Source organism: Cytobacillus firmus DS1 (genome assembly GCF_000565285.1).
In the GTDB taxonomy this organism is placed as follows: Bacteria; Bacillota; Bacilli; order Bacillales; family Cytobacillaceae; genus Cytobacillus; species Cytobacillus firmus_A.
Map to the genome: position 1 here is coordinate 1 of NZ_APVL01000017.1, position 55,761 is coordinate 55,761.

The 55,761-nt window shown below is 42.5% G+C and carries 63 protein-coding genes, 2 pseudogenes and 1 riboswitch (1 of these 66 only partly in view); of the genes and pseudogenes, 35 read left to right on the top strand and 30 right to left on the bottom strand.

Annotated features, from left to right (window positions below):
* Positions 1-598: 598 nt before the first annotated feature.
* The 3 genes from PBF_RS18945 (at position 599) to PBF_RS18955 (ending at position 4,779) form a co-directional block, all read left to right on the top strand.
* The gene (locus tag PBF_RS18945) at positions 599-1,693 is read left to right on the top strand and encodes an HD-GYP domain-containing protein (protein ID WP_035331945.1); all 1,095 of its coding nucleotides are present in this window, start codon (positions 599-601) and stop codon (positions 1,691-1,693) included.
* A gap of 118 nt (positions 1,694-1,811) precedes the next feature.
* On the top strand, positions 1,812-2,558 hold the full coding sequence (gene yunB / locus PBF_RS18950) for a sporulation protein YunB (RefSeq protein ID WP_035331947.1): 747 nt from the start codon (positions 1,812-1,814) through the stop codon (positions 2,556-2,558).
* Between the two features lie 64 nt (positions 2,559-2,622).
* Positions 2,623-2,829: riboswitch (Lysine riboswitch) on the top strand.
* A 372-nt stretch (positions 2,830-3,201) separates the two neighbouring features.
* Entirely contained in the window at positions 3,202-4,779 is a 1,578-nt protein-coding gene (locus tag PBF_RS18955) for a Na+/H+ antiporter NhaC family protein (protein ID WP_035331949.1), read from the top strand.
* Positions 4,780-4,870: 91 nt separating this feature from the next.
* Here PBF_RS18955 and PBF_RS18960 read toward each other — a convergent pair whose 3' ends face one another.
* A complete protein-coding gene (locus PBF_RS18960) occupies positions 4,871-5,737 on the bottom strand; it encodes a YsnF/AvaK domain-containing protein (protein WP_035331950.1) in 867 nt (288 codons plus the stop codon).
* Positions 5,738-6,202: 465 nt separating this feature from the next.
* Between PBF_RS18960 and PBF_RS18965 the strand changes: the two genes are divergently transcribed.
* Positions 6,203-7,714: a sodium-dependent transporter gene (locus PBF_RS18965; RefSeq protein WP_035331952.1), complete on the top strand. Its 1,512-nt coding sequence runs from the start codon at positions 6,203-6,205 to the stop codon at positions 7,712-7,714.
* On the top strand, positions 7,714-7,821 hold the full coding sequence (locus PBF_RS25555; protein WP_019382719.1) for a methionine/alanine import family NSS transporter small subunit: 108 nt from the start codon (positions 7,714-7,716) through the stop codon (positions 7,819-7,821). The genes PBF_RS18965 and PBF_RS25555 overlap by 1 nt, the downstream gene beginning before the upstream one ends.
* A gap of 47 nt (positions 7,822-7,868) precedes the next feature.
* Here the strand turns inward: PBF_RS25555 and PBF_RS18970 are convergent, their stop codons facing one another.
* The gene (locus tag PBF_RS18970; protein WP_035331953.1) at positions 7,869-8,861 is read right to left on the bottom strand and encodes a M23 family metallopeptidase; all 993 of its coding nucleotides are present in this window, start codon (positions 8,859-8,861) and stop codon (positions 7,869-7,871) included.
* A gap of 313 nt (positions 8,862-9,174) precedes the next feature.
* On the opposite strand from PBF_RS18970, the pseudogene lipA reads away from it, so the two are divergent.
* A pseudogene (gene lipA, locus PBF_RS18975) lies at positions 9,175-10,095 on the top strand (lipoyl synthase); the annotation flags it as partial.
* A 70-nt stretch (positions 10,096-10,165) separates the two neighbouring features.
* On the opposite strand, the gene PBF_RS18980 reads toward lipA, so the two are convergent.
* On the bottom strand, positions 10,166-10,852 hold the full coding sequence (locus PBF_RS18980) for a YhcN/YlaJ family sporulation lipoprotein (RefSeq protein ID WP_035331957.1): 687 nt from the start codon (positions 10,850-10,852) through the stop codon (positions 10,166-10,168).
* Between the two features lie 167 nt (positions 10,853-11,019).
* Here PBF_RS18980 and PBF_RS18985 point away from each other — a divergent pair, with 167 nt between their 5' ends.
* Positions 11,020-11,295 (top strand): YutD family protein, encoded by a 276-nt coding sequence (locus tag PBF_RS18985; protein ID WP_035331959.1) that lies wholly within the window; start codon positions 11,020-11,022, stop codon positions 11,293-11,295.
* Positions 11,296-11,379: 84 nt separating this feature from the next.
* On the opposite strand, the gene PBF_RS18990 is transcribed toward PBF_RS18985, so the two are convergent.
* Positions 11,380-11,667 carry a hypothetical protein gene (locus PBF_RS18990; RefSeq protein WP_035331961.1) on the bottom strand — a complete coding sequence of 96 codons (288 nt, stop codon included), beginning with the start codon at positions 11,665-11,667 and terminating at the stop codon, positions 11,380-11,382.
* Positions 11,668-11,769: 102 nt separating this feature from the next.
* The gene (locus PBF_RS18995; protein ID WP_035331963.1) at positions 11,770-12,036 is read right to left on the bottom strand and encodes a DUF3055 domain-containing protein; all 267 of its coding nucleotides are present in this window, start codon (positions 12,034-12,036) and stop codon (positions 11,770-11,772) included.
* A gap of 378 nt (positions 12,037-12,414) precedes the next feature.
* Here PBF_RS18995 and hepT point away from each other — a divergent pair, with 378 nt between their 5' ends.
* The 3 genes from hepT to PBF_RS19010 all read left to right on the top strand — a co-directional run bounded on the left by hepT (position 12,415) and on the right by PBF_RS19010 (position 14,486).
* Entirely contained in the window at positions 12,415-12,855 is a 441-nt protein-coding gene (gene hepT, locus PBF_RS19000) for a type VII toxin-antitoxin system HepT family RNase toxin (protein ID WP_035331965.1), read from the top strand.
* Positions 12,856-12,926: 71 nt separating this feature from the next.
* Complete coding sequence (locus tag PBF_RS19005; protein ID WP_035331966.1) at positions 12,927-13,553, top strand: helix-turn-helix transcriptional regulator; 627 nt, start codon at positions 12,927-12,929, stop codon at positions 13,551-13,553.
* Between the two features lie 165 nt (positions 13,554-13,718).
* Positions 13,719-14,486 carry a TIGR01457 family HAD-type hydrolase gene (locus tag PBF_RS19010; protein WP_035332066.1) on the top strand — a complete coding sequence of 256 codons (768 nt, stop codon included), beginning with the start codon at positions 13,719-13,721 and terminating at the stop codon, positions 14,484-14,486.
* A gap of 32 nt (positions 14,487-14,518) precedes the next feature.
* Here the strand turns inward: PBF_RS19010 and PBF_RS19015 are convergent, their stop codons facing one another.
* On the bottom strand, positions 14,519-15,022 hold the full coding sequence (locus PBF_RS19015) for a phosphatidylglycerophosphatase A family protein (protein ID WP_035331967.1): 504 nt from the start codon (positions 15,020-15,022) through the stop codon (positions 14,519-14,521).
* A gap of 256 nt (positions 15,023-15,278) precedes the next feature.
* On the opposite strand from PBF_RS19015, the gene yutH reads away from it, so the two are divergent.
* The 5 genes from yutH (at position 15,279) to thrB (ending at position 20,815) form a co-directional block, all read left to right on the top strand.
* Entirely contained in the window at positions 15,279-16,286 is a 1,008-nt protein-coding gene (gene yutH / locus PBF_RS19020) for a spore coat putative kinase YutH (RefSeq protein ID WP_035331968.1), read from the top strand.
* Between the two features lie 72 nt (positions 16,287-16,358).
* Positions 16,359-17,321 carry a 2-hydroxyacid dehydrogenase gene (locus PBF_RS19025; protein ID WP_035331969.1) on the top strand — a complete coding sequence of 321 codons (963 nt, stop codon included), beginning with the start codon at positions 16,359-16,361 and terminating at the stop codon, positions 17,319-17,321.
* 205 nt (positions 17,322-17,526) lie between these two features.
* A complete protein-coding gene (locus PBF_RS19030; protein ID WP_035331970.1) occupies positions 17,527-18,825 on the top strand; it encodes a homoserine dehydrogenase in 1,299 nt (432 codons plus the stop codon).
* Complete coding sequence (thrC, locus tag PBF_RS19035; protein WP_035331971.1) at positions 18,822-19,883, top strand: threonine synthase; 1,062 nt, start codon at positions 18,822-18,824, stop codon at positions 19,881-19,883. The genes PBF_RS19030 and thrC overlap by 4 nt, the downstream gene beginning before the upstream one ends.
* Complete coding sequence (gene thrB / locus PBF_RS19040) at positions 19,880-20,815, top strand: homoserine kinase (protein WP_035331972.1); 936 nt, start codon at positions 19,880-19,882, stop codon at positions 20,813-20,815. Before thrC ends, thrB begins: the two co-directional genes overlap by 4 nt.
* Before the next feature lie 42 nt (positions 20,816-20,857).
* Here the strand turns inward: thrB and PBF_RS19045 are convergent.
* A pseudogene (locus tag PBF_RS19045) lies at positions 20,858-21,079 on the bottom strand (NifU family protein); the annotation flags it as partial.
* A gap of 182 nt (positions 21,080-21,261) precedes the next feature.
* Between PBF_RS19045 and PBF_RS19050 the strand changes: the two are divergent.
* Complete coding sequence (locus PBF_RS19050; protein WP_035331973.1) at positions 21,262-21,585, top strand: YuzD family protein; 324 nt, start codon at positions 21,262-21,264, stop codon at positions 21,583-21,585.
* A 49-nt stretch (positions 21,586-21,634) separates the two neighbouring features.
* Here PBF_RS19050 and PBF_RS19055 read toward each other — a convergent pair whose 3' ends face one another.
* Positions 21,635-22,702 (bottom strand): NAD(P)/FAD-dependent oxidoreductase, encoded by a 1,068-nt coding sequence (locus PBF_RS19055; RefSeq protein WP_035331975.1) that lies wholly within the window; start codon positions 22,700-22,702, stop codon positions 21,635-21,637.
* A gap of 279 nt (positions 22,703-22,981) precedes the next feature.
* Between PBF_RS19055 and PBF_RS19060 the strand changes: the two genes are divergently transcribed.
* Positions 22,982-23,221 (top strand): YuzB family protein, encoded by a 240-nt coding sequence (locus PBF_RS19060; protein ID WP_035331977.1) that lies wholly within the window; start codon positions 22,982-22,984, stop codon positions 23,219-23,221.
* Between the two features lie 42 nt (positions 23,222-23,263).
* Here the strand turns inward: PBF_RS19060 and PBF_RS19065 are convergent, their stop codons facing one another.
* Positions 23,264-23,959, bottom strand: a complete 696-nt coding sequence (locus PBF_RS19065) for a DUF2225 domain-containing protein (protein ID WP_035331978.1) — start codon at positions 23,957-23,959, stop codon at positions 23,264-23,266.
* A gap of 193 nt (positions 23,960-24,152) precedes the next feature.
* Here PBF_RS19065 and PBF_RS19070 point away from each other — a divergent pair, with 193 nt between their 5' ends.
* A complete protein-coding gene (locus tag PBF_RS19070; protein WP_035331980.1) occupies positions 24,153-24,515 on the top strand; it encodes a HesB/IscA family protein in 363 nt (120 codons plus the stop codon).
* A 55-nt stretch (positions 24,516-24,570) separates the two neighbouring features.
* Here PBF_RS19070 and PBF_RS19075 read toward each other — a convergent pair whose 3' ends face one another.
* Positions 24,571-25,569 carry an NAD(P)/FAD-dependent oxidoreductase gene (locus tag PBF_RS19075; RefSeq protein ID WP_035331981.1) on the bottom strand — a complete coding sequence of 333 codons (999 nt, stop codon included), beginning with the start codon at positions 25,567-25,569 and terminating at the stop codon, positions 24,571-24,573.
* 382 nt (positions 25,570-25,951) lie between these two features.
* On the opposite strand from PBF_RS19075, the gene PBF_RS19080 reads away from it, so the two are divergent.
* The 5 genes from PBF_RS19080 to PBF_RS19100 all read left to right on the top strand — a co-directional run bounded on the left by PBF_RS19080 (position 25,952) and on the right by PBF_RS19100 (position 29,369).
* Positions 25,952-27,169 (top strand): NAD(P)/FAD-dependent oxidoreductase, encoded by a 1,218-nt coding sequence (locus PBF_RS19080; protein ID WP_035331982.1) that lies wholly within the window; start codon positions 25,952-25,954, stop codon positions 27,167-27,169.
* A gap of 87 nt (positions 27,170-27,256) precedes the next feature.
* Entirely contained in the window at positions 27,257-27,748 is a 492-nt protein-coding gene (locus tag PBF_RS19085) for an NUDIX domain-containing protein (protein ID WP_035331983.1), read from the top strand.
* A 161-nt stretch (positions 27,749-27,909) separates the two neighbouring features.
* On the top strand, positions 27,910-28,035 hold the full coding sequence (locus PBF_RS26205) for a YuiA family protein (protein WP_159867914.1): 126 nt from the start codon (positions 27,910-27,912) through the stop codon (positions 28,033-28,035).
* A 103-nt stretch (positions 28,036-28,138) separates the two neighbouring features.
* The gene (locus PBF_RS19095) at positions 28,139-28,462 is read left to right on the top strand and encodes a YuiB family protein (RefSeq protein WP_035331986.1); all 324 of its coding nucleotides are present in this window, start codon (positions 28,139-28,141) and stop codon (positions 28,460-28,462) included.
* Between the two features lie 193 nt (positions 28,463-28,655).
* A complete protein-coding gene (locus PBF_RS19100) occupies positions 28,656-29,369 on the top strand; it encodes a 3D domain-containing protein (RefSeq protein WP_035331988.1) in 714 nt (237 codons plus the stop codon).
* Between the two features lie 54 nt (positions 29,370-29,423).
* On the opposite strand, the gene PBF_RS19105 is transcribed toward PBF_RS19100, so the two are convergent.
* From PBF_RS19105 to PBF_RS19115, 3 genes are all read right to left on the bottom strand, one after another.
* Positions 29,424-30,206: a cobalamin-binding protein gene (locus PBF_RS19105; RefSeq protein ID WP_035331989.1), complete on the bottom strand. Its 783-nt coding sequence runs from the start codon at positions 30,204-30,206 to the stop codon at positions 29,424-29,426.
* Between the two features lie 14 nt (positions 30,207-30,220).
* Positions 30,221-30,697, bottom strand: a complete 477-nt coding sequence (locus tag PBF_RS19110) for a divergent PAP2 family protein (protein WP_035331991.1) — start codon at positions 30,695-30,697, stop codon at positions 30,221-30,223.
* Positions 30,698-30,944: 247 nt separating this feature from the next.
* On the bottom strand, positions 30,945-31,610 hold the full coding sequence (locus PBF_RS19115) for a hypothetical protein (protein ID WP_035331994.1): 666 nt from the start codon (positions 31,608-31,610) through the stop codon (positions 30,945-30,947).
* 303 nt (positions 31,611-31,913) lie between these two features.
* On the opposite strand from PBF_RS19115, the gene PBF_RS19120 reads away from it, so the two are divergent.
* The 4 genes from PBF_RS19120 to PBF_RS19135 all read left to right on the top strand — a co-directional run bounded on the left by PBF_RS19120 (position 31,914) and on the right by PBF_RS19135 (position 36,171).
* Complete coding sequence (locus PBF_RS19120; protein WP_035332069.1) at positions 31,914-32,291, top strand: DUF309 domain-containing protein; 378 nt, start codon at positions 31,914-31,916, stop codon at positions 32,289-32,291.
* A gap of 88 nt (positions 32,292-32,379) precedes the next feature.
* Complete coding sequence (locus tag PBF_RS19125; protein WP_035331995.1) at positions 32,380-33,888, top strand: leucyl aminopeptidase; 1,509 nt, start codon at positions 32,380-32,382, stop codon at positions 33,886-33,888.
* A 282-nt stretch (positions 33,889-34,170) separates the two neighbouring features.
* Positions 34,171-35,481 carry a Na+/H+ antiporter family protein gene (locus tag PBF_RS19130; protein WP_035331996.1) on the top strand — a complete coding sequence of 437 codons (1,311 nt, stop codon included), beginning with the start codon at positions 34,171-34,173 and terminating at the stop codon, positions 35,479-35,481.
* Between the two features lie 93 nt (positions 35,482-35,574).
* On the top strand, positions 35,575-36,171 hold the full coding sequence (locus PBF_RS19135; RefSeq protein ID WP_035332070.1) for a sulfite oxidase-like oxidoreductase: 597 nt from the start codon (positions 35,575-35,577) through the stop codon (positions 36,169-36,171).
* A gap of 36 nt (positions 36,172-36,207) precedes the next feature.
* Here PBF_RS19135 and PBF_RS19140 read toward each other — a convergent pair whose 3' ends face one another.
* The 5 genes from PBF_RS19140 to PBF_RS19160 form a co-directional block, all read right to left on the bottom strand.
* Positions 36,208-36,732, bottom strand: coding sequence for a MerR family transcriptional regulator (locus PBF_RS19140; protein WP_035331997.1), 525 nt, complete (start codon positions 36,730-36,732; stop codon positions 36,208-36,210).
* Positions 36,733-37,223: 491 nt separating this feature from the next.
* A complete protein-coding gene (locus PBF_RS19145) occupies positions 37,224-37,727 on the bottom strand; it encodes an undecaprenyl-diphosphatase (protein WP_035331998.1) in 504 nt (167 codons plus the stop codon).
* A 313-nt stretch (positions 37,728-38,040) separates the two neighbouring features.
* The gene (locus tag PBF_RS19150; protein ID WP_035331999.1) at positions 38,041-39,069 is read right to left on the bottom strand and encodes an alpha/beta fold hydrolase; all 1,029 of its coding nucleotides are present in this window, start codon (positions 39,067-39,069) and stop codon (positions 38,041-38,043) included.
* Positions 39,070-39,426, bottom strand: coding sequence for a hypothetical protein (locus PBF_RS19155; RefSeq protein WP_035332072.1), 357 nt, complete (start codon positions 39,424-39,426; stop codon positions 39,070-39,072).
* A gap of 38 nt (positions 39,427-39,464) precedes the next feature.
* Complete coding sequence (locus tag PBF_RS19160) at positions 39,465-40,238, bottom strand: SDR family oxidoreductase (RefSeq protein ID WP_035332001.1); 774 nt, start codon at positions 40,236-40,238, stop codon at positions 39,465-39,467.
* A 181-nt stretch (positions 40,239-40,419) separates the two neighbouring features.
* Between PBF_RS19160 and PBF_RS19165 the strand changes: the two genes are divergently transcribed.
* Entirely contained in the window at positions 40,420-40,662 is a 243-nt protein-coding gene (locus PBF_RS19165) for a hypothetical protein (protein WP_035332002.1), read from the top strand.
* A gap of 60 nt (positions 40,663-40,722) precedes the next feature.
* On the opposite strand, the gene PBF_RS19170 is transcribed toward PBF_RS19165, so the two are convergent.
* On the bottom strand, positions 40,723-42,132 hold the full coding sequence (locus tag PBF_RS19170; RefSeq protein ID WP_035332004.1) for an alanine/glycine:cation symporter family protein: 1,410 nt from the start codon (positions 42,130-42,132) through the stop codon (positions 40,723-40,725).
* Between the two features lie 286 nt (positions 42,133-42,418).
* Between PBF_RS19170 and PBF_RS19175 the strand changes: the two genes are divergently transcribed.
* From PBF_RS19175 to PBF_RS19185, 3 genes are all read left to right on the top strand, one after another.
* The gene (locus PBF_RS19175; RefSeq protein ID WP_035332006.1) at positions 42,419-43,660 is read left to right on the top strand and encodes a PucR family transcriptional regulator; all 1,242 of its coding nucleotides are present in this window, start codon (positions 42,419-42,421) and stop codon (positions 43,658-43,660) included.
* 117 nt (positions 43,661-43,777) lie between these two features.
* Positions 43,778-44,908 (top strand): alanine dehydrogenase, encoded by a 1,131-nt coding sequence (gene ald, locus PBF_RS19180; RefSeq protein WP_035332008.1) that lies wholly within the window; start codon positions 43,778-43,780, stop codon positions 44,906-44,908.
* 273 nt (positions 44,909-45,181) lie between these two features.
* Positions 45,182-45,424, top strand: a complete 243-nt coding sequence (locus PBF_RS19185) for a hypothetical protein (protein ID WP_035332010.1) — start codon at positions 45,182-45,184, stop codon at positions 45,422-45,424.
* 373 nt (positions 45,425-45,797) lie between these two features.
* Here the strand turns inward: PBF_RS19185 and PBF_RS19190 are convergent, their stop codons facing one another.
* Positions 45,798-46,214, bottom strand: coding sequence for a hypothetical protein (locus PBF_RS19190; RefSeq protein ID WP_035332012.1), 417 nt, complete (start codon positions 46,212-46,214; stop codon positions 45,798-45,800).
* A 234-nt stretch (positions 46,215-46,448) separates the two neighbouring features.
* Between PBF_RS19190 and PBF_RS19195 the strand changes: the two genes are divergently transcribed.
* A complete protein-coding gene (locus PBF_RS19195) occupies positions 46,449-47,072 on the top strand; it encodes a DedA family protein (RefSeq protein WP_035332013.1) in 624 nt (207 codons plus the stop codon).
* Positions 47,073-47,171: 99 nt separating this feature from the next.
* On the opposite strand, the gene PBF_RS19200 is transcribed toward PBF_RS19195, so the two are convergent.
* Complete coding sequence (locus PBF_RS19200; RefSeq protein ID WP_035332015.1) at positions 47,172-47,354, bottom strand: hypothetical protein; 183 nt, start codon at positions 47,352-47,354, stop codon at positions 47,172-47,174.
* A gap of 106 nt (positions 47,355-47,460) precedes the next feature.
* On the opposite strand from PBF_RS19200, the gene PBF_RS19205 reads away from it, so the two are divergent.
* On the top strand, positions 47,461-47,844 hold the full coding sequence (locus tag PBF_RS19205; RefSeq protein WP_035332017.1) for a hotdog fold thioesterase: 384 nt from the start codon (positions 47,461-47,463) through the stop codon (positions 47,842-47,844).
* 45 nt (positions 47,845-47,889) lie between these two features.
* Here the strand turns inward: PBF_RS19205 and mnhG are convergent, their stop codons facing one another.
* Genes mnhG through PBF_RS19240 form a run of 7 tightly spaced genes read right to left on the bottom strand, consistent with a single transcriptional unit; the run spans position 47,890 to position 53,643 of the window.
* Complete coding sequence (gene mnhG / locus PBF_RS19210; RefSeq protein ID WP_009331659.1) at positions 47,890-48,258, bottom strand: monovalent cation/H(+) antiporter subunit G; 369 nt, start codon at positions 48,256-48,258, stop codon at positions 47,890-47,892.
* Positions 48,242-48,526, bottom strand: a complete 285-nt coding sequence (locus PBF_RS19215; RefSeq protein WP_035332019.1) for a Na(+)/H(+) antiporter subunit F1 — start codon at positions 48,524-48,526, stop codon at positions 48,242-48,244. The genes mnhG and PBF_RS19215 overlap by 17 nt, the downstream gene beginning before the upstream one ends.
* The gene (locus PBF_RS19220; protein ID WP_009331657.1) at positions 48,526-49,002 is read right to left on the bottom strand and encodes a Na+/H+ antiporter subunit E; all 477 of its coding nucleotides are present in this window, start codon (positions 49,000-49,002) and stop codon (positions 48,526-48,528) included. Before PBF_RS19220 ends, PBF_RS19215 begins: the two co-directional genes overlap by 1 nt.
* Before the next feature lie 2 nt (positions 49,003-49,004).
* Positions 49,005-50,498 (bottom strand): Na+/H+ antiporter subunit D, encoded by a 1,494-nt coding sequence (locus PBF_RS19225; protein WP_035332020.1) that lies wholly within the window; start codon positions 50,496-50,498, stop codon positions 49,005-49,007.
* The gene (locus tag PBF_RS19230) at positions 50,491-50,832 is read right to left on the bottom strand and encodes a Na(+)/H(+) antiporter subunit C (protein WP_035332022.1); all 342 of its coding nucleotides are present in this window, start codon (positions 50,830-50,832) and stop codon (positions 50,491-50,493) included. The genes PBF_RS19225 and PBF_RS19230 overlap by 8 nt, the downstream gene beginning before the upstream one ends.
* On the bottom strand, positions 50,832-51,254 hold the full coding sequence (locus PBF_RS19235) for a Na(+)/H(+) antiporter subunit B (protein WP_035332023.1): 423 nt from the start codon (positions 51,252-51,254) through the stop codon (positions 50,832-50,834). Before PBF_RS19235 ends, PBF_RS19230 begins: the two co-directional genes overlap by 1 nt.
* The gene (locus PBF_RS19240; RefSeq protein WP_035332025.1) at positions 51,241-53,643 is read right to left on the bottom strand and encodes a Na+/H+ antiporter subunit A; all 2,403 of its coding nucleotides are present in this window, start codon (positions 53,641-53,643) and stop codon (positions 51,241-51,243) included. The genes PBF_RS19235 and PBF_RS19240 overlap by 14 nt, the downstream gene beginning before the upstream one ends.
* 450 nt (positions 53,644-54,093) lie before the next feature.
* On the opposite strand from PBF_RS19240, the gene PBF_RS19245 reads away from it, so the two are divergent.
* Positions 54,094-54,315 (top strand): hypothetical protein, encoded by a 222-nt coding sequence (locus PBF_RS19245; protein WP_035332028.1) that lies wholly within the window; start codon positions 54,094-54,096, stop codon positions 54,313-54,315.
* A gap of 43 nt (positions 54,316-54,358) precedes the next feature.
* On the opposite strand, the gene PBF_RS19250 is transcribed toward PBF_RS19245, so the two are convergent.
* Positions 54,359-54,901 carry a hypothetical protein gene (locus PBF_RS19250; protein ID WP_035332030.1) on the bottom strand — a complete coding sequence of 181 codons (543 nt, stop codon included), beginning with the start codon at positions 54,899-54,901 and terminating at the stop codon, positions 54,359-54,361.
* A 151-nt stretch (positions 54,902-55,052) separates the two neighbouring features.
* Here PBF_RS19250 and PBF_RS19255 point away from each other — a divergent pair, with 151 nt between their 5' ends.
* Entirely contained in the window at positions 55,053-55,610 is a 558-nt protein-coding gene (locus PBF_RS19255; RefSeq protein WP_035332032.1) for a DUF5366 family protein, read from the top strand.
* Positions 55,611-55,660: 50 nt separating this feature from the next.
* Here the strand turns inward: PBF_RS19255 and PBF_RS19260 are convergent, their stop codons facing one another.
* Positions 55,661-55,761, bottom strand: partial view of a transglycosylase domain-containing protein gene (locus PBF_RS19260; RefSeq protein ID WP_035332033.1) — the 3' portion only. It continues 1,756 nt past the right edge of the window; the window shows 101 of its 1,857 coding nt (coding positions 1,757-1,857); its start codon lies off the right edge, out of view; it ends in the stop codon at positions 55,661-55,663.

A 55,761-nucleotide genomic window follows, 5' to 3' on the forward strand; every position in this document is an offset into this window, starting at 1 on the left:
TTAAAAGATAAGAAAGTATAAAATTTTGAACGTCGATAACTGTTTAGCGCAAGCAGCCTGCCCCCTCGAGGTCACAAGCTTGGCTTGTTTCGGCTCCTAGGGACGAAAGACTAGCCAATCCCTTCCAGAAGGAAAGAACACCTTCTTGCAGGGCTCGTCTTATGCTTGTCGTCCCTGTGCAGTCGCCTCCACATTTCGGACAATCCTCCCAAAAAGGCAAAGAACGCCGTTCCGGGAGGCTCGTCTTGTGCTTGAGGCCCCCAGGACCAGGAAGGCTTCGTCAGCATAATCATCGCACGACCAAAAGCAAAAGCTTTTGGGAGGATGGGGGGCATGCAGACGTTGCCACAGGACGTGGCGTTCTTAGTCTGCGTTCATTCGTGGGCAAGGCGCTTGCGCTTTTCTTAATGCATGAACAGCTCCGCACATTAATTTTACTATCCGCAAGTACAACCGGGTTATTTGCACATATATCTTTCTATCCGGAAATATATCATAAACTCACTCTCAAGCTGGAAATTTTGTCGTATAATGTAAATAAAACCAAATAATGCCCGAAATATAAAGTAGCACCGAAAAAAGGATATGGGAGATACATATGAGATTAGCAGCAACCAATACAATTGAGACTGGCAGTGTTTTGGCCAAAGCTATATATAATGACAAGGGTCAGGTCCTTTTGCATGAAGGTGTGGAGCTGGCTGATAAATTAATATATAAACTGCAGGAAATGGGTATTACCTATGTGTACATCAAGGATGTGCGCACTGAGGATATTCAATATAAGAACCCGCTGACTCCCAAAATGCGCAAACAGGCTATCGAAACCATAGAAACCGTTCTGAAAGAAGTAGAAGCAAATAAAGAGTTATCAGGCTCTCTGGTAATTGAGAATGCCTCAAAGCGGCTCTCAGGGCTGATTCGTCAGCTAATCAGTGAAATAAGGGGAAATAAAGAGCTGCTTACGATCCTATCAGATGTGTATACATACGATCACTATATTTTCACACACTCCCTGAATGTGACTCTTTATTCACTGGCAATCGGGATGAAGCTTCAGCTCCTGCCGAAGGAACTTGAAATTCTGGGGCTTGGCGCTATTCTTCATGATGTCGGAAAGATGAAGGTGCCTGCAGATATTCTTTTGAAACCGGGTAAATTGACAGCGGAAGAATTTGAATCAATTAAGAAGCATCCGGAAGATGGATTTAATATATTAAGAAAAGTAGAGACGATCCCTCTCCTTGTTGCACATTGTGCCTTTCAGCATCATGAGCGATTGAATGGTTCAGGCTATCCGCGCGGCCTCCAGGGGAACGAGATTCATGATTTCGGCAAGATTATTGCGATTGCCGATGTGTTTGATGCAGTAACATCCAACCGCATTTACAGGCAGGCTATGCTCCCGCATGAAGGCCTGGAAGTTCTGTATGCTGGGGCCGGAAAATTATTTGATAAGAAAGTTATTGAAGTTTTCCGTCAGGCGGTTGCCGTGTATCCAGTTGGTGTTACAGTCGAGCTGAATGATGGAAGAAAAGGCGTTGTCTGCCGGCAGAACACGGGTCTTAGCGACAGGCCAGTCATCCGCATACTTGAAGAAAAGGGCAGGAATGTTGAGCCATATGAAGCAGACTTAAGGCTTGAATTGAATTCTGTTATTACAGGCTGTGATACGACTTTAGTACAACAATAATGTGAAACTTCAATCAGTGGGGTCTTACTGCCCGTTAGAGTGCGATAAACTATTTTGGATTTTTGAGCCTAGTTCCCTCCTTTACAGCATACATATAGCTGTAAAGGGGGGATTTGTTTTGGCAAAATTTCGCGGCCGGCTGCCCCGGAAAGGTCCTCTTCCATTTCGCTATGTATTTCTTTTGACCTTTATATTTTTCGTTATCTCAACTGCTGCCGGCCTATGGATTATCAATGAAGGGCTTAAGCCCACACTCATGAGCTATGCCGATTCACAGACAAGGAAAATCGCATCATTGGTGATAAACAATGCGATTAATAAAAAAATTACCAATGTGATGGATTTGGAGGATATGTTTGAAGCAAGCGAGAGCGGAGTTGTCAGCATAAACGTAGAAAAGCTGAACAGAGTCAAAGCGGAAGTAACCGAACTGGTCCAGGATAATATTAAGAAAGCGGAAAAGGGCGATTTGGACGCATTGGAGTCCTTTACAGACGTGGAAATCAATACGGAGCAAATGCAGCACTCAAATGGAATTGTCTATTACGTACCGCTTGGCCAGGCAACCAATAATGCTCTCCTCGGTAACCTGGGTCCCCGTATACCGGTGAAGTTTAATGCAGTCGGGTCTGTTACCTCCAATTTTATAACTGAAACAAAGGATCACGGTATAAATAATGTGGAAGTGAAGGTACTGGTACGCCTGGATGTGCAGGTTCAAATTATCATTCCTTTTGCCACCAAAATTATTACAGTACAGGAGGATGTGCTGGCCGCTTATGGCATTTACCCGGGAAAGGTCCCGCAATTTTACAATGGCGGAGGGGGTACCTCGCCATCAATAGAAATACCGGCCGGCCAATAATGCTTGCAAATAGATTAGTATTTTGATAAAATTCTACTATAATTTCATAAAACCTTATCATATCCGATGGGGTAGAGGTGCAGGATTCAAGAGTAAGCTGTGTGAGGATGACAACGACGACCGCAGCCGAAAGGGAATGCTGCCGAAGCAAGATTAGTGAGTCAGAACTATTTTTGCTGGGGTTACTTTGAATAGGAGTAACACTGTCATTATGAGGGGAAAGTATGAATATACTTTTTGAAAGCCTTCATAATGGGGAGCTACAGATCGTGATGGAGAAACTAATTACTTCAAAAGAGTAATGATAGATTTTTCTCTATCGTTACTCTTTTTTTATTTTGGTTTTTGTCATCATCCTTGTTGTTTCCCCTACGAAAAGCGGAAGGCGCCCGCTTATAAAGGAACGCAGACTAAAACCGCCACGTCCTGTGGCAATGTCTGCATGACCCGCATCCTCCCAAAAGCTGCCGCTTTCGGTCGTGCGATGTTTATGCTATCGAAGCATTCCTTTTCCTGCGGGCCTCAAGCATAAGCCAATCCGTCAAGAAGGTTGTTTTTTAACCTTCTTGACGGATTGGCTTAGACCCGAGAGCCGATGGCGCCTGTAGCTGGACACCATTCAAATTTCAGAGGAGGACAAGAAATGACTAACACGATTTTCTCCCTGCTGCCGCCTTTGGTAGCAATCGCTATGGTTATCCTGACCAGGCGCGTATTGCTGTCACTGGGAGTGGGGATCGTAACAGCCGCACTATTGCTGGCTGAATTCAGCATCACAGAAACTTTCAGCATCATTTGGGATGCTGTAAAAGGAATTTTTGTTTCAGACGGAGAGCTGAACACCTGGAATGTATATATTATTCTATTCTTGCTTGTATTAGGAGTTATTACTGCATTTATATCTATTTCAGGCGGAAGCCGCGCTTTTGGAGAATGGGCGATGAAGCGGGTCAAAACCCGTGCAGGTGCACAGATTGTCGGAGCTGTTTTAGGTATTATCATTTTCATTGACGATTATTTCAATGCTCTGGCAGTCGGTCAGATTTCTCGTCCAATTACAGACCGCCAGCGAGTTTCCCGTGCGAAACTTGCCTATTTGATTGATTCCACTTCAGCACCGGTTTGTGTGGTTTCACCGGTTTCAAGCTGGGGAGCATACATTATTGCTCTGATCGGGACAATCCTTGCTGCACATAATGTTACCGAGTATTCAGCTTTCTCGGCATTTATTCAAATGATACCCATGAATCTTTATGTATGGGCTACTCTTGCTATTGTATTTATTGTGGCGTTAAGAGGCATAGAGATTGGGCCAATGAAAGTTCATGAGAAGCGGGCAGTTGAAGAGGGGCTTGTAATGGATCCCGAGAAACCGGCTCCAGGAGAATTGAAGGATGACCTTCCTACAAGTTCAAAAGGATCTGTCGGTGATCTTGTCTGGCCGATTATAGCACTTGTAATTGGTACAGTGGGCTCAATGTTTTGGACGGGTTCACAGGCGGTTGAAGGAAATGCGACCGTTTTACAAATATTTGAGAACACGGATGTCTCGAAATCCCTAATCCTTGGTGGCCTGGTGGGTCTATTGGTTTCGCTGGGTTTATTCTTCCGTCAGGCGTTCTCCTTGAAAGGCGTTAATCCAAATGTTTTTGGAAAAGGAGTATGGGAAGGCATTAAATCCATGCTTCCGGCTGTTTATATCCTGCTGTTTGCCTGGGCGATTGTTGATTTAATCGGCCGTCTGGAAACTGGAAAGTATTTAGCTGGTCTTGTAGAAAGCTCAAATATGAGCACATCATGGCTTCCGTTCTTACTTTTCGTCATAGCGGGAATTATGGCATTCAGCACCGGAACTTCATGGGGATCTTTCGGCATCCTGCTTCCGATAGCAGGAGACATCGCTGCTGCAACAGATATTTCTCTGTTATTGCCGGCTATGTCTGCTGTCCTTGCCGGTGCGGTATTCGGCGACCATTGTTCACCTATTTCCGATACAACGATCCTTTCCTCAACAGGGGCAGGCTGTAACCATATAGACCATGTGATGACTCAGCTTCCATATGCCTTAATTTCAGCGGGAATCGCTGCTGTTGGTTATCTTATTATCGGATTTACCGGCAGCATTGTTATCGCCTTACTTACAGTGGCTGTTCTTGTAGCCGCATTTGCTTTCCTTGGCGGTGGCAAGAAAGAAGCCTGGCAGGAAAACAGGGCAAGTTAAAAACTATAAAAAAAGGCTTTCTCTTTGAGAGAAGGCCTTTTTTGGTGCTTTTCATCATAAATAAAAGGGTTCACAGGGGGAACCCTTTTATTTATAGGTTATTATTTTTTCTATTTAAGTCTTCATTTTTTGTAATGTGTTCACGGCCGGCCTCAAAATGTACTTCTTCTTTCTTGAGATTTTCCTTGACCTGCTGTGTTTCCTGAACTTCCCGTTTGCCTACGACAATCTCTTCGGTGACAACAGGTTTTTTAGAGACTTCTAAACGCTCTTCTGTAACAGGAATCCTGATTGTTTCATCTTCTGAAATAGGTGAGACACCTGTTCCATCCGCATCATCCACTTTTCTTCTTTCTATATACACTTCTTCATGCTCAACCGGTACATCTACTGTTTTTTGTTCTTCCACAACGTCTTTATGGATTTCAACTTCTCCGGCTTGAACACGTTCTTTTGACACATCCAGCTGTTCTTCCCGCAGTTTTAATGATTGCCCATCATCTGCTGCTGAATTTCTTAACTCATCATACCCGTCAGTGTAAGTGCTGTCCGTTTGGGCTTCGGCAGTTCCTGCACCGGTATAGCCGGTTGCAGTATCAATTCTATCACTGTATAAAATGATTTTCCCCTCGTTCACATACGTTTCATACTTGAGGGCTTCATCATCTGACATTCCCAGTTCTCTGAACTTATCACCTGCAGAGCCGCTGCTCATTCGGTCATCCTCAAACCAGGATGCCAGACTATTTAAGAAACCGGCACTTTCACTGCTGTCTCTATTCTTAGTCTCGAAGGTCTCTGTATGAACACCGGTTTTATCTTCAAGAGATGTATCCAGATGTTCTGTCTGCGCAATGATCGAAAGCTCCTGAACAGGGTAACCGTTATTTTGAAGTTCTTCAATGGCATTTACTGCTTCCCTTTGTGAATTATAAACACCGATAATATTGGTATCCATTCGTAAAAACCTCCTAAGAATTTCATTTATGCTATTTTTGGAAATTTTTAAGCACACTGGTTATATTCCCGGGGTCACAAAGACCAAACGAGGTTAATTTTGGAATCGGCTTAAAATTATTTTGACTTATCTGAACATGAAACGAAAGTTTTTAAGATTCAGGAATAAATTTTACAAAGGGGGTGAGGGCAAAGAATTAATTGGTCAGTTTTGGTAAAATAACACTAGGCGGGATGAAATCCAAATGGAAATTAAAATAGGAATATATTAATTTTCATAAACGCTTTACTCTGGTATCGTATTAAAATTAATTATTTCAAAAAATATTACTATTAGGAAAATAATGTTTTGACATAATATCAAAAACTAGCTATACTAGGCTTAGTTAGATTTAATTATCTGAAAATATAAAAAGTTCCCATTGTTCTTTTTAATTGGGAATATCTACAGGGGGTATAAGAGACTATGGATAATCGTCCGCAGTGGGGTACAAGGGCAGGCTTTATTTTAGCTGCTGTAGGGTCGGCCGTTGGCTTGGGAAATATTTGGCGATTCCCGGCAGTGGCCTATGAAAATGGAGGAGGAGCGTTCTTCTTTCCATACTTATTTGCATTATTAACGGCGGGAATTCCTTTGCTGGTCATGGAGTTTACGATCGGCCATAAATACCGGGGATCTGCACCGCTTTCTTATGCAAGATTGAGCAAAAAATACGAGTGGCTTGGCTGGTGGCAGGTTGCCGTATCATTTGTCATTTCAACTTATTATGCCGTAATTATTGCTTGGGCTATGTCATTTGCTGGTTTTTCATTCAGCTTAAAATGGGGAGATGATCCAGAAGGTTTCTTATTTGGAAGCTACCTTAACTTAGCTGAAGCTCCTGGTCAGGTTGGGTCAATCGTTCCAGGTGTATTCATTCCATTGGTCATTACATGGGTTATCACATTGGGTGTTCTATTCAAAGGAGTTAAGAAAGGTATTGAGATTGCGAACAAAATTTTTATTCCTGCACTTGTAATTTTATTCTTTATTATTGTTGTTCGCGCATTAACATTGGAAGGCGCTGCACAGGGACTTGATGCATTCTTCAAGCCTGACTGGAGCCAGATTGCAAGCCCGAAAGTATGGGTTGCAGCCTATGGGCAAATTTTCTTCAGTCTATCCATTGCTTTCGCCATCATGGTAACATACTCAAGTTACCTTCCTAAAAAGACGGATATTACTAATAATGCCTTTATTACCGGTTTTGCTAACTCAGGTTTTGAGCTGCTGGCAGGTATCGGAGTATTCGCTGCGCTTGGATTTATGGCTAACCAAGCCGGGGTTCCGGTCAGTGAAGTCGTTTCGGCAGGCGTTGGTTTGGCGTTTGTTGTATTCCCGCAGATTATTAATGAATTTCCTGCCTTAAATGGTTTATTCGGATCTTTGTTCTTTATCTGTCTAGTGCTTGCGGGATTATCTTCATTAATCTCTATCGTTGAGACATTTGTTGCTGGAGTACAGGACAAATTCAGGGTATCCCGTACAAAAGCAGTTTTATTTGGCGGTGGATTATCCGCAGTTATCTCAATATTATTTGCCACTCAGGGCGGTTTATACTTCCTTGATGCAGCAGATTATTTCATCAACCAATTCGGTGTAGCACTTGCCGGCCTGGTTGAGGTGGTCATTGTAGCTTGGGTGCTTAAAGAACTTAAAAACCTTCAAAACCATGCGGACAGCATGTCTGATATCCGCCTGGGCGGCTGGTGGAGAGTTTGCTTAGGCTTTATTACTCCAATTGTTCTGGGCTACATGATGGTTCAGAATATCATAACAAACATTAAGGATAATTATGAAGGCTACCCGACCAGCTTCCTGTTATATTCAGGCTGGGGTGTTGCAATAGGAGCCATCATTCTGGGCTTTGTCTTCATGGCAATCAAATGGCAGAAAAATACGCTGGAAATCCCTGAAAAGAAGGAGGTATCTCAATAATGTCCGGTGGCGCAATTACAATGATGGTGGTTGGGATGCTTATTATCTGGGGCGGTCTTGCAGCAAGTATCATGAATGCCGTATCTAAAGCTAAAAAAGCTAAATAAATGAAATTAAGGACTGTCCGTTTAAAAGGGCAGTCCTTTATTTATATTTATTTTTTCCTTGCTTTAATCCGATCCTGTCTTTCCCATAACCTTAAGTGTGGATATGGATCATAAGACCACTCAGTATAGCCATTGTCTTTGTAGATGCCATAATGGAGATGTGGCGGGAATTTGCCTGATGTACCCGGAGGCCCATATCCGGAGCTTCCTACTCCGCCTATCATCATGCCGGGCTCAACGATTTGCCCAACCCTGAGGTCCTTTGCAAACCCGCTTAAGTGAGCAAAATAATGGTAATTGTTATTAATATCACGGATGCCAATTCTCCATCCTCCATATTTGTTCCAGCCCTTCATTTCCACTATTCCATAAGAGGTTGCACGGACTGGTACCCCGTAATCAGCAAAAATATCGGTTCCCTCATGAATCCTTCTTCCGCCCCAGCCCCTTGCGTCACCCCATGTATTTCGATAGCTGTAATTACTCCTCAAGGGTACAGGGAAGGCATGGTCATCGAGATCAAGGCGGCCGAGCTGTTTGTAAATTTGGGCTTTGCCGATGATAATGCCAACGGTTTTATCGCGCTTATAATAATTCCACAATCCAATTTTTAAATTATCATGATCTGTACCATAGGAGAGAAGGAAATTTGCAAAGGAATGAAGAACATCTTCATCACTTTTCAAGCTGGCTTTACCGTCCCCGTCCCCGTCAAATCCTATTCCATTGAAAAATTGAATGGATGCAGGGTTTTCATCAGAAGGATCTGGATTCAAAATTCCCGCCCATTCTTCAGGTTTGAAATAGATTCCTGTAATGCCTTCAGCTTTGGGAATGTCCCTTCTTGACTGCCGGACATTCCTTTCATACTGGTCAATCCCCGCAAGGTAATACCAGGGAATGTTCGTAACAGCCTCAACTCTTTTATATAAGGCCATTCTTTGTTTATATATATCAGCTGCATTTTCTTGAGCACTGACTGTACATAAGGAAATCAGAAAAAACGATAAGACAGCAGCAGCGGTAAATATAATCCGCACGGAAATCCTCCCTTCTGTGATGGTCTGCTTATATAGTTTGTGATGAATGGATAATTTAATAAATATCAATTAATGGTAATACCAGAATCTTCGGCTTGTCCTCTTCAATTCATTATGATAAAGTGGCATCAGGTGAAGCCTAATCAGCTTAGTCGGAATGTTTAAGACTGGCTTTTTTAATGGGCAGGAATGTATAAATTCTGAAGTCAGAAAACTGTCTAGCTCAAGCAGCATAACCCCTTTGAAGTTTTTGCAGGGGCGGACAAGGGCGCTTGCGCTTTTCTTTACGTCTAGCTTCAGACTAAGGAGTGGGAAAATGAGCAAGAAAGAAGAGTATTTACGCAAGCCGGAATGGCTGAAAATAAAGTTGAACACAAATGAAAATTATACTGGCCTAAAAAAAATGATGAGGGAAAAGAACCTGCACACTGTATGTGAAGAAGCTAAGTGCCCCAATATTCATGAATGCTGGGCAGTAAGAAGAACTGCTACGTTTATGATTCTTGGCGATGTTTGTACGCGTGCCTGCCGTTTCTGTGCCGTCAAAACGGGCCTGCCGACTGAATTGGATCTTCAGGAGCCGGAACGCGTGGCTGATTCCGTGGCTCTTATGAACTTAAAACATGCTGTTGTAACAGCCGTAGCAAGAGATGATCTAAAGGACGGAGGTGCTGCTGTATTCGCAGAAACAGTACGTGCCATCAGAAGAAAAAGTCCGTTCACTACGATTGAAGTATTGCCTTCCGACATGGGCGGTGTTTATGAAAACCTTAAAACACTTATGGATGCCCGTCCCGATATACTTAATCATAACATTGAAACTGTTGAGCGTTTGACTCCAAGAGTAAGAGCACGTGCGAAATATAAGCGTTCTCTTGAATTTTTAAAGCGTGCTAAAGAAATGCAGCCGGATATCCCTACAAAATCCAGCCTGATGATCGGGCTTGGTGAAACGAAAGAGGAAATCATTGCGGTAATGGATGATCTGCGTGCTCATGATGTTGACATTATGACAATAGGGCAGTACCTGCAGCCATCCAAGAAACATATTAAAGTGCTGAAATATTATTCGCCTGAAGAATTCCAGGAGCTGAAGGACATTGCAATGAGCAAAGGATTCAGCCATTGTGAAGCAGGTCCTCTTGTCAGATCTTCCTACCATGCTGATGAGCAGGTAAATGCAGCAGCTAAACAAAAGCAGATTTTGGGAGAAAAGGAAATTCAGCAAGCATAAAGTAAAGAGGTCCAGCGACATCGCTGGACTCTCTTTTTTTTGCAGTATAGGAAGAGTCCCCCTCAAAAGGTTAACGATTCCCAGCTCTTCTGGCAGCTTCTCCAAGGTCATCTTTATCCATGTCATCGTTTCTTTCGCCTTGCATTTCACCGTTTTCATTTTCACTTTCGCTCATTTTTTCTCCTTGAGGAGATTTAAGCATTTGTTTGATTAATTGGTTGATGCCATTTTCAGCATTACGTCCGTCTGAATCAACTGTTGCATAGTTTTCAACATTTTTCCTTAACGATGTGTCATCACTCACATAGACATGATACCACCTCGGAACCACTGACATGGCCATCTTCTTAACCTGATCAGCTGTCTGGCTGCGATTTTTTGTATCAGTGTTGTATACAATGAGGACCTCTTCGTCTGTCACAAGAGTTGAAATATCATCCACATTCGGAATTTCTGTGCAGTATTTGCCGATAATATCAGCAACCTGTTCACGGTCAATGGCAGCATAGTGGTCCGCTGAAACATTGTCTCCCATAATTGGGCTTTTTTGGTGACGTACATATCCGAAGTCTTCACCGATATTGTTTCTGCCGTTTCTTCCGTTGCCCATATTTCTATTGTATAATTCAGCACGCTGGTCATTTACATTTATGGTGTGACCAGTTTCTTCATAGATATCTTCTTTTGCTGCATTATTTTGGCAGGCAGTCAGTGCAGCCATGCTGCTGATGCCAAGAATGATTAGTGATTTCTTCACTATAAACACCCCCTCATTTATAGAATTGCCACGGCTGAATTTTTTTCTCTTAGTAATTGATGGTGAATAAGTTATAATTTAAATAAGACAAATTATTGGTTTGTTTTCTTATCATGTTATTTCCAATATAATACTGTTACATATGCTCTTAAAATGAGGTGAAAAAATTGGTTTGCATTAATAATATCTGTTATGAATTGATCGAGGAAGAACGGAATGGTTTTAATGAGGAAGCATTTCGGGGGAGATACAGCGAAATTTTATCCAGATATGACTATATTGTCGGGGACTGGGGATATGGACAGCTTCGTCTCCGCGGTTTTTTCGATGATCAGAGCCAGAAGGCTTCATTTGATACAAAAATCAGCACACTTACAGAATACCTTTACGAGTTCTGTAATTTTGGCTGTGCCTATTTTGTTGTGAAAAAAGTTAAGAGCTAAAAAGGGCAGGGGAAACCCGGCCCTTTTATAAAAAATTCAATTGCTGCCCATGGTATCCATGTGAATAGTGCGTATGCGCTTTGCTTAAGTCTCTGTGTATGGCGGTTCTTCGTTTTTATCTGGGTCGTCATGCGGAGGGTGCGCCCCTGGCATTTGCCGCGGCAAGTTTTGGTGAAGGGACTTGAACTCATAGTTAAAGGCGCTGTAATAGCGCTGGCCCTCTCGCCATGGAGTGCTTTTATTCTCTACCGGTTCATCCGCATTTCTGGGAGCGCCATACGCACCTTCAGGCAAGTCCTCGGGAATAAGGAAATTCCTTTGTGTTTCCACATTTGAGAAATCGGTGTATGTGCGTCTTTCTTTATCGTCCATGCCTTCACTCCTTAAGAAGTTATATGAAGCAGGGTCTTTAAAGAAGAAAAAGAAGAACCCACCAAAATAGGTTCCCCTTTAGTATCTGTTTATTATCGTATATTAAACGATTTCCATCAGAAATGATTTAAGGTCCTCAGCATCTTCCTCAGAAAGCTGAAATACATGCTCAAGATAGCCTTCTTCCTTTAAGTCATCTTCTCCAATGATGGCAAAGCGGCTTCCCTGGATATCAAGGACCAATTGTTTGCCGTAATAGCGATCAGAACGAACGATAGCTAAATCAAATCGCTGGTTTTCCCCCATAAAGCTGACAAATCTGGTTTTTGTATCTTCAAGATCATCATATAAGAAAAAGCGTTCTGCCAAATATAACACTCCTTAGTTGTTTTATCGCAGTCTAACGGGCAGTAAGCCCCCCTTTCAGACTCAGAGGAATCAAAGGAGGATAAGTGGGAATCAAACTGCCCGTAAAGGCCCGATTGGTTCAACTAACAATCAGTGGGGGATGAGGAAAACCCCCACTGATTGAAGTTTCACTTTATATACCGATTATAGCATGTCCTATTAAGGTTTATCCCCCCAGAGCTGAAATAACTCATTGTGATCCCATTGAAGGTATTGGAAACTTTATATACAATATAGAGGTATAGAGAACTTTAGGATTTCGGGTAGCTGTGGATGACACGGATGCAGGCGGATTCTTTAATCAGAAGCCTGAAATCTTCATAGGAGGAACGAAGCGTTATGTATTTCGTAGACAGGGAAAAGATTGAAGACACACTCAGTTATCTGGGACAGCAAATCTCCCTTTTTGAAGAAGTGAAAGAGTGGACATCCCCTATTGAAAAGGCAGCATTGGAACGGATTGCCCAAATTATGATCGAAGCGATTCTTGATATTGGGAATACGATGATAGACGGTTTTATTATGAGGGATCCAGGCAGCTACGATGATATCGTGGATATTCTTGACGATGAAAAAGTAATCAGCAAAGAAATGAGCGAGAGCTTTAAACAATTCATTACATATCGTAAAATGCTCGTCCAAAACTACACAGATGTCAATCATGAAGGGCTAAAAGCAGCGATAAGCAGACATATGCCCATGATTAAAGAGTTTCCGGGCCGGGTCAGAGAGTATTTGATCAATGAGCTCGGACCAGTTTCTGCATTTAAGCCTCAATAAGGATCGGAGAAGTCCGATCTTTTTCTCTATGGCAGATTAGTCTTAAATAAAGAGAAGGGCTGGTGAATCTCATGCATATTGGAGAAAACTCCACAAGAGATATGATTCTGAGGTTAATCAAAACAGAGGGAAAACAATCCATACTGGAAATGGCCCAGAAGTTAGGAATATCCGAAATGGCCGTCAGAAAGCATATTCAGGTCCTTGAAAAGGGTGGATTTATAATATCCTCAATCCAGAGGCAAACAAAAGGGCGCCCTTCCAAGCTTTATCAGCTAACAGCAAAAGGAGAAGATCTGTTTCCGAAAAAATACAAGCAGCTAAGTGTTGAATTATTAACTGAACTAAAAAGCATGGGACAGGGGCATTTAATTACTGAGTTGTTTTCCAGGAGGAAAAGCCGCCTCATACAGCAGTATGAGTTTCAGACAGCGGGGAAATCTTTCTCCGAAAAGCTTCAAATTCTGGAGGAACTCCTGCTTTTTGAAGGCTTTATGCCGGAAGTTCGTATTGAGGAAGGTCAGGTTCATCTCAAAGAATTCAATTGCCCATATATGGAAACGGCAGAAGAATTTAAACAAATCTGCAGATCTGAAAAGGAATTTATCAAGGATTTCCTTTCTGCAGATAAAGTTGATGTCAAATCCTGCATGGCTGCCGGTGATGGATGCTGTCATTATATAATAGATCAAGATTAAGCACGGGCTCCTGTTCAAGGAGTTTTTTTTTCGGGAATTACTGCATCACCTGCAATCGTGAAAAATTGCACAATTCACCGCATTCCTTTAAGATAGCTTTTATGGGCGATAGCTCAATTGAAAAATAGGGATATTAAAAGCATAAATCATTTGGGAGTGATGGCTGTGAAAAAATATAAAGGATATTTAATCGATTTAGATGGCACCATGTATCGCGGGACTGAGCTGATCAGTGAGGCAGCTGATTTTGTTAATAAGCTGCGGGAATTGGATTTGCCATATTTGTTTGTGACGAATAATTCCTCTAGAACACCAGCCCAGGTGGCGGAAAAGCTTGTGAAGTTTGGAATCCCTGCCGAAGAGGCTCAGGTTTTTACAACGAGCATGGCCACCGCTAACTACATATATGAACAGCAAAAAGATGCTTCTGTATATGTGATCGGAGAGGAAGGAATACGGGAAGCGCTGGCTGAAAAGGGGCTAAGCTTTGCTGAGGAGCATGCAGACTTCGTTGTGGCAGGGATTGACCGCTCAATTAACTATGAAAAGCTATCCATCGCCTGTCTGGCTGTCCGGAATGGAGCAGTATTCATTTCCACAAATGGTGACATTGCCATTCCAACAGAAAGAGGTTTGCTGCCGGGTAATGGGTCACTAACCTCTGTCATCACAGTATCGACACAAACACAGCCTGTATTTATTGGAAAGCCGGAATCGATTATCATGGAGCAGGCTTTAAAGGTGCTGGGAACAGCTAAGGAAGAAACCCTGATGGTTGGAGATAACTATGATACGGATATTTTAGCAGGAATGAATGCAGGTATGGACACCTTGCTTGTCCATACGGGTGTAACAACGAAGGAATTATTAAAGGGCTATGAGAGACAGCCGGACTTTGTACTCGAATCATTAGCGGATTGGGATTTCAAATAGAAAAAGGATGGAGAAAACTCTCCATCCTTTTTCTATTCCACATTTTCAGCACTATGTGCAAGCCTGCTCGAAGCGGCTGCGGCGATAGCTCCTACAATATCATCAAGAAAGGTATGGCATCTGCCTGAACTCTTATCGTTCAGATCCTTCAGAATGCCCGGCTTCAATTTATCGATATACCCGAAATTAGTAAATCCGATGGAACCATACACGTTTACAATGGATAAGGCCAATACTTCATCCGCACCGTATAATCCTTCATCTGTAGCGATAATCGATTGCAGCGGCTCCAGGAGTTTCTTTTCCTCGGCCAGCATATCAAGCTGTATTCCTGTCAAAATGGCATTTTGCACTTCTCTTTTTGATAAGACACGCTCAACATTATGAATGCAATCCTTCATCTGCAAATCGGGGTGATATTTCTCCTGAAGGAAGAACACCAAATCGGCTATATCCTGTATTTCAACCCCTCTTTCATGTAGCCATTTACGTGCTGTCTGCTCTGTAAGATTAACTGCTTTTTTTTCTTCATTCATTGGCTTCACCTTTTCTGGTTAATAAATGATTGCGGTAAGTACATCAGGTCTTTAGTGACCTGTGCAGTTCACTTTTAGATTCTTTCCACTATGTATATACCCTTTTTTTATCAAATATGCCCACTGCCGCTGAAACGGAAAAAATTCATTTTCTATATCATTTCCATGGTACACAGTCTTATCCAAGAAAACAACAAGTTTTAAAGTATTCTATCATATATATTCCTTAAGGATCTCTACAAAATGAGGTGGTTTAATGTTTAGAAAGCTTTTGAAAGAACAATTTGGCATAGAAGCAGAAGATACAATCAGAATCGGAAAATATGACGCGTGCCGTAAGCAGGGCTATCTATATTTGCTTGTGCCTGCGGGACATACAGATGAAGAAGAGCTTGATGAGCTGGACCGAATGGCAGAACATCTTTCCAATAACGGAGATAGAAATATAAGCACTTTTTTGAAAACGAAGGAAGGCAAGCAGTCCATTGACTGGAATGATAGCCGCTTTTGCATTTTAGTTAATCGGCATACCCTGAGCAGGAAGCAGAGTCAGTTTGGCCGGAAGCTGGCAAAGTTCCATTACAGAGGCAGGAGCATTTCTTTTCCTGTGAAAAAAACGAGCCGAATCGGGCAATGGAAACAGCTTTGGGAACAGAGGCTTGACCAAATGGAAAAGGTGTGGAATGAGATGCTTTTCCAGAAACCCGAAAATGATTTTGAGAGAATGTTTTTAGAGTCGTTTCCATACTATATGGGTCTTGCTGAAAACTCAATACAGTATCTTGTGGATACAGAGCTTGATGATGAACCCGGAATGGCAGACAGTGGAACTGTTTGTCATATTAGACTGACATCTGCCACCTGGGGAGACAGTTATTATATGAAAAATCCATTTGATTGGGTATTTGACCACCCGTCGAGAGATTTGGCGGAATGGACACGGGAAAAATACTTCTATAATATCAAAACGTATCAGCCGGAACTCCGCCAATTTTTATCGGAATATCAAAGTGTAGGAGGATTATCCTCTTTTTCATGGCGGTTATACTACGCCCGTCTATTGTTTCCCCTCCATTATTTTGAAACAGTAGAAAATTATTATGGCGCCGATTCTGAACAGCAGAAGCTGGTGCTTCAGGAGCGTCTGCAGAAGTATCTCTGGCAGTCTGATGACCATGAGCGTTTTCTGGGCGTTTTTTTTGAATTTGCCGAAGTTCCGATCAAAAAACTAAGGATTCCTCTGGTGAATTGGATTAAGAGCTGAAAAAAGGCAGGGAATTCCCTCCTTCTTAGCGAAAGGAAAAGTAAGCTGAGAATGTGAAAAGGGGATATTTCAATGAAACCATATGTTTTTATCAGCAGGAAGCTGCCTGAAGATGTTATCGCCATTTTAAAAGAAAAATACATTGTTGAAATGTGGGATCGGGAAGATGTGCCTGTTCCTTACGATGTATTTCTGCAAGAAGCCGGAAAGGCAGATGCCCTTCTAACCATGCTGTCAGAGCCGGTAAATGAGGAAGTTCTGAAAGCGGGGGAGAAGCTGAAGATCGTTGCCAATATGGCTGTCGGCTATGATAATGTGGACGTTGAAACAGCAAAAAGGCTCGGAATTACAGTTACCAATACGCCAGAGGTATTAAATGATTCAACCGCCGACTTGACATTTGCACTTGTGCTTGCTGCTGCCCGCAGAATGGTGGAGGCTGCGGAGTTTGTGAAGAAAGGCGATTGGAAGAGCTGGAGCCCGCTGCTTTTGGCAGGTCAGGATGTGCATCATAAAACAATCGGGATTGTAGGAATGGGGAATATCGGAAAAACAGTGGCAAAGCGTGCCGCAGGATTTGATATGGAAATCCTATATCACAATCGCTCGAGAAAGCCGGATGCAGAACAGGAACTGGGAGCTCAATATGTAAGCTTTGATGAGCTGCTCGAACGGTCAGATTTTGTTGTCTGTCTGACGCCTTTGACAGAAGAAACAAGAAATTTATTTAACCGGAACGCATTCCGGATGATGAAAGACAAGGCTGTTTTTGTGAATGCCTCCAGAGGACCGGTTGTAAATGAACATGATTTATATGAAGCGCTGAAGTCAGGAGAGATTGCAGCGGCAGGATTGGATGTTTTTGCGGAGGAGCCAATTGGCGAAGATCACCCTCTGCTGGAGCTGAAAAATGTGGTGGCCATGCCTCATATCGGAAGTGCAAGCATAGAAACGCGCTATAGGATGATGCAGCTGTGTGTAGAAAACATCGATCTTGTTCTTTCAGAAAAGAAACCGAAGACACCGGTCATATAGAAGTGATGAAGGCATCCAAGCAGGGTGCCTTTATTGATGGAAAAAAATTTTTAAAAAATTTAAACGCAATAAAACAGCATGTTAAGCGCTTCCACTTACTATTTTCGGAAAATTGCCTATTGTAAAAATCCCGCTTGCCCCCTATAATGTCTACTATACAAATACAAATGTACTCGCATAGTGAACACTTTAAGGGGGAGCTAGGGTGGAATCAATCTCAATCGGTTTATTAGGGTTAGGAACAGTTGGATCAGGTGTCGTGCAAATCATTGAGAAACATCAGGATAAGCTTATGCACCAGGTTGGCTGTCCGGTTGTTGTGAAGAAAGTTCTTGTTAAAGATGTAAATAAAGACAGAGCCGTTAAAGTGGACAGGAATTTGCTGACGCTTAATCCTGAAGACATTTTAAATGATGATGATATAGATGTAGTGATTGAAGTAATGGGCGGCATAGAAGAAACCAGAAACCACTTAAAGAAGGCTTTGGATAATGGCAAGCATGTGGTGACGGCAAATAAAGATCTGATGGCGGTTTATGGTCCTGAATTGCTGGCTGCTGCTGCTCAAAACGGGTGTGATCTCTTTTATGAGGCAAGTGTTGCCGGCGGCATTCCCATTTTAAGAGGGCTGGTAGATGGTTTGGCTTCTGATAGAATTACAAAAATGATGGGAATTGTGAATGGGACAACGAACTTTATTTTGACAAAAATGAGCAAGAATGGGAGCGCATATGAGGACGTTCTTAAAGAAGCTCAGGAGCTGGGATATGCGGAAAGCGATCCGACTGCAGATGTGGAGGGACTTGATGCAGCAAGAAAAATGGCGATCCTGTCTACACTGGGTTTTTCCATGAATATTGACCTTGATGATGTAAAGGTTAAAGGCATTACAGATATTACAGAAGAAGACCTGCAGTACGGCAGGCAGCTTGGGTACATCATGAAGCTGATCGGGATTGCCCATCGGGAAGGGGAGAAGGTGGAAGTAAGTGTCCAGCCGACTTTGCTGTCCGAGTCTCATCCGCTTGCATCGGTTCAGGATGAATACAATGCAGTATATGTTTACGGTGAAGCGGTAGGGGAAACGATGTTCTACGGGCCTGGGGCAGGCAGTCTGCCTACAGCTACAGCTGTGGTATCGGACCTTGTCGGGGTCATGAAAAATATGCGTCTTGGCGTCAATGGAAAAAGCGCGGCAGTTCCTCAATATGATAAGAAATTAAAAGATGCAGATGAAATTTATTCGAAGTACTTCTTAAGATTGCATGTAAAAGATGAAGTAGGGACATTTGCCAACATCACATCCATTTTTTCTGAGCATCATGTCAGCTTCGAGAAAATCCTGCAGCTTCCTTTAAAGGAAAAAGGGCTTGCTGAGATTGTGCTGGTTACCCACCAGGCATCCCTTCAGGATTATGAGGATATTTTAGTAAGTTTAAGAGATTTGCCGGCAGTCCAATCAATCAAAAGTTCGTATCGTGTGGAAGGGAGCGCCAGAGTATGAGATGGGAAGGCCTCATAAAAACATATAAAGACTATTTGCCAGTTAGTGAAAATACACCAATGCTTACTTTAAACGAGGGCAATACTCCCCTGATCAGGCTGGATAAGCTCTCAAGGGACTGGGGCATTGACCTCTATGTGAAAACGGAAGGAGCAAATCCTACAGGGTCATTTAAAGACAGAGGCATGGTTATGGCTGTAGCAAAGGCAAAAGAAGAAGGAAGTGACGCCATCATCTGTGCCTCCACAGGCAATACCTCAGCGGCTGCGGCTGCATATGCAGCAAGGGCCGGCATGAGATGTGTAGTTGTCATCCCTGAAGGGAAAATCGCCATGGGGAAGCTTGCACAGGCTGTTATGTATGGAGCGGAAGTCGTATCAATTGAAGGGAATTTTGACCAGGCGCTTGCAATGGTGCGGAAGATAAGCGAAACAGAACCTATTACTCTCGTAAACTCGGTTAATCCATATCGTCTTGAAGGCCAGAAGACAGCGGCCTTTGAAATCTGCGACCAGCTTGGAGGCGCACCGGATATCCTTGCCCTGCCAGTGGGCAATGCCGGCAATATTTCTGCCTATTGGAAAGGGTTTAAAGAATACAATGAAGCGCGCGGCACTGGCCTTCCAAGAATGCACGGAGTACAAGCTGAAGGTGCAGCGGCCATTGTCCACAACCGTGTGTTTGAAAGTCCTGAAACGATTGCAACAGCCATCCGAATCGGAAATCCTGCGAGCTGGCACTTAGCCAATGCAGCATTGTCAGAATCAAATGGAAAAATTGATGAAGTCAGCGACGAAGAGATCCTGTGCATGTACCGTAAACTAGCTTCAACTGAAGGCATTTTTGCTGAGCCAGCTTCATGTGCTTCGCTTGCGGGGGTATATAAACAGCTGCGCAATGGGGAGATTCCACATAAAACAAAAGTGGTGGCTATCCTGACTGGGAACGGATTGAAGGATCCAAATACGGCCATAGATTGCAGCCCTGTTAAGCCTGTTTTGCTGCCAAATGATGAAAAAGCAGTTGCGGACCATATCAAGGGAGCCGTTCACATATGAGCGAAGGTGAAATGGTTGTCATTAAAGTTCCCGGCAGCACGGCAAATCTCGGTCCAGGCTTCGACTCGATTGGCCTTGCCTTAAATTTATATTTGACGCTTGAAGCCGAGAAGGCAGACAAGTTTGAAATGATTCCTTTATCAGAGCCGCTAAGCATCTACCCATCTGATGAATCCAATTTTATTTTTCAGGTTGCAATGGATACCGCGAAGAAGTATGGTAGAGAGCTTCCGGGATGCAAAGTCCGCATTTCGAGCGATATCCCTCTCACACGGGGACTTGGGTCAAGTGCTGCAGCCATTGTAGCGGGAATCGAATTGGCTGATGTGCTTTGCGGACTCCAGCTGACACAGTACGAGAAGCTTGAACTGTCATCAAGAATGGAGGGCCATCCTGATAACGCAGGAGCTTCCCTTCTTGGAGGCCTCGTTATTGGCTGTCTGTCAGAGGAAGATGTATCTGTTCAGAGTATTAAAAGTATAGAATTCGATGTTATAGCAGTGGTCCCGAAAGAAGAGCTCCTCACAAAGGAATCCAGAGGCGTTCTTCCTTCAGAATGGTCCTTCAGGGAAGCTGTCCAGGCTGGGGCAGTCGGCAATGTCATGGTAGCAGCCTTGCTTAGCGGGAATTTCTCCCTGGCAGGCAAGATGATGAGTGGGGATCTATTCCATCACCCTTACCGAAAGAAAATGGTTCCGCATTTGGAAGTCATTGAAAAAGCTGCACCAGGGCTCGGAGCATTTGGAGTTGCCTTAAGCGGTGCCGGGCCGGCAGTTCTCTGCCTGGCTGAGACAGGATGTGCTCGCGCGGTGGCAGAAGGGCTTCAGAGGCTGCTCCCGGACATGGAAATTCTGCCCCTGAAAATTGATCAGGAAGGCTGCACGGTTTTAAAAAAAAGCTTAGCTGAGCTGGAGATAGGCCATACAATATAAAAAAAGCGATGTCATGCAGACATCGCTTTTTGCAAAGGAAAATTAAAATACTTGTTCTACTTCGACTACACCAGGTACTTCTTCCAAAAGAGCACGCTCAATACCGGCTTTTAACGTAATCGTTGAACTTGGGCAGCTGCCGCATGCACCAAGAAGGCGCAATTTAACGATGCCATCTTCAACATCCACCAATTCACAGTCCCCGCCATCGCGAAGAAGGAATGGGCGCAATTTATCTAATACTTCCTGAACTTGTTCAGTCATAGTTGTTTGTTCTGCCATGTGAAATCGACTCCTTTCCATACATTTATTATAATCAAATCAGTCTTAAAAATCTATTCCAAGAACGTAATTTCCACTCATTAGGAGAATATTTTTAATAGGCTCGTTAATGTTAATGTTGTAAAATGAAGGGAAGAACAAGTCTTGCATAGGGGGAAGGAAGAGTGAGAAAAGAGATTGAAATCAGTGTTTATGGTGCGGATCAGCTTTGTCCAAGCTGTGTCAACCTGCCATCATCCAAGGAAACTTATGAATGGCTGGAGGCAGCTCTATCCCGGAAATTTGCCAATCAGCCTTTTAAAATCGTGTATGTTGACATTCATAATCCACCCGAAGAAGAGGACAAAAAAGAATTCGCACTAAGGGTGATAGAGGAAGATATGTTTTACCCGGTTGTCCTGATTGAGGATGAGATTGTCGGTGAAGGCAACCCAAAATTAAAAACGATCTATGCAGAAATGGAAAAGTACGGATACAAGGCAGTTTAATAAAAAATGAGCATCGATCAGGATGCTCATTTTTTATTAAAAAGTTTGCTTATCCATTATGGTATTTATACATCCAAAGTATTCCGGACTTCAGCAGGCGGGCGACGCGGCCTGTGATAGGGCGTTCTGCAACCAGACCGAAACCATGCTTTTTGCCCAGTGATCCAAGAACTCCTTTAAGCTTGATAACTGGCAATGTTTCAGGAAGCTCCTCGCCTTTCCACCGTTTCAATAGGATTTGAACGATTTGCTCTGCCTGCCCTTCTGCAAGCTGGGCACTTGGTGCATGCGGAAGGCTTGCGCAATCACCTACAACATATACATGTTCATTTCCGGGTATATTGTGATGCTTGGTTAAAACTACGCGTCCTTGCGGGTCTTTTTCCACATTCATATCCCGAACCACTTTGTTCGGCTGGATACCTGCGGTCCATACAATGGCATCGCAGTGGATGGGTTCGTCATGATTATAAAGGGTTTTTTCTTCTACTTTAGTAATATTCGATTGGTTAATGATTTCAACATTATGTTCTAAAAACCAATTTTCTACATACGTGCTCAATCTTTCGGAGAAGGCAGACAGTATATGCTTCCCTCTGTCAAATAATTTGACTTTCAAATCCGGACGGCTTTCATTTAATTCAGAAGCCAATTCCACTCCGCTTAATCCTGCACCGACAATTCCAACAACAGAACCAGGAGATAGGTTATTTAAAGCTTCATATGTTCTCCGGGATTTTTCAATTGTCTGGATGCTGTATGTGTGAATGTCAGCTCCCGGAACATTATGGTATTTATCTTCACATCCGAGCCCAATAATTATATCATCATATGAAACAGGCTCTTCTCCCTGAAGATATACCTTGTCTTCCTCGATGCTGATTTTTGTCACTTCACCGTATTTGATGGTCAATCTCTCATGTTCAGGGAAGGATACACGCACATGCTGGTCAGAAATGGTACCGGCTGCAAGAGCGTAATATTCAGTCTTTAAACAATGATAAGGCACACGATCTATTAGTGTAATAGAGACATCATCGGGAAGCTGGTTAGGCAAAAGTCGGGCAAGCGCCCTCATACCGCCATAGCCTCCGCCAAGTATCACAAGATTTTTCATAGTATATTTCCCCTTTATGTCCGTACTGATTGCTGTTACCGAACCTAAATAAACCTTAATAGTTATCTGAAAAAAATAAATAAATGATATTATTAACCTCAAACCCATAAAAAGTATAACGAAATTGTGACAAAATCACAACACAAATCAGCAGAAAACTTGACAATAAACGACATGAAGTGGTAAATATGCATACTTATAAAAAAAGATTAATGGAATCACTTTCTTGCAGAATTCAGGTAAAAAAGGTAGCATTAACAGGGTAGAGAGGTGAAAGATGTGATTAAGCCAATCATCGAATTTTGCATCAGCAATTTGGCCAGCGGCTCTCAAAAAGCGCTTGAACAGCTGGAAAAGGATTATGACCTGGATGTCATCGAATATGGCTGTCTTGGGTATTGCGGCAAATGTGCAAGCACTCTTTTTGCGCTTGTTAACGGAGAAGTGGTAACTGGAGAAACACCAGATGAACTGGTTGAAAATATATATCAATATCTGGATGAAAATCCGATGTTTTAACATAGAAAAGGAGCGATTAAATTTCGCTCCTTTTCTTACTCCTTAATGAGCGGCAGTTTTTTGTTCCTGTCTCATTTCATACCAGCGTTCTCTGGCCATTTCAATTAATTTTGGCTCAGTGGAGCGGGTTTGCAGTTCAATTACTTTTGAAAAATATTTAACAGCCTGTTCAGACTGATGTGTCCTTCGGGATAGCTCCCCGATCAGATAAAAAATCCTCGTTTCAGAAATAGATGATCCTTTAAAATCATCTGACATATATGACTCCAAATATTCCTTTAGAGAAAGCTTCAAAAAGCGCTGTTCCTGAATATCATTCTTCATACTCCGGTAAAGCCAGGCAAGTCTGACGTGTAAACCCGCCATAATAATATGCTTCTCACTTTTTAAAGTTCCGCAATATATAGCCAGCTTATAGGTGTTGACAGCATCAATGCCGGATCGATCCTGGCCATAATCCTGGGGAATCCAGGCACTTGCGACTTTAGACTGGATCATGTCAAGGGCTCCCGGCGGGAAATAAGGAGAAAAATCTTCTGATTCTGAGTAGCCGCAATGCGGGCAGGTATTAATATGATAGAAAAGAGGGTTCATGCTTTCATCAGAATAATTAGGGCAGAAATCACTGTCATAATCAGCAACTTTTACAAATCTGGAGCGGAGTTTTTTAGTGGTGAAACTCTGTTTGCAGACTCTGCATTCGCATTTTTTATCATAAGTAGGCTTTAATTGCTGCATAGAATGCCACCTCCGTGGATAATGATTAAGACTATTATACCATGTTTAGTCCGCTTTCTGAGTATAAAGAACTATTTCAAGGGCTGTGTCAGAAAAAAATTAGAAAAAGTAAAAGCCTCTTAAGTTGAGCACATACCTTTTACTGTATATACTATGTTTATAGAAGTATCCTTACATGACAGGAGGGAATAACATGGAAAAAGTTGTGGATATAACAGAAGCAGCAGCTTTGCATATAAAAGAAATGATGAAACAAAATGAGGAAGAAGATGCATTCTTGCGTGTAGCTGTTAAGGGAGGCGGATGCAGCGGGCTTTCCTATGGAATGGGGTTCGCACACGAAGCCGAGGAAGGTGATATCCAGTCAGAGCACTATGGAATTCAGGTTCTTGTCAGCAAGGAAGACGCACCTATCTTAATTGGCACAAAAATTGATTATAAACAATCAATGATGGGCGGCGGATTCACAATCGACAATCCCAATGCCATTGCAAACTGCGGATGCGGATCCTCTTTCCGTACCGCTGCAAATACAGGTACACCGGAAGAGTGCTAAAATAACATAGCGCATCAAAAAAGGACGGTCCCGAACGGGCCGTCCTTTTCATATCCTATTTGCCAAACATGGAAGAGCTGTGCATTGGCTGTACTTTCGCTTTTGGATCAATGTAGGATTTTGCGTGATTGACGGCAGTTGGCGCTTCACCGAAACCGCAGGCAATAAGCTTGACTTTCCCGTCGTATGTGCAGATATCTCCGGCCGCATAGATGCCTTCGATATTTGTTTCCATTCTGGAGTTAACAACGATGGAGTTCTTTTCGATATCAAGACCCCATTCCTTAATTGGGCCAAGAGAGGAAACGAATCCGTAGTTAACGATCACAGCATCAACATCAAATACCTCTTTCTCCTTTGAAGCCACACCTTCAAGTACGACTTGGCTGATCCCTTTACTGTCACCAATAAGCTCAGCAGGAACATAAGGTGTCTTAATTTCAACTTTAGAGTTCTGGAGATTTTCAACACTGTGCTCATGCGCGCGGAATTTATCGCGGCGATGAACAATCGTCACTTTCTCAGCGATAGGCTCAAGCATTAATGCCCAGTCCACTGCAGAATCCCCTCCACCGAAAACAACTACTTTTTTGCCGGCGAATTGATTTAAATCATCAATAAAATAATGAAGGTTTTTGCCTTCGTATTGAACTGCACTCTCAAGTTCAAGACGGCGAGGCTGGAAAGCGCCATTGCCGGCAGTGATAATGATGGTTTTTGAATAATGCACTTCTTTATTGGTTGTAAGCTTAAATGTTCCATCAGCTTGCTTTTCTAACTTTTCAACAGATTGCTCAAGTGATACAGTGGGCTCGAATTTAGCCATTTGTTCCTTAAGGTTATCAATTAATTCCTGGGCGCGGACTTTCGGGAAGCCGGCAACATCGTATATGTATTTTTCAGGATAAAGAGCAGATAACTGTCCCCCAAGCTGCGGCAAGCTTTCAATAATTTTTACTGATGCTTGTCTCATGCCCCCGTAGAAAGCAGTGAATAAACCAGTTGGCCCCCCGCCAATGATGGTTATGTCATACACTTTTTGATCTTCTTTCATGCAATATCCCCCCACGTATGTATTGAAATTCCACTCTTTATTTTAACATAAATCGTTTGAAACCTCACGAATAGAGGTAAATATTATGAATAATTGGAAGATTTCAAGTGAAATAGATAAAATAAAAACACGTATATTTTTATAATTTCCCCTGAAATTTTTAAGTTTTTCGTCTATTTTTTTAGGGTTGAAAAACTATTTGAAGTAGAATAAGATTAATGGAGGAATAATGTTAATATTTTATGACAATTTTTTGAGTTTTTTTGAACTAATTAGTGAATAAAATCACAAAGTTTTTTTATGTTTTTTGCTATAAAAAATATAAAGCAGCGGAAGATAAGAAAACATTAGAAAATACTTAAAAAAGGTGGAAGTGATACACTTGAGAAAGCCAAAGATTGTAATCCTCGGTGGAGGATACGGCGGGTTAATGGTTGCAACCCGTTTGCAGAAATCTGTAGGAACAAATGAAGCGGAAATCGTTTTAGTGAACAAGAATGACTATCATTATGAAACAACATGGCTGCACGAGGCATCAGCCGGAACACTTCATCATGATCGTGTACGCTACGATATAAAAGATGTTATTGACCGCAACAAAGTTGAATTCGTTCAGGGAACTGCTATTGAAATTAAAGCAGAAGAAAAGAAAGTCATTTTAGAAAACGGCGAAATTGACTATGATTATCTGGTTGTTTCACTTGGAGCCGAGCCGGAAACATTCGGTATCAAAGGACTTAAGGAACATGCATTTTCAATTGTCAATGTAAATGCTGCACGTCAAATCCGCGAGCATATCGAATATCAATTTGCTACTTATAATACAGAAGCCGAGAAAAAAGACGAGCGCCTGACAATTGTTGTCGGCGGTGCAGGCTTCACTGGAATTGAATTCCTTGGAGAATTGGCAAACCGTGTTCCTGAGCTTTGCAAAGAGTACGATGTGGACTACCATAAAGTGAAAATCATTTGCGTGGAAGCAGCTCCAATGGTTCTTCCAGGCTTTGATCCTGAGCTTGTTAATTACGCTGTATCCCACTTGGAGAAAAAAGGCGTACAATTCATGATCGGAACAGCTATTAAAGAAGCTACCCCTGAAGGGATCATCGTTGGCAAAGGCGAAGATGAAGTAGAAGAAATCAAAGCTGCAACCGTTGTCTGGGCTGCAGGTGTACGCGGAAATTCTATTATTGAAAATTCCGGCATTGAAGCAATGCGCGGCCGTGTAAAAGTTCAGCCTGATTTGCGCGCTCCTGGCCATGATAATATGTTTATCATCGGAGACTGCTCATTAATCATCAATGAAGAAATCAATCGTCCATACCCTCCTACTGCACAAATTGCTATGCAGCAGGGTGAAGTATGTGCAAGAAACATAACTGCTTTAATCCGCAATAAAACTGAGCTTGAAACGTTTACACCGGATATTAAAGGTACTGTATGTTCTCTGGGCGAACACGATGCCATCGGTGTGGCATTCGGAAAGAAAATGGTTGGGACTAAAGCTTCATTCATGAAGAAGATGATTGATAACCGTGCTCTTTACATGGTTGGCGGACCATCTCTTGTATTGAAAAAAGGTAAATTCAACGTTCTTTAATCAAACAGCTATCATTTATATATGGGGATGGACTCTAAAGTCTGTCCTTTTTTTTCGTGAGAGAATTACGTAAAAGGGGGTTTTCGAATGGGAGTCGAACATAAAAGAGGAAAAGTGTGGCTTGCTGTTTCGGGGCTTGTTATTTCTCCTGAGGGCAACTGGCTTGTCGTTAAAAAGAAATACGGTGGCCTTAGAGGCAAATGGTCTCTGCCGGCAGGTTTTGTGGAGCCAGGCGAAACGGCTGATGAAGCTGCAGTCCGGGAAGTAGAAGAGGAAACCGGAATAAAATGTACAGTGAAAGGCCTGCTTGGATTGCGCACAGGTGTCATAAAAGGGGAAGTCAGTGATAATATGATTTTGTTTTTGCTTGAAGCTGAGCCTGAACAATCATTAAAAGTTCAGGAAAGCGAACTTTTCGATGTGCAGTATCTCAATCCGAAAGAGCTTGCTAATGACCCTGAGGCCTCAGTCCTTTTAAAATACATATTAGATTCTTCTGATTCCTCTCTCAAACCTTTAATTGACGGTATTAATCCCGGGGATACTTTTGGCTATACAGCATATAAAGTATTTTTATAATTTTCTGAAATTTAAAGAAAGAACGAGAAATTAGAAGTAAATAATGCTTGTATGCGTTTCCAATAATAGTTTTTCATGAAATATGGAGCTTTTCATTTGTTCAAATCCTTGATATATTATCAGAAAATTCAGTTACGATAACCCAAAAGGAGATGAATGAAATGACAGCTAAGAAATATGAAAACAAAGAGTGTATGTATTGTTCCGGTAAAGGGTATTTTCAATTACTTTTAGGCGGATCTGAAACCTGCAGCTGCTGCGGCGGAACAGGAAAGAAAAAGGAATAAAGTTTCATTAGCGGGTGTGCTGATACACCCGCTTTTCTTGTTGACTCCCCAATCCACATTAAAGTACACTAATTATTGATGTGTTAAGGGAGGAAACAAGTTCATGCAAATGACGATTTTCGTTTTGCCTATTTCGATGCTTTTGTTTTTTGTACTTTTTTTTGGGATAGGTTTTATATTAAATATGCTGTTAAGAATGTCTTGGATTATGGCTATTATTTATCCTGTTATTGCCATCTTTATCATTGATAAAGTTCGTTTCATTGAGTATTTTCAAAATCCGGGGGAATCTTTTTCCAGTCTTGGCGTTGAATTGTCCAGCCTCGCTTTGGCTGACATCCTTATTCTCAGCAGCGGAATGGCAGGCGCCATCGTTGCCGGAATTACGATTAGACTTCTCCGTAAAAAAGGATATCGAATGTTTTAAATTGATGATGAAATCTCTGCCGGATGCAGGGATTTTTTTATTTTTTTTGATTAGTGTGATTAAATAGGGCAAGCCTATGGCATTACTGGTTTTATCCTGTCTGAAATCGGCTGCTTGAAGACTTTCTCTCCCATAAGTTATGAATATTTCTATCGAAGAAGGGAAATGACTAACTTTGGGAGGAGTGTAAAAGATGAGCAAATTTACAAAATGGGTGAAACGTACAGTAATGTCAGCCTTATTTATAGGTGCATTATTGACAACTTTTCATTCGATATCCGGTGTGGAAGCAAGATCAATTATTCAGCTGCAGCAAAATGCTGAACAAGCTGGCGAAAGTGGAAATTCAAATTTTGAACATACATTAAAATCGGTTGGAGTAGCATTTAAATTTTTGAAGCAGGCCGTGAGCCTCGAACCGAAGATTTCTGCGAGTGAAGCTGTGGCAATTGAACAAGCGCCGACATTGGAAGAATCAATTGACTGGTCGCAGTATCAGAAAAGACAAGTTATCGCTACCGGATATACCGCTTTTTACGAGTCGACAGGCAAAAATCCGGATCATCCGTCCTTTGGTATTACATACTCAGGTGTTAAAGTTAAAAGGGACTTATACTCTACAGTCGCAGCAGATTTAAATGTTTTTCCGATTGGAACGATCCTGTTTATTCCTGATTATGGTTATGGTGTTGTAGCAGATAAAGGCGGTGCCATTAAGGGGAATAAATTGGATCTCTATTATGAAACGGTTGATGATGTTTATAATAATTGGGGAAAGAAAACACTCGATGTTTATATCGTTGAAATGGGCGATGGAACCCTGACGGAAGAAGATTTAAGGTTACTGAATGAAAATGAAGCCATGCAGGTATTCAGACAGCAATATATTAAATCTGAGAAAAAATAACCCAGCAGATTCAGGCAAATCCGGTATAATGAACGGATTTGCCTTTTTCTTTTATCAGATAGAAAGTGCCTGGGGATGGATCTTTTCTGCTAATTTTATGGCCCCTTCAATCAGCCGCGGTGAAGGCCTGCAATACAGTTCTTCTTCCAGAACCAGAATTCTGTTCTGTTTTACTGCTTCCAATCCACTCCAGCCGGGACGTTTCAGGACAATCTCGGGATTTACCTTTTCTCTTCTGACACCGACCCAGGCAAGACAGATATAATCCGGCTGCCGATTCAGGACATCCTCCCAATCAGTCTGGACGCTTGCAAGCTCAACATCAGCAAATAAATTCCGTCCACCGGCTATTTCACTGATTTCCGTCAGCCAATTGACCTTGCCTGGTGTGAATACAGGCTTTGGCCACCATTCCCAATAGAGGCTTGGTTTTTTCTCAATTCTGCTTGAGATGACCTGCAGTTCTTCTATTTTCTTCGTAAACTGTTTAGCCGCCAAAATCCCTCTCTCAGGCCTCCCGATTTTTTTAGCAGCAAAAACCAGGTCATTTGCAATATCTGCGAGACTTTGGGGATTTAAGACAATATGGGGAATCTGCCTTTTTTCAAGTTCTGCTACATTCTTTTCCATGCCGGGAACACTCAGGGAGGCAAGCACAAGATCCGGTTTCAATTCCTCCACTTTATCCATATTAATAGACAAGTCAGGACCCAGCCGGGGCAGATTGGAAATTTGCTCCGGCCAATCCGAATAATCGTCCACTCCCGCAAGCATATCAGTCAACCCCAAGTATTCCACTAATTCCGTATTGCTTGGGCATAAGGAAAGGATTTTCATTCATATCACAACCTTTAGGAAAATAAGTAATGAAGCCCTAAAGTTAATAAGATTCCTGTCAGGCCGCCAAAGAGTACTTCTATCGGCTTATGGCCCAGCAGCTCCTTTAATTCTTTTTGTTTTTCCTGGCCCGCTTTTTTCTGCCATGTCTTTGCTTCTTCAACGAATTTATTGAAGTCAGCAACAAGCTGGTTTAATACAATAGCCTGTTCCCCGGCCTGACGCCGCACTCCGGTAGCATCAAACATGGTGATAATGGCAAAAACGGCAGAAACAGCGAAAACAGCGGAATCCATTCCGGTCTCAAGTGCCACCCCGGTTGAAAGAGCTGTTACTGCAGCTGAGTGTGAGCTTGGCATTCCGCCTGTACTGGTTAAAAGGGACCAATCCACTCTTCGGGTGGCAATAAATTGAATGGGCACTTTTACAAATTGGGCAAAGAAGATGGCTGCCAAAGCAGACCATAGAGGGAAATTTGTCAATAATTCCATGTGAGACCACCTTTGGGTTGTATGATACTCTTTGAATTCTTTTCTGCTTTCTGAAGTTGAACCAAGTTCGGACTCTGACCAGCTCAATTCAGCACTTTGTGTCCGAAGTAGAGCCAAGTTCGGACCCTGACGAGCTCATTGTGTCCAAAGCTATACCTGGCTCGGACTCTGCAGATTCAGGAACTTAGTAATGTTATACTAACTAATATTCTCCAACAGATTGTTCCTTCCTGCAAGAGGGTCTGCTTTAAGTTTTTGTTAAACCGCGCTTTTTTTGAAAATGTGCTGTTGCCGTCAGTGAAAGCAAAAGAAGCCATTCAAAGGCATTCACGGCAGCCGCACTTTCAATGGGTATATCTATGGCGCTTCCGATAATCATTAAGACGGCACCTGCAAAAAACCAGAACCATCCCTGTTTGTGCCAAATAACTATAGAAGCCGCCAGCAATACAGCGGAAACGATCAGCACCATTATCGGAGGGCCGCCCTGCGTCTCTGCGCTTGAATAGCTTAGAACTCCATATTCCCATTTATCTTCCAATTCAAGGCCGAAAACCTCGGTGAAAAGCTCCATAACAATTAATCCGGCAGTAAGCAGGTATGCAGTCAATTTTAGTGTACCTGTTTTTGCCCAATCAATATCAGCTTGTTTTAAAGTATGCCAGGAATATAGAACAAGCAGCGGCGTAAAAAAAGCGTGAATCCAGAATCGGGCATAATTCAGAAGCTTTAGAGTGCTGCCCTCCCCGATCAAACTGCCGCCAGCAAGAATTCCATTATCGTAAATCAGTCCGAGAATTACAGGCAGCAGGAAGGCAGCGCTAACATGCCTGCTGTTCTTTACAGTGAGAATGGCCCAAATAAATAACAGGATATATCCGGCTGTAAATGCGGCAAATAATAGAGGATCCATAACATTCTCCTTTCCGTCTCTATTTTCTTTACCCAATAATTCAAGATTATATTTAATCTCTTTTCTTTTTGTTAGGCTGTTTTCACAGTTTGTTGCTTGATTGATGTATATTTATTTGCTGAGTTGATTGGAGCGGAAGATGCGAGACTCCGGCGGGATGCTCACCGCCCGCCCCGCGGTTCGCTGAGCATCCCGGAGCGGAAATCAACGGTCCACATTGCTGATGAAAAACAACGATTTATACGAAATGAGCTTTTTGTTAAAATGATCAGTACAAGAAAGTCCGGAATATGGAGTGATTTCATGAAAGATTATCCTCTTGAATACTACGAATTCTTTATCAGTTTCAATGAAGGTGATTATTACACCTGCCATGATCTTCTGGAAGAAATGTGGATGACTGAAAAAGGCAATTTGTTTTTTAAAGGCCTGCTGCAAATGAGCGTCAGCATTTATCACTATGAATATGGCAATGTAAAAGGAGCAAGGCTGATGATGCAGGCTGCACATGAATATTTGCAGGCATACAGGCCCAGACATTGGGGGCTCGATCTCGAGCATGTATACAGATTTATTGAAGAATGCCTCTCCATATTTCCGGAAGATATCGACCGGGTTCCGTTTGAAAAGGTCGGTAATCTTCCTAAATTGCCTCAGCTGATACTGTATCTGGAAGAGTAGCAAAGCAGAATATTATAAAATTAGATAGTCGAAATAATTCAATATTTTCGATATAATAAAGTGATAAATAGATTATGGGGGTGCCAGTATGTTTTCTGTTAAGAAAGAATTTGACGTTTCAGCCGAACAGGAATGCCTGATTGTTGGTGTTTTTGATAAACCAGTCAGGTTTGAGGGAATACTTGCCCGTGCAGATGAACAATTTGAGGGCCATTTGACAGAACTTGTGAAGAGCGGCGATATTTCTGCCAAGAAAAAAGCCATTGCAAAAATACATACTTTTGGAAAAATTGGGGCCAAACGAGTTATTACAGTAGGTCTTGGAAAAGAAAAAGAATTCAGCTTTGAAGGATTGCGTGAAGCATTTGGAAAGGCATTCAAGGAAGTGAAATCGTCCAAGCTTCAAAATGCCGGTGTTTGTCTTGATACTTTTATTGGCGGAGATGTAGATGCGCTGGATGCAGCACATGCCCTAAGCGAGGCGTTTGCCCTTTCTACCTATAAGTTTGAAGATTACAAACAGAAATCAAATGAACCGGAAAAGGAAATCGAGAGTATTGCTGTTTATTGCGAAGCCGCAGATGAGGAAGATGTAAAGGCTTCCCTTACTGTTGGCTATGCCCACGGAAAAGGAACCAACTCAGCCCGCACTTTAGTCAATCTGCCAGGCAATATGCTGACTGCCACCGATTTGGCAAATTACTCATCTGAACTGGCGTGGAGATACGGATTTGAAGTGGAAATCCTGGAAAAAGAAGACATGCTTAAGCTTGGCATGGGTGCTCTTTTGGCGGTTAATCAGGGGTCGGCAGAGCCTCCTAAGATGATTGTCTTAAAATATCAGGGCAAGGAAGAATGGAAGGATGTTATCGGCCTCGTCGGCAAAGGAATCACCTTCGATACAGGTGGCTATTCCATTAAGCCAAAGGACGGCATAGTCGGCATGAAAACCGATATGGGCGGTGCAGCGGCAGTACTTGGCGCAATGGAAGTCATTGGCGAACTGAAGCCTGAACAAAATGTTGTCGCTGTCATTCCTTCTACAGATAATATGGTGAGCGGAACCGCATTTAAGCCGGATGATGTCATCACCTCCATGAGCGGAAAAACCATTGAAGTCCTCAACACAGATGCAGAAGGACGTCTTGCACTTGCTGATGCAGTAACCTATGCGAAGCACCATGGAGCGGACTACCTGGTGGATGTGGCAACCCTGACTGGCGGTGTCATTATTGCACTGGGGGAAGAAACAACAGGTGCATTAACCAATAATGAAGAGTGGTTTGAGCAGGTGCTGGAAGCATCCTATGAAGCTGGCGAACCAATCTGGAGGCTGCCTCTTTTTGAAAAAGATAAAGAAAGAATCAGAAGCAGCAAAATTGCAGATCTGAACAATTCGCCAGGCCGAGCCGGCCATGCGATCATGGGCGGAGGTTTTGTCGGTGAATTTGCCGAAGACACACCATGGGTGCACCTCGATATCGCAGGTACAGCCACAACAGCAAAAAACCATGATCTTGGGCCGGACGGCGCGACAGGCGTTATGGTACGCACGTTAGCGCTATTGGTTGAAAGATTTGAAGCGAAAGCGAAATAAAGATAAATTCAAAACTCTGGAGAAATCCGGAGTTTTTTTATGCGGGTTTTTATAAGGAACTGCAGAAATGTAAATTAACGGCCGGTTAACGCAAAATACTGGGAAATTCCATAAAAATACCGGCCGAACAGCTACTCCTGGCGTAAACTCCCATTGGTAAATCTGCTTAAAATCATTGACATAAAAAGCAGAAGTATGATAGTTTAATACATGTGTTTTAGTTCTCTACCAATTTAGCATACTAAAGTAACAATGAACAAAGGAAAGAAAGAGGGTTGCATCATGAATGCAGTTATACTTGCAGTTTTGATCATGCTTGTTCTCAGCCTTCTGCGCGTCAATGTGGTTCTTGCTCTTGTGGCAGGTGCATTGGCAGGCGGGCTCGCAGGCGGATTAAGTATAGATAAAACAATTGAAGTTTTTTCAAATGGACTTGGAGGCAGTGCAGAAGTTGCATTGAGTTATGCGTTATTGGGCGGATTTGCCTTAGCTATTTCCGCAACAGGGCTTCCGAACCTATTAGTGGAATGGGTTCTGGGCAAGGTCGGAAAAGACGGGGAGTCAAGAGGGAAAACATTATCAAAAGCACTTATCGTATTTTCTATTTTATTAATGTCCATTTTTTCCCAAAATTTAATTCCGATTCATATCGCGTTTATTCCCATTTTAATTCCGCCATTATTAAAGGTTATGAATGAGCTGCAGATAGACCGGCGTCTAATCGCGTCTGTACTGACATTTGGTTTGACGGCTCCGTATATTTTACTTCCTGCAGGCTTTGGCCAGATATTCCATGGAATACTCGCAGAAAATATGGAGAATAGCGGATTGGCAGTGGAAATGGCAGACATTCCGAAGGCTATGCTTATTCCTGTAGCCGGTATGGCTGCCGGTCTTTTGGCTGCATTATTTGTTTACCGCAAAAAGAGGGATTATCTTCCATCAGAGTTAATTGAGACTGAAAAAGGCAATTACTCCAAAAAGGGCATAATTTTTTCCCTTATTGCGATTGCAGCAGCCCTCATAGTCCAGCTGCAACTTGATTCAATGATCTTTGGGGCGCTGACTGGTATTTTAGTTATTTATATCAGCGGTGCAATTAAATGGAACGAGGCAGATCAGCTTTTAACTGAGGGTATGAAGATGATGGCATTCATTGGATTTGTCATGCTGGCTGCATTCGGATTTGCTGATGTATTAAAAGAAACAGGCGATGTCGATAGCCTTGTTGCACAGGCGGCTGAGGTAATTGGCAATAATAAATCACTTGCAGCATTGCTAATGCTTCTTGTCGGCTTACTTGTTACAATGGGGATTGGATCTTCATTTTCAACCATCCCGATTATTGCAACTATATTTGTGCCGCTTGCACTGGAGGTTGGCTTCAGCCCAATGGCAACTATTGCTCTAGTGGGAACAGCCGCAGCTCTTGGAGATGCCGGTTCTCCTGCGTCAGACAGTACATTGGGGCCAACAGCAGGCTTGAATGCAGATGGACAGCACAATCACATCTGGGATACATGTGTGCCAACATTCCTGCACTACAATATTCCGCTCATCCTGTTTGGATGGCTGGCGGCAATGGTCTTATAATCGGAAGCAGCTTCCCGGAAGGGGGCTGCTTTCTCATTGTTATCAGCCCGTAAAGTAGGGTACGATAAAAGAAAAAGAACGGAGGCGGCTTCAGTGTATTTTGGGAAAATCAGAAAACAGACCTCAGACCGGGTACCGCCAAATCAAAACGTAACGACTGCCTTTCCTGTACTGCATTATGGAAATGTTCCACATTATAAGGATATGCAGGAATGGAGTCTGCAGATATTTGGAGAAGTAGAAAAGGAATTATCCTTTTCACATGAGGAGGTAATGAACCTTCCCCAGACTCTGTACAAAAATGATATCCACTGTGTCACGGGCTGGTCAAAGCTTGATAATGTCTGGGAGGGAGTTTCCGCCGCAGAGATTGCCAGGCGGGCAGGTGTAAAAGAAACAGCTCAATTTGTGATTCTTCATGCGGAAGAAGGCTGGACCACGAATCTCCCCATTCAAGATTTTTTAAAAAGCACCAGTCTGCTGGCACATACCCATAACGGTGAGCCCCTTACTCCCGAGCACGGATTTCCGCTGCGGGCCGTGATTCCGCATCTGTATTTCTGGAAAAGTGCAAAGTGGATTAGAGGCGTAGAGTTCTCTAAAATCGACAAGCCTGGTTTTTGGGAGAAAAACGGCTATCACAACTATGGAGACCCCTTTCGCGAGCAGCGGTTCAGCTGGGATGATTAATAAGTATAAAAGCGTTGCATACGCTTTTATACTTAATTAAAATCCGAACAGCATTGTGAAAATATTTCTCTTTTTTAATTTATTCCTGGGCTTCTCCTGATCAAAAACCAGAAGGGTATCGGCAGGGATGTCCCGATTTTTATCAGCTGTCCTGGCTTCAAGAACCTCAATTCGTTTAAGCAGGCGGGCATTTTCTTTCTGCAATTCCTCTATTTCGCTGCGGTGCTGAAGCAGCTGATAAGACACCACATCATCTGCTTTTCCATTCAGCAGCTTCTCCAGCTCGCTGATTTTTAAATATATTTTCTCTATTGCCGGAGCGGCAGCTGCTTCTACATGGACCGTACCCTTTCTCGTCTTTTTTCCCTTTACAGTAACGTCCTGCAATATAATCCCCTGATTAAGCTGATCCTGCACCTGTTTTAGCAGGCTAATGTCATCTTCCGTAAATAAGTAATGACCCAATTCATTTCGTTCCGTGCGGAGTTCCAGTTGTTTAACCCATCGCTGAATAGTGCTTGGTGAAACCCCTAATAATTTAGCAGCAGCACTTGTATTCATACTGATCCCCTCCCGTTTTCAAAAGGAATTCTACCCCTTTAACGTGAAGTCCTTCCCGGCTGACAAAACAAGTTTTCTTTCGCTAAAGAAAGTGCGGATTTTACATTTTTTTTATCGCAGTCTAACGGGCAGTAAGACCCCCGCTTCAAGACTCAGAGGAATCAAAGGAGGATAAGCGGGGACCAAACTGCCCAATCTAGCTGCGGCTCCTAGGGGCTCGAGGTCATAAGCCAATCAGCTGATGGGAAGAAAAGCACTCCCCCCCATCTGCTCGTCTTATGCTTGTCACCCCAAGGCAAGTCGCCTCGCTTTACAATGTAAAGGCCCGATTGGTGAGATACAGTGAAACTCGCCGACGCGCAGGCAGAGGCTTAGTTGAACCAATCGGGTTCGTAGTGTCGATTGATCGAAGCGCTAGCGGAGATCTTAGCGACACTAGAACGCGACTAACAATCAGTGGGGGATAAGGGAACCCCCCACTGATTGAAGTTTCACTTTATTTCTGGTTTTGAAAGTTTTTCTGTGAACCAGCCTATTGTTCCGCCAATAAGAGCACCGCCAATAACATCGGAAGGGTAGTGGTGGCCTGCCCAGATGCGGGCGAAGCCTGTGCATGCTGAAACCCACAGCAAAATACGGCCTATAAATCGGTTTCCGTAAAAAATGACGATAGAAGCAGCAAAGGACACCACTGTATGCTTGCTTGGAAAACTTGAATCTCTTTTGGCTGGAATCAATAGGCCAACCTTATTTTTTATGAAGGGACGGGGCCTGAAATAACAAATTTTTATAATCTTGTTTACAAAGATAGCAATCAGAGAGGCTAAAGCAGCTTTTTTTGCGGATGTTCTGGAAGGTCCTTTGGCCAGCCACATACATGCCAGGACAAATAAAAATAAATACCTTGCCCTATTTGATAAAAGAATCATCAAAAAGTCCATGAAAGCCATTCGTCCGGAAAAACGGCTGATTGCCTTGAAAATCTTTAAGTCCATTTTTAAGTCTCCTTCTGTCCTTGGGCAGATGCCTGCATAAGGTTCTCCTGTGAATGCCATTTGTTCATTTGTTTATTATTTGCAGCTTTGCATATAAAAACACCATCTGAGCTAACACAAAAAAATAAAACCATGCAGCAATTGCATGGTCTTAAAGCTAAGCAGAAAATAAGTCTATAAACACAAATGAAGCAAAACCCATATAAGGTCTGATGGTGTAGTCGTTTATATTATAATTTGGATAATTCCATAAACTCATCAAGTTACCTCCTTTAAATGTTGAATCCCCTGCAGAGGCAGGGGAATTAAAATATTATATTGGGCCTGATCTAGCTGACAGCCATTTGTCCATATAGTCAGGAACCTTTCCTTTTGAAGTAAGGTTGGCATGCCCGCCCTGAAGCAGATGAAAAGTTTTATCAGCGCTGGACACTAAGTCCATGACCGGAAGAATCTGCTCTTTTGGAACAAGACGGTCATTATCTGAAGCGACAGCGAGCAAATTAGCTTTAATATTACTGAGGACGGCTATCCTTTCTCCAATCGTTAATGTACCGTTCACAAGCTTATTGTCTTTTAAAAGATCTTGATGGATTTGCTTCAGTGCAGCTCCGGCAAATGGAATATGGCCATTGGTCCACTGGTTAAATTGCTTCCAGCGGGAGGCATATGCTTCATCGTCTGCCCTGGCCAGAAGCGATAAATATGGAGAGTAATAAAGGGGGGAAGTAAATAGCCGCATACCGGATTTAATGGCAAAGGCGGGGATCAGTCCCCATGCATCAAAAGTGGTATCCAGGCTGCCTTCTCCATTTCGCAGCTCATCTGCCCATTTATCAAAGACTGGGACAATGCTGAAATCAACCGGTGCGACAGACAATACTAAGTTTTTGACCGGTTCATCGGCAATGGCCGCATAAATAGCTGCAAAGGTGCCGCCGAGGCAAAAGCCCATGACAGTTATTTCGTCTGCTCCCGCGTAATATAAAGCTCTTTTTACCCCCTTCTGGATGTATTCAGTAATATAATTTTCCATCGTAATGTCTTTATCCTCATAGCCCGGAATCCCGAAATCCAGCAAGTAGACATCATACCCGCTGTTTACCAAAGCTTCGATTAAACTGTTCTGCGGTCCCAGGTCTAAAATAAAGGGCTGATTGACAAGTGAATAGACAAGGAAAATGGGTATACCGTATTTTTTGCTGGAAGGGGCATAGTGCCAGAGAGTTGCCTTATTTCTTTTCCAGACTGCAGTCCTTGGAGTTAAATTGATCTCCGGATCGGGCTGAAAAAGAGTATTAGCAAATCCTAGAAGTTTTTCGGAAGCTGTATTTTGTGCCATTTATTTTTCCGCGCTTTCAGCAGGGCTGGCAAGTGCTTTTTTTATTTCCTCTATTGATTTGGCCAAAGCGATGACTTTTTCGTCAATCTGATCCATTTTTTCTTCAGCCTGCACAGTTAATTTTGCTGCATTTGCCACGTCAGTCTTGGTAGGGAAATTAAGAGGGATGGATAGTGTCTCAATGGCGTCCCGGAGTTTTTTCATGCTTGCTGCGGTCACCTCTGAACGGGTGACTAAGCTTTTGAAAATATCTTCTTTGTTAATAGAATTCTGAATAGATTCATTCAATTCTCTTTCCACTTTTGTCCCTAATTTTTTTATTGCCTGCAATAGGGCTTCTGTATGGTTAATAGACATAAACTTTCTCCCTTCTATGAAGTTAGTCTTGTGAGATCTTAAAGGGATACCGTCATTCCACCATCAACGACTAATACCTGTCCTGTCAAGTAATCAGACGCTTTGGATGATAAAAAGACAGCTGCTCCTTTTAAGTCATGTTCACTTCCAAATCTTCCGGCAGGAATCTTACTGAGAATAACTGAATTAGACTTTTCAAGAACCTTTGTAATCCTGGTAGGAAAGAAGCCTGGAGCAATAGCGTTTACTTGAATGCCGGCGGGTGCCAGTTTTACAGCTAAATCCTTTGTGAGTGTGATAACTGCTCCTTTGCTTGTACTGTAGGCCACTGCATCAAGAAGTGCCGAATGAGTACCCCTCACTCCATTTACGGAAGAAATATTAATGATTTTGCCGCTCCCCTGCATCGTCATCACTTTTGCGGCGGCTTGTGAAAATAAAAACAGCCCTTTTAAGTTCACATTCATGACTTTGTCCCATTTATCAGCAGGCAGATCCAGAAAAGGTGCAACCCAGGATGTACCGCTATTATTAATGAGAATATCGATGCTTCCAAATGTCTCCAAAGTCTTTTGGATGACTTTTTGAATGTCTTCTTCATTAGTGATGTCACATTCGATAGCCAGAGCTTTAACTCCCTTTGCTTCAAGGTTTTTTCTGACATGCTCACATGCTTCAATATTGCGTGAGCAGACGACAACATTTGCTCCTGCTTCCCCAAGTGCAGTTGCCATTTGCTCTCCGAGCCCGCGTCCTCCTCCAGTGACAATGGCTGTTTTATTGCCTAAATGAAATAACTCGTTCAATTCCAACGTTATCCCTCCTTTATTGGTTATTAATAAGCAACCCTGATATTTAAAATAGACTTCGATATAGTATAGACAAGTTCACCTCATGTGGTGCTAAAATTGGATATTTGCCTTGTCCCAAAAATGTATAAGGAAGACTAAAACAGAAAAGGATGGATAACAAACGGGTGAGGGAGGCGAAAAGGTGGAAAGGGAACAAATCGAGGGTCTTTTTGAAGAAAGCGGAAATCCCGGTTTAAACAGCAAGCTTGCCTATAAAGTCTGGATGACAGGGGTATGGGATGAAGAGGATGAAGACAGAATAGAAGCGTTTATAGATGCTTATTCTTTTGAAGAAGAAGGTATAATAACTGGCGAGTTTCTTTATCACTATCGGATATTTGCCTATATTCACGAGAGAAATGAATTGCCGTTATTACCGTTTTAGGGCTACTAAACAAAAACAAACACAGATCAGGGACCTGTGTTTGTTTTACATATATTAGTATTAGCTTGCCTTATTTAACTGCTTATTTGCTGCTTTATAATGGTTGTCAAAGAATTCATTCGTATCTTTAACAACCACTTTGCTTAATAGGATTAATGCAATTAAGTTAGGAATCATCATTAATGCATTTGCCATGTCAGCAAAAGCCCAAACAGTAGTTAAGTTTGCAACAGCACCGATTCCAGTTGCAAAAATGTAAATGGCACGGTATCCCATAATTCCTTTTGTGCCAACAAGGTATTCAAAGCATTTTTCACCATATACATACCAGCCGACGATTGTTGAGAAGCCGAAGAATATAACTGAGAATGCAACGATATATTCACCAGCTGTTCCAAGGACATGGGCAAAGGCTGCACTTGTTAATGCCCCGCCGTCAAGGCTGCCGTCATGCGCCACACCTGAGATCAATCCGCCTGTTGTGTCCCAGAAACCAGTCATGATAAGCACCAGGCCGGTCATCGTACAAACCACGATTGTAACAATAAATGTACCAGTCATCGCAACAAGAGCCTGTTTTACAGGATGGTCTGTCTTTGCATTTCCTGCAATAAGCGCTGCGGTACCAAGGCCGGCTTCATTTGAGAAGATACCCCTTGAAACACCATTCTTGATTGCTTCAGATACGACAACACCGACAAAACCGCCGGTTGCTGCTACCGGATTGAAGGCATAGTAGAAGATTGTCTGGAAACCAGGAATGATCTGATCATAGTTAACAGCGAGTATAAGCAATGCCCCGCCAATATATAGAACAGCCATGACTGGAACAAAGAATCCAGCTACAGTACTGATGCGCTGAATGCCTCCAAAGATGATTAAGGCAGCCAATACAGCAAGAATGACACCTGTAACCCAATTATTAATTCCGAATGAAGTATCCATAACAGCTGCAATCGTATTCGATTGAACACTGTTTCCGATGCCCAGAGCTGCAAAAGCACCAAAGACCGCAAAGGCAACTGCCAGCCATTTAAATTTCTTGCCAAGACCGCGTTCCACATAATACATCGGTCCGCTGGAGTACTCGCCATTGGCATTTTTTACACGGTATTTCATTGCGAGTAATGCTTCGGCATATTTGGTTGCCATTCCAAGCAAACCAACAATCCACATCCAAAAGATGGCTCCTGGTCCGCCGAGTGTAATCGCAGTGGCAACACCAGCGATATTACCATTACCAATGGTTGCTGCGAGAGCTGTCATAAGAGCCTTAAAGTTACTGACATCTCCTTCATCATTGGAAGAAGCCTGTCCTTCTTTTGTAAATCCTAATTTAAACGCATATATCAGTCTTCTGAATTGAAGACCCTTCAGCATGAATGTTAAAAGAACACCCGTACCAAAAAGCAAAATCAAACTTGGTGTGCCCCAGAGCACCCCGTTAATTTTATTAAGCGTCTCAAGCATAAATCATCGCCTCCCAGATGTTAACGCTTTCAAAATTTGTAAATAAAACTATTAAAATATGATTTTTTTGGAACATGTCCTATTGTAAAATTATCTGAATATAACTTCAAGTCAAATTAAAAAAGTAAAACTATTGGAAATTTTATAAAAAGAGGTGACAGGCACCGCCCGAATTTTGTCGAATAGCCTGATGGCTTTGGTAGTGTACAGGGTTGGACCTGAGGTATAATATAATAGGATAGAGAAAGTGAAGTTTAAAGAAGTTTTACGATTGGGTGATAATAAAATGGAAAAAAATCCGTTTAAGAGGGCATTTAGTGATCTGGAGGAACTGGTAGATAAGATCCGCGATGTCCTGGAATGCCCTGTTACAATAGAAGATGTTAATCATCGCCTGCTTGCATACAGTACACATGATGATCAGACAGATACCGCGAGAATCGCTACAATCATCAGCAGAAAGGTTCCTGAAAAGGTGATTAATCGTTTATGGAAGGATCGTGTGATTCCCCAACTGATGCAAAGCGGCGAACCGCTTAGAATTCCTGAAATAAAAGAGATAGGACTGGGAAATCGGGTAGCCATTTCTATACGCAATCATAATGAGGTATTAGGCTACATCTGGGCAGTCGAAGAAGAAGCTGCTTTAACAGAAAGCAAGCTGAATATGCTAAAGCTGGCCGCACAGTCTGCAAGGACGGAAATGTTAAGATTAAACGCCCAAAAGAAAAAAAGGGCTGAGGGATACCGGGATTTTTTCTGGGAGCTGCTAACCGGCCATTTCCATAGTCATGATGAAATCTCAGACAGATTTGAGGATTTGAGCATAAAACCGCCATCACCGTTTGCGGTGATAGTCTTTAGATTTAAAGAAGAAGTTACCCCTAAAATAGAACAAAAGATCATCTATCTGATCACGACAAGCCAAAAGGTTCATATAACATTTCATGCTGCGATGGGGAATGAATTTATTATTTTGGCAGCGCCGCCTGAACCTGCCACAGCTGAAAATACTTTTATTGAATTCATCCAGTTTTTCATTGATCAAATGAAAACGCGATTTAGCATTGATCATATCAACGGGGCAACAGGAACAACTTATCAGCACTTTGAAAAAGTTGAAAAAAGCTATCAGGAAGCATTGCAGGTTCTGCGTCTTAAAGAACAATTCCCGGAAGAGATTCATCATGTTTATAGCTATCAGCAGCTTGGCATTTTCCGCTATCTTGATGCCATCCTTGAAAAGAAACGGCAGGAACCGTATGAGCACCCGGCTATCGAAAAGATTACTAAATATGACCTTGAGCACAGGACCAATCTGCTCACTACTCTGGAAGCTTTTATTGATCATGACAGTAATGTGAATGAAACAGCTAAGAGGCTGCATATTCATATGAATACACTTAATTACCGGTTAAAGAGGATAACCGATATTGGGAAAGTTGACCTGAAGAATACGAATACAAAACTTTCTTTATATCTTGAACTTAAAATCCGGAGAATGGAAAAGAAGAGCCCTCATTTGTAGATTTCCACAAATGGAGGCTCTTTTATTTTACCGATTTAACAATGACAGCGCTTTACTAAAATTATTATACTTACAATAGTAAATAACATAATTGATAGATTGAAAGGGGATTTTTCCATGATTATTGGAGTACCTAAAGAGATTAAAAATAACGAGAATCGTGTTGCTGCGACACCAGCAAGCGTTGACGCATTAGTAAAGTCCGGACATAAAGTATTAGTAGAAATCGATGCAGGAATTGGAAGCGGTTTCACTAACGAAGATTATACTGAAGTAGGAGCCGTTATCGTAGATACAGCTGCTGAAGCATGGGCTGCTGAAATGGTTATGAAGGTTAAAGAGCCGCTTCCATCCGAGTATGGTTATTTCCGTGAAGGATTGGTTCTTTTCACATACCTTCACCTTGCAGCAGAGCCTGAGCTTGCAAAAGCATTAACTGAAAAAGGTGTTACAGCGATTGCTTATGAAACAGTAGAAGTAAACCGTACATTGCCTCTTCTTACTCCAATGAGTGAAGTTGCAGGACGCATGTCTGCTCAAATTGGAGCTCAATTCCTTCAGAAGACGAATGGCGGAATGGGAATCCTTCTTGCAGGTGTTCCGGGGGTATCACGCGGAAAAGTTACCATCGTTGGCGGCGGTGTGGTTGGAATCAACGCAGCGAAAATGGCAATCGGACTTGGCGCACAAGTTACAATCATCGACTTAAGCCCAGAGCGTCTTCGCCAGCTTGACGATATTTTCGGAAACAGCATCCAAACTTTAATGTCTAATCCTTTCAACATTGCAGAAGCCGTAAAAGATGCTGATCTTGTAATTGGTGCGGTTCTGATCCCTGGAGCGAAAGCACCTAAGCTTGTAACAGAAGAAATGATTAAAACAATGAAGCCTGGTTCAGTAGTTGTTGACGTAGCGATCGACCAGGGCGGTATTTTTGAAACAGTTGATCACATTACAACTCATGACAATCCAACATATGATAAGCATGGCGTTGTTCATTATGCTGTTGCGAACATGCCTGGTGCAGTTCCAAGAACATCTACAATTGCTCTTACAAACGTTACGATCAACTATGCTCTGCAAATTGCAAATAAAGGCGTTGTGAAAGCGATTGAAGACAATGCAGCACTTAAGCTTGGTGTTAACGTTGTAAACGGCAGCATCACATACCCAGCGGTTGCTAAAGACCTTGGCTATGAGTATGTATCTGTCGAAGATGCATTTGCTAAAGTAAAAGCAGCTAACTAATAGATTAAATCCCCTTGGCCAAAAGGCTAAGGGGATTTTGTTTTGATGCAGCCAAGGCGCTTCCGCTTTTCTAATGTTGTCTAGCTCCAGGCGCCATCGGCTCGAGGTCATAAGCCAAGCCATCCAAAAGGTTAAAGAACAACCTTTTTGACGGCTTGGCTTATGCTTGTCGCCGAAAAGCGGGCGACCTCCGCTTTTCTAGCCGCCCACTCAAAATAAGGACATCTGCATATTAAATAGAGAAGGGATTGAAAATGAAGGAGGTTACCCTGCATGTATTATTATAGAGGCCCATATAGAAACGGGAACGAAAGGTTTTTCTTTTTAGGAGCTCCTTTTGTCGGAGGCCTGCTCGGCGGTTTCCTGGGAGGCGGCCTGGGAGCAGCTTTATTTGCTCCACGTCCATTCTACGGCCCTCCGGCGCCATTCTATGGCCCGCCAGCTGCACCATATGCTCCTTATGGCGGAGGCGGATACCCTGGCTATGGTCCATATGGAAACCCATATTACCGTTAAACAGGTGAGAAGCTCTCTTGATTGAGAGCTTTTTTGTTGGATAGGACATATAAAATCGAACAAGGTGATTAACTCTGTGGAAGAGTGTCTGCATCTAGCTTCAGCGCCTACCCCCTCGAGGTCACAAGCTTGTCTTGTTTCGGCTCCTAGGGACTCGGGATCATAAGCCGTTTCCTTCCAGAAGGAAATACGCCTTCTTACAGGAACCGTCTTATGCCTGAGGCCCGCAGGACAAGGAAGGCTTCGTCAGCATAATCATCGCACGACCAAAAGCGACAGCTTTTGAGAGGATGCGGGTCATGCAGACGTTGCCACAGGACGTGGCGTTCTTAGTCTGCGTTCCTTCGTGAGCAAGGCGCTTCCGCTTTTGTTTTTACATCCATCTCAGTTTAAGCGTTAAATCACAGCATTTCTGGGTATCCTCTTTGTCTGATTCGAAATGAAGTCTTAGCCCGTCGGGTGTATAGGCAACAGAAGGTACCCGCGAGATGCCTGTCGATTTCAGCAGATTTTCGACTGCCGCCTTGTTGGACTGCTGGGCCGCTGACATCAGTTCATAAGAAAACTTTTTTGACTCTGCCATATTTACAAGCAATGTGCTGGCGTCTCTCATGAGGACTTCCATTTTTTTTGCAGAGCTCATGAACATTTGCGGATCGACAGCAGGCAAGGTCCTATAGAAATGCACAGGGTGATAAAAAGACTGATAGACCTGCGGATAATTCCAGCAGTTTTGCTGCTGAGGGTTATATCCGGGCTTTGGGTAGCGAAAATAATAATAGGGGTACATCCGGTTCTGCCCCTTTCAATTAATAATAAATACACGCATTCCCAATATATGAAAACAAGGCTTTTCCTATGAGGAACAAAATTGTTTCATACAAAGGTTAGGCATATGAGGTGGATAAAATGAGAATTTATTAAAAAGGATTGATATTATTAGAAAAGGGGTAAAAGAAGGGAATGAAGAATATATTATTGTGGTAAATAAGTGAGCGCAGCTTACATAGATAGGAGGCCCCGGATGGAACTGGAACTGATTTTGGAAATCATTGAAAATAACGGATATTTGGGGCTGTTTCTCTGGCTTTGGGTTGGAGTTTTTATTTTTCCTGTGCCAAATGAATTGATTGTTATGACTGTTGGACTTTCTTCCTCTTTAAAAACGCTTCACCCTGTGCTTGCATTCGTTGTCATTTATCTTGGCATTTTGGCGGCATTGTCAACCTGTTATACCATCGGGCGTTTGATCGGAAGGCCTTTGCTAAAGTACTTTCATAAAAGCAAAAGGATGTCCAAAACGATTGATTCTTCTTTAAAGCTAATGGAAAAGTATCATGCCTTTTCACTCTCCTTCAGTTATTTCGTTCCGGGTATCCGAAACTTCCTCCCCTTTTTATATGGCTTCAGTAAATTGCCATTTAAAAAATTCGCTTTATTTGCATACAGCGGCGCACTGATCTGGCTGTCTTTAGCCTTCACGATCGGCTATATATTTGGAGATCATATTGACACTATTATCAAACATGAAAAAGAAATACTGCTTGGCCTGGCAGGCTTTGCAGCGATCTTCCTCATTTTTCGCATTGCCAGAAGAAAACGCGGGAAGAAGCAGGAAAAGCTGCATGATCAGGGTCTGGGACTATAATATAAAAAGGCAGCCAGGCGCTGCCTTTTTATATGTCTAGCTTAGAGCCCCTACCCCTCGAGGTGTCGGGGGTGGGCAAGGTGCTTGCGCTTTTCTAACTTAATACTGATTGCGGTGCTCTACCAGGTCGATGGCTCCAAGTACAATATGGGCGAGCCCGAAACCAACGATGGTATCTGATAACATATTGTTAGTTCTGCGGTTTTGTTTCATTGCATAGCCTGCCGCAGTAACAGCGGTGCCGAGAACAGCTGGAATTAATCCTTCGCGTAAATGATTCATGACGGTCACCTCTTTTTTGTGATTGTCCAGGAGGACATCCATAGTTTGTTCTTATATAATGAAGTATAGTATGACAACATTTTACATAGCGAAAGGGGATAGGGGAATGGAGTTGAAAGATACATTAATCGAAACACTCGGAATGGAAATCGTGTCACTTGAAAAAGGCCGTGTTGTTGCCACCATGCCTGTTGATGAACGCACCCGCCAGCCGTTTGGCCTCCTGCATGGAGGGGCATCTGTCGCCCTTGCAGAAACAGTGGCAAGTATTGGAGCATTTGAACTTTGCGACAAAAAAAAGGAGTCTGTTGCAGGGCTTGAGATTAATGCTAACCATATACGTGCTAAAAAAGATGGAATCGTGACCGCTGTCGCAACAGTGCTCCATCAGGGAAGAACTACAATGGTCTGGGATATCAAAATAACAGATGAAAATGACAAACTGGTGTGCACATCAAGATGTACCATGGCAGTAATAAAAAGAAAATAAATAATAAAAAACCGCAAGAAAATTTCTTGCGGTTTTCCCATTTATTTATTGTTCCTTACTGCCAGCCTTTTTCATATGTGGTGCATCTTTCAAGTCATCCTGTACACTTTTATCCCATAGCTCTACACCGGAGTTATAGGCTGCCCGGGCAATTAAATGCCCGGCTACAGGTGAAGTCATGAAGATGAATATAATTCCGAGCAGCACTCTGGAATTGAAAAAGCCATCTTTAACATAAAAGAACAGCAGGGCTCCGAGCAGTATGGACATAACCCCCAGTGTAGCGGACTTTGATGCCGCGTGGTTCCTGGTATAAATATCAGGAAGCCTGATGACGCCATATGCAGCGACAAGGCTTAAAAAAGCTCCCAGAATAATCAGCACAATAATGACAATATTAGCGATCTCGTTCATTTTCGATAATAACCCCCTTCTCCAGATATTTAGAGAAGGCTACGGTCCCTATAAAGGCAAGAATCCCGATCAGAAGGATAACCTCCACAAACGCACTTGTATTAAGGGCGATAGAAATCAATGCAACAATTGCAACAAGATTTATGCCAATAGCATCAAGTGCAACCACACGGTCTGGCGTGGTCGGCCCTTTAATCACTCTGTAGATCAAACCGATGGTGGCAGCCGAAATGATAAGGATGGCACTCAGAACAACAGTATTAAGCATTACCGGCTCACCTCCAAGATTGCTTTTTCAAATGAATTTCGGATCGAATCAATGGTTTCCTCTGCATCTTCAATATCAATTGCATGAATGTAAAGAATCTTATTATCCGGGGAAACATCTACAACCAATGTCCCCGGGGTAAGTGTGATCAAATTCGATAGAACTGTTATTTCCCAGTCCTTTTTCAGAACAGTAGGGTAGGCGAAAATGCCTGGCCGCATATCAAGTTTGGGTCTTAATAATACTTTAAGCACGCCGATGTTCGCTAAGATAAGCTCTTTGATGAAAAGAAACAAAAGATTGATTACCGCTACAACTCTTAATAGATAAAAGCGAGAATCGAAAAATCTTCTGAAAGTAAAGATGATGAGCAGGCCAAAAAGGTATCCTTTAAGGAACGCAACCGGTTCGTATGATCCTGTTAAAAACATCCACATAAACCCAAGGAACACATTTAATAATATTTGAAATGCCATACTCAATACTCCTTTAAAACTGCTTCAATATATATTTCCGGATTTGCAAGAGTTTCCGCAGCCTGTGAGATATACGGATAAACATACTCCGAGCCGACTCCGTAGAAAACGGCAATGATAACAAGGATTACCGGGGCAATCAACATTTTGCCGACAGGTACTTTGTCTTCCCCTTTATAAGCGCGAGGTGTACCCCAAAAGCCATTAATGAAGACTTTCATGATTGAAAACAGCACAAGAAGACTGGACATTAAGACAATCCCTGCTCCCCAGTAATGTTCTGCTTCGAATCCGCCTTTAACAATTAGAAGCTTTCCAACAAACCCGCTTAACGGAGGAATTCCCGCTAGAGCAAGCGCAGAGATGAAGAAGGTCCATCCCAGACCGGGATAGCGCTTGATCAGCCCGCTTATCTTATGCAAATTGCTTGTTCCGGCGATTGCAATCACGATGCCTGCCAGTAAAAATAGAGCTGCTTTAATAATCATATCATGAATCAAATAGAAGATGGACCCGGTAAGGGAATCAGTCGTCATCGCTGATACTCCGAACAAAATGGCCCCTACAGCAATGATGATATTGTAGATGATAATTTTCTTAATATCCCAGTAGGCAATTGCTCCAATGACTCCGGCGATAATCGACATAATCGCCAAAAAGCTCAAGAGCTGATGGGTAAAGCCAGTATCATGATAAAAGAACAACGTATAGGTTCTTGTGATGGAGTAAACTCCGACTTTTGTCAGCAGCGCTCCGAATAAAGCCAAAACAGGAGCAGGCGGTGCATAGTAAGAGCCCGGCATCCAGAAATATAAAGGGAAAATGGCTCCTTTCAATCCAAATACGATTAAAAATAGCACAGCAATCACTGTAATGATTCCTGGAGGGGTCCCTTGGCTGGCTTCGCTGATGCGGACGGATATATGCGCCATATTGAGCGTTCCAACAACAGAATAAAGATAGGCTACAGCTATAACAAACAGTGCGGAAGATATAACATTGACAAGTATATATTTAATGGACTCCCTAAGCTGTGCCTTTTTTCCTCCCAATACAAGCAGAACATAGGAAGCCATCAGCATAACCTCGAAAAATACGAAAAGATTGAAGATATCTCCAGTTGTAAAGGCACCGTTTACGCCAACAATTAAAAAGTTGAATGCAGCATAATAGTAAAACTTCTCTCTTGCTTCCCCGATGCTCCAAAATGAATAAATCAAGCATAGAAATGCTATTATACTGGTTGTCAGCACCAGCAGAGCTGACATCATGTCAGAAACAAGCGTGATCCCAAACGGAGCTTCCCAGCTGGAAACATCCAGCGTTTGTATCCCGCGGGCTCGAACCTTCTGAACCAGCAAGGCAGAAAAAATGATCGCAATCACTGATGAAATGCCTGCAATCCATCTTTGCAGCATGATTCTTTTAGCGGCGAAGATGAGAAGGACACCCGTAACTAAAGGGATCAGGATGGGCAATATTAAAAAGTTAATCATTTCCTTCAGTTCCTCTCATTCGATCCATATTATCAGTGCCAAGCTCCTGGTAGGCACGGTATGCCAGCACAAGGAAAAACGCAGTGACCCCGAAGCTGATTACAATGGCCGTCAGGATAAGCGCCTGAGGGATCGGATCGGTATATGAGGGTGCGTTTTCACCCAGCAGCGGGGCAGCTCCTTTTTTTAAACCGCCCATCGTTAATATCAGCATATGTGCCCCATGACTTAAAAGCCCGGTTCCAACAATAATGCGAAGCAAGCTTTTTGACAGCATGAGATAAGTAGCTGACATAAATAAAATACCAATTACAAAAGCCATTAATATTTCCATTATTCATCCTCCCCTATCGTTTGAATAATGGTCATCGTAACGCCAACAACAACCAGAAAAACACCCAGGTCAAACAATGTAGCCGTATGGAGGGAAGTGTCCCCCAGGACTGGCAAGTCAACATGTCCAAAAGCATGGGTTAGGAAAGGGACATTAAATAGCAATGCTCCCGCCCCTGTACCTATTGAAAAAAGCAGTCCAACTGCAATCATGTGAATATAATTGACAGGAAGAATCTTTGAGACAGTTTTCATGTCAAAAGCCAACAGCAGCAGAACGATTGCCCCCGATGTTAGCAAACCGCCAACGAATCCGCCGCCAGGTGTATAATGGCCGGCAAAAAAGATATGGATTGAGAAAAGAACAATGAGAAACAAAACTACTTTCGTAGCAGTCTGCAAAATAATATCATTTGTTTTCATTTTTCTTTCCTCCTTCCAGGCGAAGTTTAATCATAGCGAAAATGCCAAGAGCTGCGATTCCAAGAACCGTAATTTCAAACATGGTATCAAAGCCCCGGAAATCAACAAGAATAACGTTTACCATGTTTTTCCCGGCTGCTTCCTTATACGTATTCTCGACGTAATATTGCGCAATTGAAGGAAACATCTTATTGCTGTGGGCAGATAGGGCAATCATCGTGACAATCGCACCCACCCCGACAGAAATAAGGGCATTCGTCATTTTAAATCTTATCCGCTCCTCATGCCGAAGCTTTGGCAGATGGTAGAAAGCTAGCAGGAACAAAGAGACAGATATAGTCTCGATTACAAGCTGTGTTAATGCAAGGTCAGGCGCCCTGAAAATAACAAAGAACAATGAAACTGTATAACCGACTGCACCCAGCAGAATGATGGATGTCATTCTGGACTTAACAAAAAGAATGGAAACAGATGCAGCAGCGATGACTAATGCCAGCAGAACCTCTGCATAATGGATGGTTGCCACATCGCTAGTATCGAATTTAAAAGCATCTTTCAGAACCAGTGTGGCAGCCAGAGCCACAATGAAAAATGAAAAAATATACACAAGGTAGGTTCTGATGAATCCATTCATATATAATCTTGTTAAGTTGAAGGAAGCTCTCTGTGATACTTCCAGCATGGAATCGTAAAAACGATTTAGCGCCAATTTCTCAGGGAAAAGATTATACACACTTCTCCACTTCGGCAGAGTGACGAAAAGCAGAATTCCCAAGGTAATAACACCCAAAGTCATGAACAGCTCAGGCGTAAATCCGTGCCAGAAATAAATATGAGTATCATACACATACCCTTCAACAGGCATAATGGCGGCCTGTGCAGGAGAAATGAGCGTGTTTGAAATAATATTAGGGAAGAAACCGATAATGATAACAAGTGAAGCCAGGATAATGGGTGATATCAGCATCCCGATTGGAGCTTCGTGCGGTTTCTTTTCTAATTGTTCAGGCTGGAACTTGCCTGTGAACGTTTTGAATACAAGAATCATGCTGTAAATGAACGTGAATACACTTGCCACCCAGGCAAGAACAGGGAACAAGAATCCCCATGTATCCAAATTGAAAATATCCATTTCCAGAACACGGACCATTCCTGTAAAGAACATTTCCTTACTTAAGAATCCATTAAAAGGCGGAAGCCCGGCCATGGAAAATGTGCCGATGATCGCCAAAGTAAAGGTGATCGGCATAAAGTTCATCAGACCGCCAAGCTTGCGGATATCACGGGTGCCGGTTTCATGATCTACAATTCCGGCTACCATGAATAGACTTCCTTTAAAGGTGGCATGGTTGATCAAATGAAAAACAGCAGCGGTAGTGGCAACCGTAAAATAACTGTCATCCACTGTTTCGAAGTGAAGTGCTGCAGCACCGATGCCGAGAAGGGACATGATCATCCCCAGCTGGCTGACCGTTGAGAAAGCCAGGATGGCTTTAAGGTCAGTCTGTTTGACAGCTGAGAAGGAACCCCAGAATAATGTTGTAATCCCAAATCCTGCAATGAGCCAGAGCCAGAGCGAGTGCTCGGCAAAAACGGGACTCATACGTGCAACTAAATAAATGCCTGCTTTAACCATCGTTGCCGAGTGCAGATATGCACTGACGGGTGTTGGAGCTTCCATGGCATCCGGCAGCCAGATGTGAAATGGAAATTGTGCAGACTTGGTAAAGGCCCCAAGCAAAATGCAAAGCAAAGCAGGAACAAATAATACATGTGAAAATATCTCATCTGATTGAGCAATAATTTCGGAAATGCTGAAGGTACCAGTCATCATATAAAGAAGTATGATGCCTCCAAGCATAGAAAGACCGCCGAAAACCGTGATGATCATCGACTTCTGTGCACCATATCTTGATTTCTCTCTGTGGTACCAGTACCCGATTAGCAGGAATGAAGAAAAGCTCGTAAATTCCCAGAAAGTATAAAGCACAATCAAGTTATCCGAAAGGACAACTCCCAGCATAGCCCCCATAAATAGAAGCAAGTAAACATAGAAGGTGTTCAGTTTTTCTTTGTTTTTATCCAAGTAATAGATGGAATACAGAACAACCAGTGCTCCTATTCCGGTAATCAGCAAAGCAAAAAGCAAACCAAGACCGTCTACTTTTGCCGTGAAATCGATTCCAAGAGTGGGAATCCATGCAAAAGATTTTGTGACGGATTGCTGATTGGAGGTGATGGATAAATAAGAGATAAAATAACTGAATAAAAGGATTGGCAGAGGAAATACGAACCAACCCGTATGTATCTGCCTAAACAGCTTGTACGCAATAGGCACAAGGATGGCAAGCAAAAATGGTGAAATTATTGCCAGGTGAAGCAAAGACAAAACATTACCCCCTTTAAAATTGATTGTGTGTTACTCAAAAAAGTATCCCAGTATGCAGCTTGATGTAGCGGCTATATGGCATCTAACAGTTCAGCATATTTAGAAAACTGTATTTTTCTTCCGCAGCATGTATAAACTTTTTCCGCTATATGTAAAGCGCTTAATAAAAGTTTTTCCACCTTCCCCCATATTATCCAGCCAGGGCAGGCAAGACAGGCGTGCCATAATCATCATTACTATCCGCTCATGCACCTCAGAACAAATTATAACCTAAAAATAAAGTCTGTGCATTCTTCAAACCCTTATCAGTAAAGGATTTATCCATTCTTATTAAATAGGTAGAAACACGAATGTATCAGGAAAAATTTTTTTGAAAAAATGTCTCTAAAAACAGCTTTTTTGTATAAAAAAACATTGAACTACGCACACTACTCTTAGGTGGTGTTGTGCATGATTAAGCATAAAATTTCAGCAGCCATTACAATCTTTGCCCTTCTGTTTGCAGGCGCCTGGATATTGGACCACCAAACCAAAAGGGAATTTTATATTCCGGCAGACGAAGAAGATGTGGTCGAATTATTACCGGCAAATTACGAAATGGAAGCTGAAAATAAGCAAAAGCTGAAGGTATTTGAACCGAGAGAATATGTGAGGATACAGACAGCATCATAAGAAAGAGAGGATGTGCAGCGGCTCATCCTCTCTTTCTGCTGTATTAAGATTTACTGCGGCCGCGGTTTTGGAAAATCATGATGGCCAGCGGGACAGTAAAGATAAAGGAAAGGAGGAACAGAAAGAGTAACTTGGAGAAGGGGGTAATGCTTTTTTCGATATCATCAACATAAAGTTCAAAAAACTCCCTGATTGAATCATTGCCAAGCACATGGGATGCTGTCAGAAATTCTTTTTTGTCAAAATCATAGTAAAAGAAATCTTTTTTCTTAAATATAAATAAGTCATCTCGTTTTTGTTCCAATTCCAAAAAAACAATGCCGATATGAGAAGTATATTCTTCAATAACCTCTTCATTTTCTGATGTTTGAGGGTCATCAGTTGTAACGATCTTTGTTACTTGTCCCTGAATTCCGTATGCATCAATGACTGAAAAGGAGTCTTCACTGTAATAATGGACTGTGCTGCGAAGCTGTTCTTCCAATATGTCTTCGAATTCTTTTTCAGCATCAGCAGCTTTCGCGGGTATTAGAGATCCCACTGACAGTAAGACTGCAAACAAAAAACAGCAAGTTCCTTTTTTCATTTCATGCCCCTTTTCTCTATTTGTCTCTTAAATTACTAGAATATGTTTATGCTGGGAAGAATGGAAATATACAGATGGGATTAGCGGTTGTAATAATTATGAAAATCAATGATAATAGATAGCTAGAGTAAACACATATGGATGGGGAAAAATGAAAAATACATATCTGACGAGTTATTTTCCGCTCTTAGCAATTATTTTGTTTAGTACTTCTCTGGCATTAAAAACCCAAATGGAATTAGTTTACTTCCTGGAAAGTACAGGAATATACCAGGGGATGCTAGAGTTCTTTTCCAAAGGCGGTGTAAAGCTGTCATTAACGGTCCTCCTCCTGGTCCTTTTTTTTATGGTGTTTGCAGCCCTGAAATTGGTTGCGGATACGATCAATGGACTGTCACTTCTGTTCTTTTCTAAAGATCTGGAAGGGGAAAGTCTGACAAAGTCAAGACAAGGTTCGGCCATTTATTTTATTGGAGGCGCTTTGTCGCTCCTGAGTTTATTCAGTTATATCGGGATTGGCATCCTTTTTGCGGCCGCTACCTTTGTTTATGTCATTTATTTTGTTTATAAAGCCAGTTCTTCATTAACTGTAGCAGGCATCGCTGGTGTGATTTTTTTTCAGGTTATGGTCTGGTCTTCTCTGCTGACAGGGATACTCTATCTTTCTTTGAAGATATACAGCAGCATCATGGCCAGTCTGCCGATATAGTAAAAGGAGGCCGCAGAAATGGGCCTCCTTTTAAAGTAAAAGTTCTCATTTTAATCAGACATTATATCCTTCCAAATCAGCAGCTGGGGAGCATCCGATTCGATAGCGGCCAGATACCCGGGCTGATCCTTTCCAACCCAGACACCTGCTG

Excerpts from the sequence above, each read along its gene's own strand:
- PBF_RS18945 (WP_035331945.1), top strand. The coding sequence starts at position 599 with ATGAGATTAGCAGCAACCAATACAATTGAGACTGGCAGTGTTTTGGCC.
- PBF_RS18955 (WP_035331949.1), top strand. The coding sequence starts at position 3,202 with ATGACTAACACGATTTTCTCCCTGCTGCCGCCTTTGGTAGCAATCGCT.
- PBF_RS18960 (WP_035331950.1), bottom strand. The coding sequence starts at position 5,737 with ATGGATACCAATATTATCGGTGTTTATAATTCACAAAGGGAAGCAGTA.
- PBF_RS18965 (WP_035331952.1), top strand. The coding sequence starts at position 6,203 with ATGGATAATCGTCCGCAGTGGGGTACAAGGGCAGGCTTTATTTTAGCT.
- PBF_RS25555 (WP_019382719.1), top strand. The coding sequence starts at position 7,714 with ATGTCCGGTGGCGCAATTACAATGATGGTGGTTGGGATGCTTATTATC.
- PBF_RS18990 (WP_035331961.1), bottom strand. The coding sequence starts at position 11,667 with ATGGACGATAAAGAAAGACGCACATACACCGATTTCTCAAATGTGGAA.
- hepT (WP_035331965.1), top strand. The coding sequence starts at position 12,415 with ATGTATTTCGTAGACAGGGAAAAGATTGAAGACACACTCAGTTATCTG.
- PBF_RS19005 (WP_035331966.1), top strand. The coding sequence starts at position 12,927 with ATGCATATTGGAGAAAACTCCACAAGAGATATGATTCTGAGGTTAATC.
- PBF_RS19015 (WP_035331967.1), bottom strand. The coding sequence starts at position 15,022 with ATGAATGAAGAAAAAAAAGCAGTTAATCTTACAGAGCAGACAGCACGT.
- yutH (WP_035331968.1), top strand. The coding sequence starts at position 15,279 with ATGTTTAGAAAGCTTTTGAAAGAACAATTTGGCATAGAAGCAGAAGAT.
- PBF_RS19025 (WP_035331969.1), top strand. The coding sequence starts at position 16,359 with ATGAAACCATATGTTTTTATCAGCAGGAAGCTGCCTGAAGATGTTATC.
- thrC (WP_035331971.1), top strand. The coding sequence starts at position 18,822 with ATGAGATGGGAAGGCCTCATAAAAACATATAAAGACTATTTGCCAGTT.
- thrB (WP_035331972.1), top strand. The coding sequence starts at position 19,880 with ATGAGCGAAGGTGAAATGGTTGTCATTAAAGTTCCCGGCAGCACGGCA.
- PBF_RS19055 (WP_035331975.1), bottom strand. The coding sequence starts at position 22,702 with ATGAAAAATCTTGTGATACTTGGCGGAGGCTATGGCGGTATGAGGGCG.
- PBF_RS19065 (WP_035331978.1), bottom strand. The coding sequence starts at position 23,959 with ATGCAGCAATTAAAGCCTACTTATGATAAAAAATGCGAATGCAGAGTC.
- PBF_RS19070 (WP_035331980.1), top strand. The coding sequence starts at position 24,153 with ATGGAAAAAGTTGTGGATATAACAGAAGCAGCAGCTTTGCATATAAAA.
- PBF_RS19075 (WP_035331981.1), bottom strand. The coding sequence starts at position 25,569 with ATGAAAGAAGATCAAAAAGTGTATGACATAACCATCATTGGCGGGGGG.
- PBF_RS19085 (WP_035331983.1), top strand. The coding sequence starts at position 27,257 with ATGGGAGTCGAACATAAAAGAGGAAAAGTGTGGCTTGCTGTTTCGGGG.
- PBF_RS26205 (WP_159867914.1), top strand. The coding sequence starts at position 27,910 with ATGACAGCTAAGAAATATGAAAACAAAGAGTGTATGTATTGTTCCGGT.
- PBF_RS19095 (WP_035331986.1), top strand. The coding sequence starts at position 28,139 with ATGCAAATGACGATTTTCGTTTTGCCTATTTCGATGCTTTTGTTTTTT.
- PBF_RS19100 (WP_035331988.1), top strand. The coding sequence starts at position 28,656 with ATGAGCAAATTTACAAAATGGGTGAAACGTACAGTAATGTCAGCCTTA.
- PBF_RS19105 (WP_035331989.1), bottom strand. The coding sequence starts at position 30,206 with ATGAAAATCCTTTCCTTATGCCCAAGCAATACGGAATTAGTGGAATAC.
- PBF_RS19110 (WP_035331991.1), bottom strand. The coding sequence starts at position 30,697 with ATGGAATTATTGACAAATTTCCCTCTATGGTCTGCTTTGGCAGCCATC.
- PBF_RS19115 (WP_035331994.1), bottom strand. The coding sequence starts at position 31,610 with ATGGATCCTCTATTATTTGCCGCATTTACAGCCGGATATATCCTGTTA.
- PBF_RS19120 (WP_035332069.1), top strand. The coding sequence starts at position 31,914 with ATGAAAGATTATCCTCTTGAATACTACGAATTCTTTATCAGTTTCAAT.
- PBF_RS19125 (WP_035331995.1), top strand. The coding sequence starts at position 32,380 with ATGTTTTCTGTTAAGAAAGAATTTGACGTTTCAGCCGAACAGGAATGC.
- PBF_RS19130 (WP_035331996.1), top strand. The coding sequence starts at position 34,171 with ATGAATGCAGTTATACTTGCAGTTTTGATCATGCTTGTTCTCAGCCTT.
- PBF_RS19140 (WP_035331997.1), bottom strand. The coding sequence starts at position 36,732 with ATGAATACAAGTGCTGCTGCTAAATTATTAGGGGTTTCACCAAGCACT.
- PBF_RS19145 (WP_035331998.1), bottom strand. The coding sequence starts at position 37,727 with ATGGACTTAAAGATTTTCAAGGCAATCAGCCGTTTTTCCGGACGAATG.
- PBF_RS19150 (WP_035331999.1), bottom strand. The coding sequence starts at position 39,069 with ATGGCACAAAATACAGCTTCCGAAAAACTTCTAGGATTTGCTAATACT.
- PBF_RS19155 (WP_035332072.1), bottom strand. The coding sequence starts at position 39,426 with ATGTCTATTAACCATACAGAAGCCCTATTGCAGGCAATAAAAAAATTA.
- PBF_RS19170 (WP_035332004.1), bottom strand. The coding sequence starts at position 42,132 with ATGCTTGAGACGCTTAATAAAATTAACGGGGTGCTCTGGGGCACACCA.
- PBF_RS19175 (WP_035332006.1), top strand. The coding sequence starts at position 42,419 with ATGGAAAAAAATCCGTTTAAGAGGGCATTTAGTGATCTGGAGGAACTG.
- ald (WP_035332008.1), top strand. The coding sequence starts at position 43,778 with ATGATTATTGGAGTACCTAAAGAGATTAAAAATAACGAGAATCGTGTT.
- PBF_RS19185 (WP_035332010.1), top strand. The coding sequence starts at position 45,182 with ATGTATTATTATAGAGGCCCATATAGAAACGGGAACGAAAGGTTTTTC.
- PBF_RS19190 (WP_035332012.1), bottom strand. The coding sequence starts at position 46,214 with ATGTACCCCTATTATTATTTTCGCTACCCAAAGCCCGGATATAACCCT.
- PBF_RS19195 (WP_035332013.1), top strand. The coding sequence starts at position 46,449 with ATGGAACTGGAACTGATTTTGGAAATCATTGAAAATAACGGATATTTG.
- PBF_RS19200 (WP_035332015.1), bottom strand. The coding sequence starts at position 47,354 with ATGAATCATTTACGCGAAGGATTAATTCCAGCTGTTCTCGGCACCGCT.
- PBF_RS19205 (WP_035332017.1), top strand. The coding sequence starts at position 47,461 with ATGGAGTTGAAAGATACATTAATCGAAACACTCGGAATGGAAATCGTG.
- mnhG (WP_009331659.1), bottom strand. The coding sequence starts at position 48,258 with ATGAACGAGATCGCTAATATTGTCATTATTGTGCTGATTATTCTGGGA.
- PBF_RS19215 (WP_035332019.1), bottom strand. The coding sequence starts at position 48,526 with ATGCTTAATACTGTTGTTCTGAGTGCCATCCTTATCATTTCGGCTGCC.
- PBF_RS19220 (WP_009331657.1), bottom strand. The coding sequence starts at position 49,002 with ATGGCATTTCAAATATTATTAAATGTGTTCCTTGGGTTTATGTGGATG.
- PBF_RS19225 (WP_035332020.1), bottom strand. The coding sequence starts at position 50,498 with ATGATTAACTTTTTAATATTGCCCATCCTGATCCCTTTAGTTACGGGT.
- PBF_RS19230 (WP_035332022.1), bottom strand. The coding sequence starts at position 50,832 with ATGGAAATATTAATGGCTTTTGTAATTGGTATTTTATTTATGTCAGCT.
- PBF_RS19235 (WP_035332023.1), bottom strand. The coding sequence starts at position 51,254 with ATGAAAACAAATGATATTATTTTGCAGACTGCTACGAAAGTAGTTTTG.
- PBF_RS19245 (WP_035332028.1), top strand. The coding sequence starts at position 54,094 with ATGATTAAGCATAAAATTTCAGCAGCCATTACAATCTTTGCCCTTCTG.
- PBF_RS19250 (WP_035332030.1), bottom strand. The coding sequence starts at position 54,901 with ATGAAAAAAGGAACTTGCTGTTTTTTGTTTGCAGTCTTACTGTCAGTG.
- PBF_RS19255 (WP_035332032.1), top strand. The coding sequence starts at position 55,053 with ATGAAAAATACATATCTGACGAGTTATTTTCCGCTCTTAGCAATTATT.